This window comes from Phaeodactylibacter sp. (assembly GCF_040219495.1).
Taxonomy (GTDB): domain Bacteria; phylum Bacteroidota; class Bacteroidia; order Chitinophagales; family Saprospiraceae; genus Phaeodactylibacter.
Map to the genome: position 1 here is coordinate 1 of NZ_JAVJSK010000039.1, position 56060 is coordinate 56060.

35 protein-coding genes are annotated in these 56060 nt (G+C 49.3%); 8 read left to right on the plus strand and 27 right to left on the minus strand.

The window, feature by feature from the left end:
- Positions 1-191: 191 nt before the first annotated feature.
- Entirely contained in the window at positions 192-1145 is a 954-nt protein-coding gene (locus tag RIC19_RS05340; RefSeq protein WP_350177260.1) for a hypothetical protein, read from the minus strand.
- A gap of 254 nt (positions 1146-1399) precedes the next feature.
- Between RIC19_RS05340 and RIC19_RS05345 the strand changes: the two genes are divergently transcribed.
- Positions 1400-2665, plus strand: a complete 1266-nt coding sequence (locus tag RIC19_RS05345; protein WP_350177261.1) for a beta-helix domain-containing protein — start codon at positions 1400-1402, stop codon at positions 2663-2665.
- Between the two features lie 128 nt (positions 2666-2793).
- A complete protein-coding gene (locus RIC19_RS05350; RefSeq protein ID WP_350177262.1) occupies positions 2794-5670 on the plus strand; it encodes a TonB-dependent receptor domain-containing protein in 2877 nt (958 codons plus the stop codon).
- 59 nt (positions 5671-5729) lie between these two features.
- Here the strand turns inward: RIC19_RS05350 and RIC19_RS05355 are convergent, their stop codons facing one another.
- The 10 genes from RIC19_RS05355 to RIC19_RS05400 form a co-directional block, all read right to left on the minus strand.
- Positions 5730-7028 (minus strand): 1-acyl-sn-glycerol-3-phosphate acyltransferase, encoded by a 1299-nt coding sequence (locus tag RIC19_RS05355; RefSeq protein WP_350177263.1) that lies wholly within the window; start codon positions 7026-7028, stop codon positions 5730-5732.
- 33 nt (positions 7029-7061) lie between these two features.
- Positions 7062-7754 carry a TIGR04283 family arsenosugar biosynthesis glycosyltransferase gene (locus tag RIC19_RS05360; RefSeq protein ID WP_350177264.1) on the minus strand — a complete coding sequence of 231 codons (693 nt, stop codon included), beginning with the start codon at positions 7752-7754 and terminating at the stop codon, positions 7062-7064.
- A 32-nt stretch (positions 7755-7786) separates the two neighbouring features.
- On the minus strand, positions 7787-8869 hold the full coding sequence (locus RIC19_RS05365; protein ID WP_350177265.1) for a BamA/TamA family outer membrane protein: 1083 nt from the start codon (positions 8867-8869) through the stop codon (positions 7787-7789).
- Between the two features lie 274 nt (positions 8870-9143).
- Entirely contained in the window at positions 9144-10277 is a 1134-nt protein-coding gene (locus RIC19_RS05370; RefSeq protein WP_350177266.1) for a porin, read from the minus strand.
- A complete protein-coding gene (locus RIC19_RS05375; protein WP_350177267.1) occupies positions 10255-11517 on the minus strand; it encodes a TrkH family potassium uptake protein in 1263 nt (420 codons plus the stop codon). Before RIC19_RS05375 ends, RIC19_RS05370 begins: the two co-directional genes overlap by 23 nt.
- 149 nt (positions 11518-11666) lie before the next feature.
- Positions 11667-11822, minus strand: a complete 156-nt coding sequence (locus tag RIC19_RS05380) for a hypothetical protein (RefSeq protein ID WP_350177268.1) — start codon at positions 11820-11822, stop codon at positions 11667-11669.
- A 360-nt stretch (positions 11823-12182) separates the two neighbouring features.
- Positions 12183-12860, minus strand: coding sequence for a response regulator (locus RIC19_RS05385; RefSeq protein WP_350177269.1), 678 nt, complete (start codon positions 12858-12860; stop codon positions 12183-12185).
- Complete coding sequence (locus RIC19_RS05390) at positions 12853-13947, minus strand: sensor histidine kinase (RefSeq protein WP_350177270.1); 1095 nt, start codon at positions 13945-13947, stop codon at positions 12853-12855. Before RIC19_RS05390 ends, RIC19_RS05385 begins: the two co-directional genes overlap by 8 nt.
- 565 nt (positions 13948-14512) lie before the next feature.
- Entirely contained in the window at positions 14513-14647 is a 135-nt protein-coding gene (locus tag RIC19_RS05395; RefSeq protein ID WP_350177271.1) for a hypothetical protein, read from the minus strand.
- Between the two features lie 46 nt (positions 14648-14693).
- Positions 14694-15821, minus strand: a complete 1128-nt coding sequence (locus RIC19_RS05400; protein ID WP_350177272.1) for a serine hydrolase domain-containing protein — start codon at positions 15819-15821, stop codon at positions 14694-14696.
- Positions 15822-16111: 290 nt separating this feature from the next.
- Between RIC19_RS05400 and RIC19_RS05405 the strand changes: the two genes are divergently transcribed.
- Complete coding sequence (locus RIC19_RS05405) at positions 16112-16411, plus strand: hypothetical protein (protein ID WP_350177273.1); 300 nt, start codon at positions 16112-16114, stop codon at positions 16409-16411.
- A 511-nt stretch (positions 16412-16922) separates the two neighbouring features.
- Here the strand turns inward: RIC19_RS05405 and RIC19_RS05410 are convergent.
- The 3 genes from RIC19_RS05410 to RIC19_RS05420 all read right to left on the minus strand — a co-directional run bounded on the left by RIC19_RS05410 (position 16923) and on the right by RIC19_RS05420 (position 19868).
- A complete protein-coding gene (locus RIC19_RS05410) occupies positions 16923-17597 on the minus strand; it encodes a hypothetical protein (protein ID WP_350177274.1) in 675 nt (224 codons plus the stop codon).
- Between the two features lie 2 nt (positions 17598-17599).
- Complete coding sequence (locus RIC19_RS05415; protein WP_350177275.1) at positions 17600-19015, minus strand: S41 family peptidase; 1416 nt, start codon at positions 19013-19015, stop codon at positions 17600-17602.
- 64 nt (positions 19016-19079) lie between these two features.
- On the minus strand, positions 19080-19868 hold the full coding sequence (locus RIC19_RS05420) for an AraC family transcriptional regulator (protein WP_350177276.1): 789 nt from the start codon (positions 19866-19868) through the stop codon (positions 19080-19082).
- A 401-nt stretch (positions 19869-20269) separates the two neighbouring features.
- On the opposite strand from RIC19_RS05420, the gene RIC19_RS05425 reads away from it, so the two are divergent.
- The 3 genes from RIC19_RS05425 (at position 20270) to RIC19_RS05435 (ending at position 30933) form a co-directional block, all read left to right on the plus strand.
- Complete coding sequence (locus RIC19_RS05425; protein WP_350177277.1) at positions 20270-21907, plus strand: T9SS type A sorting domain-containing protein; 1638 nt, start codon at positions 20270-20272, stop codon at positions 21905-21907.
- 227 nt (positions 21908-22134) lie between these two features.
- Entirely contained in the window at positions 22135-26256 is a 4122-nt protein-coding gene (locus RIC19_RS05430; protein WP_350177278.1) for a hybrid sensor histidine kinase/response regulator transcription factor, read from the plus strand.
- Positions 26257-26409: 153 nt separating this feature from the next.
- Positions 26410-30933: a DUF8693 domain-containing protein gene (locus RIC19_RS05435; RefSeq protein ID WP_350177279.1), complete on the plus strand. Its 4524-nt coding sequence runs from the start codon at positions 26410-26412 to the stop codon at positions 30931-30933.
- A gap of 67 nt (positions 30934-31000) precedes the next feature.
- Here the strand turns inward: RIC19_RS05435 and RIC19_RS05440 are convergent, their stop codons facing one another.
- The 5 genes from RIC19_RS05440 to RIC19_RS05460 all read right to left on the minus strand — a co-directional run bounded on the left by RIC19_RS05440 (position 31001) and on the right by RIC19_RS05460 (position 41042).
- Positions 31001-32773, minus strand: a complete 1773-nt coding sequence (locus tag RIC19_RS05440) for a hypothetical protein (protein WP_350177280.1) — start codon at positions 32771-32773, stop codon at positions 31001-31003.
- A gap of 204 nt (positions 32774-32977) precedes the next feature.
- A complete protein-coding gene (locus RIC19_RS05445; protein ID WP_350177281.1) occupies positions 32978-33925 on the minus strand; it encodes a hypothetical protein in 948 nt (315 codons plus the stop codon).
- An 892-nt stretch (positions 33926-34817) separates the two neighbouring features.
- On the minus strand, positions 34818-38660 hold the full coding sequence (locus RIC19_RS05450; protein ID WP_350177282.1) for a hypothetical protein: 3843 nt from the start codon (positions 38658-38660) through the stop codon (positions 34818-34820).
- Positions 38661-38717: 57 nt separating this feature from the next.
- Entirely contained in the window at positions 38718-39248 is a 531-nt protein-coding gene (locus RIC19_RS05455; protein WP_350177283.1) for an immunoglobulin domain-containing protein, read from the minus strand.
- Positions 39249-39266: 18 nt separating this feature from the next.
- Positions 39267-41042, minus strand: coding sequence for a hypothetical protein (locus RIC19_RS05460; RefSeq protein ID WP_350177284.1), 1776 nt, complete (start codon positions 41040-41042; stop codon positions 39267-39269).
- A gap of 291 nt (positions 41043-41333) precedes the next feature.
- Between RIC19_RS05460 and RIC19_RS05465 the strand changes: the two genes are divergently transcribed.
- Complete coding sequence (locus RIC19_RS05465; RefSeq protein WP_044224788.1) at positions 41334-41912, plus strand: Uma2 family endonuclease; 579 nt, start codon at positions 41334-41336, stop codon at positions 41910-41912.
- A 281-nt stretch (positions 41913-42193) separates the two neighbouring features.
- On the opposite strand, the gene RIC19_RS05470 is transcribed toward RIC19_RS05465, so the two are convergent.
- From RIC19_RS05470 to RIC19_RS05495, 6 genes are all read right to left on the minus strand, one after another.
- Entirely contained in the window at positions 42194-42895 is a 702-nt protein-coding gene (locus RIC19_RS05470) for a DUF2490 domain-containing protein (RefSeq protein WP_350177285.1), read from the minus strand.
- A 3-nt stretch (positions 42896-42898) separates the two neighbouring features.
- Positions 42899-43672 carry a carbonic anhydrase gene (locus RIC19_RS05475; protein ID WP_350177286.1) on the minus strand — a complete coding sequence of 258 codons (774 nt, stop codon included), beginning with the start codon at positions 43670-43672 and terminating at the stop codon, positions 42899-42901.
- 198 nt (positions 43673-43870) lie between these two features.
- Positions 43871-45205: an aminotransferase class I/II-fold pyridoxal phosphate-dependent enzyme gene (locus tag RIC19_RS05480; protein WP_350177287.1), complete on the minus strand. Its 1335-nt coding sequence runs from the start codon at positions 45203-45205 to the stop codon at positions 43871-43873.
- Between the two features lie 521 nt (positions 45206-45726).
- The gene (locus RIC19_RS05485) at positions 45727-47655 is read right to left on the minus strand and encodes a S9 family peptidase (protein ID WP_350177288.1); all 1929 of its coding nucleotides are present in this window, start codon (positions 47653-47655) and stop codon (positions 45727-45729) included.
- Positions 47656-47999: 344 nt separating this feature from the next.
- Positions 48000-49808 carry a PKD domain-containing protein gene (locus RIC19_RS05490; protein WP_350177289.1) on the minus strand — a complete coding sequence of 603 codons (1809 nt, stop codon included), beginning with the start codon at positions 49806-49808 and terminating at the stop codon, positions 48000-48002.
- Positions 49809-49987: 179 nt separating this feature from the next.
- Positions 49988-50788 carry a T9SS type A sorting domain-containing protein gene (locus tag RIC19_RS05495; protein ID WP_350177290.1) on the minus strand — a complete coding sequence of 267 codons (801 nt, stop codon included), beginning with the start codon at positions 50786-50788 and terminating at the stop codon, positions 49988-49990.
- 239 nt (positions 50789-51027) lie between these two features.
- On the opposite strand from RIC19_RS05495, the gene RIC19_RS05500 reads away from it, so the two are divergent.
- On the plus strand, positions 51028-53310 hold the full coding sequence (locus RIC19_RS05500; protein WP_350177291.1) for a TonB-dependent receptor: 2283 nt from the start codon (positions 51028-51030) through the stop codon (positions 53308-53310).
- Between the two features lie 53 nt (positions 53311-53363).
- Here RIC19_RS05500 and RIC19_RS05505 read toward each other — a convergent pair whose 3' ends face one another.
- Together RIC19_RS05505 and RIC19_RS05510 are read right to left on the minus strand one after the other, a co-directional pair.
- The gene (locus RIC19_RS05505; RefSeq protein ID WP_350177292.1) at positions 53364-54467 is read right to left on the minus strand and encodes a slipin family protein; all 1104 of its coding nucleotides are present in this window, start codon (positions 54465-54467) and stop codon (positions 53364-53366) included.
- 920 nt (positions 54468-55387) lie between these two features.
- Positions 55388-56060: T9SS type A sorting domain-containing protein (locus tag RIC19_RS05510; RefSeq protein ID WP_350177293.1), on the minus strand; the 673-nt coding region annotated here is incomplete at its 5' end.

The following is a 56060-nucleotide window of genomic DNA, read 5'->3' on the forward strand; positions in this document are numbered from 1 at the left end:
AAACCTGCAGCAATTAACCGAAGATATATGGGTCGCACATATTGAGCGGAACTGCGCCTATGAAGTCAGGCGAAGGAAGAATCATGGCGATTTAATCTCCAAATTAAAAAACGGTTGACGCCTATGCGGTGCACCGGGACAAGCCGATTACGAAAGGCCCAACACGCTCTTAGAAATGCTATGTAACATCCCTAAGCCGCCAGGAATTTAATAAACAGTACCAGGAGGATACTTATCACCAAGCCAAAGAACACTTTGCCCAGGTCAGACAGGATCATCCGGAAGAGCTCACGGGAGAACTTCTTGTCCAGCTGATAGCGGATCGCGATCTCCCGGCCAGCCAGCAGGCCAATGAACACCCAGGTGGTGCTCATCGGGATATTGCTCATCTCTTTGAAGAAGAACAGCACCACACCGTAAGTGGCATCAATAATGGTGGCCGAGCGGATATCTACGGTATTGGTCTTGGCTTTTACGATTTTCTGGATGGCGCCCCCTTTGCTGTAGAAGATGTAAGCCAAAAGAGAAAGCAGAATGACCAGCGAAACAGCCAGCGTCGTGGCACTCGTAGAGCGGGGAAGGTAAACGTAGATATTGGCGAAGTCCTGAATCAGCCACTGCGACCACAGGAAGCCGGTGGAAAGCCACTGTAGGGGCACCCAAAGGCGGCGGTCGGCAGCAGTGGGCCGGGTCTCGATAAAGCGGCGCTCTACCGATTTGGTGATGACAAAATAAATAATAATCGCCACCGTAAAAGCAACGATATACCCCAGGATGGACTTCACCGTCATGTCTACCAGGTTCTTCTCATTGAAGAAGGTCAGGATGAGGAAAGAGGTACTCACCGGAATCCCCGTACGGGTGAGCGACATCAGTACCAGAGGCGGCAGCAGGTAATACCAGGCAAAGGGGTCCGGGAGCGGGTACTTTTCCAGGCGGCCGTAGGACACATCGCCACCGTAGTTCAGCCAGCCATATACCAATGTAGCGGATAATATACTGCCGGCAAATAGCCAGAGGACGAACCAGGAACGCTCTTCATTGGAAGAAAGAAAGGTGCCCAGGGTTTGGATACTATCATTACCGACTACGGAATAACCAGCGAGGATAAAACCCGCCCACATAAAAATCAGGGATGGATCCATGTGTTGTTTGCTTCTAAAATAGTGAGCGACAAAATTAGCGACTACTCCTGCAGGTGGTGTTAAGCCAAGGTTAAGTTTCATTATTACCTGCCTTAACACAAGCATTGCCAAAGTGTCCTAATACAAAACAACCTATTCTCAGGGTGGACGCCCCAAAAACAAGTTAATCATTAATTAACACGTTTTTAATCTTCGGTTATCAACTAGCCCCGACATTTGCGGCAGATTACACTTACACAAAAAAACTTTTGTTTATGAACTTTCGACTGTTAGCAATGCTTTTCGTGGTCTCTGCGCTTTCCTTCACCGCTTGTGATGAAGATGATGACCCCGTAACACCGACTCCGGAACCCGTTGATGAATCAACCATCATCCTGCGGGAGAACATCACTTCTGATGCAACCTGGGAGTCTGACAAGATTTATGTTTTGGGCGGCCGAATCACCGTTGAGTCCGGTGCAACGCTGACGATTCAGCCTGGTACTGTGATCAAAGCTGAGGCAGGTACAGGCGCTAACGCAACGGCGCTGCTCGTAGCCCGCGGCGGCACACTGATTGCTGAAGGTACAGCTGATGCACCAATTATTTTCACTTCTATCGCTGACGAAATTACGCCTGAGCAGGTAGCTGGCGGTGACTTCGCAAGCCCGAACCTCGATCCGGACATCAATGGCCTTTGGGGTGGTGTGATTGTTTTGGGTAACGCAACTATCTCAGCATCTGCCAGAAATGCAGATGGTTCTCAAGGTGAAGACCTGAGCGAAGTTCAAATCGAAGGCATTCCTTCAACGGACACTAACGGTCTTTACGGTGGTAATGACGATGGCGACAACTCTGGCGTTATCTCTCACATCTCTATCCGCCACGGTGGCGCAAACATCGGTGCAGGTAACGAAATCAACGGCCTTACGCTCGGCGGTGTAGGTTCTGCTACCACAATCAATAACGTTGAAGTAGTAGCTAACCAGGACGATGGTATCGAGTGGTTCGGTGGCACAGTTGATGTCAACAACGTGGTCGTTTGGAACGCTGGCGATGACGCTATTGATACCGATCAGTCCTGGGCGGGTACCCTTGACAACTTCTTCGTAGTTACGCCTGTTGGTAGCTGCTTAGAGCTGGACGGTCCTGAAGGTTCTTACATTGCCCGCCATACCATCAAAAACGGTACTGTTGTTGCTGGCATCTTCGAACTCAACGATGATGATGAGCTAGAGCTCGTTGCCGGTGCAACTGGTTTCCTTATTGATGTAGATGCAGGAGATAGCCCGACTCCAGTTGACATGAGCAACATTCACTTTGTTGGTCCATTCGCTTCAGGACAAACAGTTACTGATGATGAAGCTGTAGAAGCGACTTTTTCTAACGTAACTTTTGATGTTGACCCAGCAGACCTTGAAGGACTAATGGAAGAAGGCACTGTACCTGCAGGTATCTCTGCTGGTGGTGCTCCAGTTGCTGACAAGTCTGACCTCGGCTGGACCTGGGCTTCTATCAGAGGCGGACTGGACGGCCTTTAAGCCGAATGACAAACTATTATTCTGACATTATTTCTCTCCATCATTTTTGATAAATGATACTGAAAAGATTCATGGCTTCCGGGCCGTGAATCTTTTCACTTTAAAATTGCCCTAAATAATTTAAGCACATGAGGCAGCTTTTAACTATCCTATTCCTACTCACTGCACTGTTTGCAACCGCTCAAAATGGCACCATCCGAGGCACCGTAATTGAAGACGAAAGTGGCTTTACAGTGATTGGAGCAAACGTGCTGGTTAAAGATTCCGACCGCGGTACGGTTACTGACCTTGACGGACAGTTTTCCATTCCTATTGCTCCTGGCACTTATGCGGTACAGATTTCCTACATCGGTTTTCAGACCCTGACAATTGCTGACGTCGAAGTGGTGGCCGGTGAAGTCAACGCTCTCGGTGAAATCCGCCTGGGAGATGACACCAAACAACTACAGGAGGTCGTCGTCACCGGCAAAGCCATCCGCACAACGGAGGCGGCTTTGATGACCATCAAGAAAAAAGCGCCTGCCATGCTGGACGGTATCTCCTCGGCGCGCATGCAGCTGACGGGGGATGCCACCGCAGTGGAAGCGGCCAAGCGTGTAACCGGTGTTTCCATTGAAGGCGGCAAATATGTCTACGTTCGTGGACTGGGGGACCGCTATTCCAAGACGACCCTTAATGGTGTGGATATACCGGGGCTGGACCCCGACCGGAACACCATTCAGATGGACATCTTCCCTACCAGCCTGATCGACAACCTGGTCGTGAGCAAAAACTTCACGGCTGACATGCCGGCCGACTTTACCGGGGGCCTGCTGAACATAGAAACCAAGGATTTCCCTGAGGAAAAACTCGTTTCTGCATCCGTTAGCCTGGGTTATAACCCCCAGATGAACCTCACCAATGACTTCCTCACTTACGATGGTGGCGATACCGACTTCCTCGGCTTTGACGATGGCTCCCGCGCGTTGCCTAATGGGGCGGGCAGGGCCAATATCCCCACTCCTATCAGCGGTAACTCCTCTGAGGAAGTGGGCCAGTTTATCCGCAGCTTCAACCCGGAGCTGGGCGCCAATCGCGAAACCAGCTTCCTCGACTACAGCGCCAGTGTGTCTCTTGCCAATCAGCTTACACTGAACAACGAAAAAGAAGGCAAACTCGGCTATATAATGTCCCTCTCCTATCGCAATGACTACACTTACTATGATGATGTATTTTATGGAGAATACCAGCGGGTGACAGACCCGGCAGATTACGAGATGATATATGCCAACGATCAGTTTGGACAACTCGGTGAGCAAAGTATTCTGATCGGCGGACTTGCAGGCCTGGCGTACAAAACTCAACGCTCCAAGTACCGCCTCACTGCTATGCGCCTTCAAAATGGGGAAAAGCGTGCGGGCCAGTTCGTGATCGACAACAACGGCGACGCGATTGGCCAGTCTGGTTTCATCGCGTTGTCTGACAACCTGGAATACAATCAGCGTTCCCTGACCAACTTCCTGCTGAACGGCACACACGTACTGGGCGATAAAGGATGGGAAGTGGACTGGCGTACTGCTGCGACTATCTCTACCTCTGATGATCCGGACATCCGTAAGACGGCCTTCACGGCATCTCCGGTTGATACCAACTTCGTAGCCGGTGCAGGAGGCAACCCTTCACGGATCTGGCGCTACCTGGACGAGACCAACCTGGTCGGGAAAGTGGACGTCACCAAGCAATATACCTTCCGGGGTGAAAATGCCCGGCTTAAGTTTGGAGGTGCCTATACCTTCAAAGAGCGGGATTACGAAATCCTCTTCTATGACGTTCAGTTCTTCGGAGGCAGTACTTCTTTTGATCCGGCCCCAAATGATGTACTTGTTGATGAGAACCTGTTCCCAACCGGAAACATCTACTATCAATCGGGCAATAATATTCCTAACCCGAACCAGTATAATTCAACAGTAAGCAATACAGGACTATACGTTTCCAACGAAGCTGACCTGTTCCCAGGCCTTAAAACCATTGTTGGCATACGTGCAGAAAACTACGTTCAGCGCCATACCGGCCGTGACCAGCGTTTTTCCAGCGGTGACCCCGGAGGAAATAACCTGGAAAGCGAAAAGGTCCTGGATGATCTGGACTTTTTCCCTTCCGTCAATTTAATTTACAGCATTCAGGAAGAGCAGAACCTGCGCGCAGCTTACTCCCGGACTATTGCGCGGCCTTCCTTCAAAGAGCTGTCCTTTGCCCAGATCCTGGACCCGGTAACCAACCGGATTTTCAATGGTAGCCTGTTTAGCCTCGGAGCCTGGGACGGCAATCTGGTAGCGACTCGTATTGATAACATCGACCTGCGCTGGGAGCTGTTCATGGAAGGCGGACAGATCTTCTCTATCAGCGGTTTCTACAAGCGGTTCGATCAGCCCATAGAATTGGTGCGGCTGCCTCAGGCGGCGACCAGTGCGGAGTTCCAGCCCCGTAACGTGGGGGATGGGCAACTCTTTGGATTGGAATTTGAAGTGCGCAAGAGCCTGAACTTCATTGCTCCTGCGCTGGGGGACTTCTCCTTTAGCGGTAATGTCACCGTGGTAGAATCTCAAATTGACATGACCGATGCAGAGTTTAACAACCGTCAGTTATTTGAGCGGGAAGGGCAAACCGTCGAGAATACCCGCCAAATGGCCGGGCAGGCACCTTACGTCATCAACGCAGGCCTGACCTACGGCAACCGCGATAACGGAATCGACGCTGGCCTGTTTTATAACGTCAAAGGGGAAACGCTGCAGATTGTAGGCACCGGCTTGTACCCGGACGTCTACTTCCAGCCCTTCCATAGCCTGAACTTCAGCTTCAATAAAAAGCTGGGTGTAGAGCAGAATACAACCCTCGACTTTGGCATCAACAATATCCTGAATGACGAGGTGGAGAGCTTCTACCAGTCCTTTGAGGCGACACCACAGATTTTCAACCGGGTGAATCCGGGCGTTTCCGTTAGCGTAGGCATTAGCCACAAGTTTTAATTACGAGTATGAGTATGTTTGGAGCACCTTTACGTTGTAAATCACCTCCAAACATACTCTCAAGCCTTTTCGAGCTTTGGCTTCAGGCTATTGTACAAGCCCAGTACCTCTTCCCGCCGTTTCAGCAAGGCCTCCACCTGCCGGTTGGGCACGATGCGCAGACGCCGGTGTTGCCGGTATTCATGCCGGTACTCCAGGTAATACAGTGCGAAGTAGCCCGACAATAACAGGCCCAAATAAGCCGGGAGCAGCCACCACGCCTGTGTGGCGAGAGTGACTACAATTATCGTCAGGGTGCTCAGCAGGTACATACCCAAGCTGACGGCCCAGCGTACGGGCATCACAAATTCGTGGGTTTTAACGCGAGTTTCGGAAATACGCTTGCCGGGTAGCGTCAGTGGTTTGTTGAAAGCATAGCCCAAGGCAAAGACGGGAAAGCCCAGCCACAGGGGCCAGGCCGCCGGGGGGGCGCCGCGGTGCACAAGGGTGCGGTCTTCCAGCCCGAACTGCCCGAGGTGCTCCATGTAGTTGCCTACTGCTTCCCGCAATTCAGGCAGCAACCCGGGATCTGCTCTGCTCACTTTCGTGGCTACAGCTTTTTCCATTTCGAAGCGCTCCGGGTCATTGGATACTACCGGGAAGCGAGGCGCTTTAAAAGCACTGCGGTGCATTTGCAGGAGGCCTTCCACCACCTCATCGTTTTCGGGTTTTTCTACAACTACAAGACAGTCTTCCAGAGCCGGCTTTACCGCATTGGTCAGCTCCATGATGGCCCTGTTGGGGTTGTGCACATATTCCTCCAGATAGTCCCGGGCTTTAACCGGCTCACCAATCTCTATCATCACCTCTGAGCGCGGCCGCTCGGCATAGGTGAAATTGACACCGCCGGGCACGATGTAGACCTCTTCCAGATCGTACGCTTCAATAGCGCCGAAAGCCATTCGGGCAGTGCCTTTTTTCAAAGGCCGCAGCCGTTTCACCTGTATCGTACTACCCTCGATGAGGATCATGACCGTGCGGTCGTCGTGCAGGGCTTTAAAAACAGACTGAAAAGTCTCATAGTTATTCTTGACCTTGCTGTAGCCACCGTCTTTACGCCGATAAATGGGCAGCATATTCAGGCTGCGCAGCAGTTGATCGAAGATTTTCTTCTGGAACAAATTGCCCCGGACCAAAAAGAAGAGCGGGCGGTCCAGGAAGCAGGCCATCAGGCAGGGTTCGATAAAAGCGGTAGGGTGGTTGGATGCCAGAAAAACCGGCTTATCCCTAGGCATACGCTCGGCATTGGAGACGTAGATTTTTCGATAAAAGGCTTTCAAACCCAGGCGGGCAATTGGCCGCACAAATGAATACAACATGTAAGCTTTCCATTGGTTATTGAGGGCGTAAAGTTAACGATATTTCAAAAGCCTGCAGTAGGTATTGGCCAATCGCTGCTGAGAAAAGCCCAATCGGTACATGTTGAAAACGATCAGATTGGCCAGTTGCACCCGCATGTAGCTGTTTTCTTCGTACTTGCGGGCGGAAATCAGCGTCGCCTTGGGCATTATTTTGAAGGGGTATTTTTTGCGAGCCCGCTGCAGCAAGTCGTACTCTTCCATGATTACATAATCCTCCCGGTAGCCTTGCATAGCTTCGAAAACAGCGCGGTTGATGTAGATCGACTGATCACCGCCCCGGCACCAAAGGAAATCAAAGCGGGTAAAATAGGCATTGATGCGCAACAAGGGATGGTCTGTATCGAAGCGCGACTGATAAGCGCCCATCGGATACCCCCCGGACCGGGCGGCAGCAATATCGTCCAGGTAAGAAGCCGGGGGCAGGGTATCGGCGTGGACGAAATAGAGCACCGCTCCCCTACTCTGCTGTGCGCCGTAGTTCATCTGCCGTGACCGCCCTTTCTGCGGGGCTTTCAGGACCGTCGCACCGGCTGCCGCAGCGATTTCGGGCGTACCATCTGTACTGCCGGCATCCACGACTAGTATATCCACGACCCGATCATCGGCATTTTCACGCAAGTGCTGTACAAGCGGACCGATATGCCCTGCTTCATCCAGGGCAGGTATAATAATACTGACTGTCATTGATTATTGCTTTTTCAGAAATCATCGCTCCTTCAAAACGCCTCCCCTACCGTCAGGTAAAAACCGCTCGTCCCTTCACCAAACCCGTAATCCAGGCGTACATGGACCTGCTCGGCTTCCAACAGGAGAAAACGTAGCCCGAGCCCGGCGGTCCATCGCGTATTTTGGGCCCGGAAGCCTGAGATTTGGCGAGCTACATTCCCCAGCCCTCCGAAGACGGCCCCTTTGAGCCGCCAAAATAAGGGAAACCGGTAACTCGCCTGCAGGATGGCCATCTGCCGGTCGCGATAGCGGCCTTCATAGAAACCGCGCATGCGCCGGGTACCGCCCATAAGCGCCAGGTGCGTAAAGGGAGGATCACCGGTATTGGCCTCCAGATAGGCGTTGAGGGCTACAACCGCTCCTGTCCCGGCAGACCAGTACTTGCGGGCATCAAGGGCGTACTTTGTGAAATCGAACTGACTCCCCACGAAGGAACCACTGCGGACCGCTCCAAGTTCAAGGTAATGCCCTGCGGTGGGATAGAACACGTTGTCGCGCTGATCGAGCAGCAGAAAACCGCCCGCTGCCGTCAGCAGGCCGCCCGATTGGCCCGTTGCCCCTTCTGCTTCCAAAAGGCCACCCGGCTCCAGGCCACTTACGTCCATATCATCGAGCCAAAAGCGGAAGCCAACGTACCACTGCCCGAAAGTCCGGCGAGCAGCGTTTAGGCGTACCCTGGGAAAAGCCAGGTCGAACAACTCTCCATCGTAGTCTTCGTACTGATTGCCAATGCCGTAATAGAAATAGGTGTACCGGTAGTAGCCCAGCTCACCGTAAACGTTGTACTGCCCGGCTTTGGCAAACACCTGAAACGGCAGATAGGCCAGGACCTGATTTTCCAGGGTGTATGCGCCCCCCAGCTGCAACTGCGAGGGCCGGCTTTCGGGCGACTCTCCGGGCAGGCGGAAGGTGTAGATACCTGCTGCCCCGAAGCCCCAGCTCGTTTCGGGCGTCAGAAAAACAATAGGCAACGCAACGATGCGGGAGGAGGATTGCTGTAGGGAATCTTTGCTGTCTTGTCCGTACAGCAGGCCCGCCCCAAAACACAACAAGAGGAACAAGGTGGTCTTCATGTTGACAAGGTACGAATATTGACAGGGGTTTGGATTAGGGGGGGTGGGAATAGACTGCAGGAAGTGAATACCATTTATGGTAATGTTTATAGTCTGTTAGGGCATTTGGTAGTAGGCTGTTCAGCCTGCTTTTACTCGTCACTAATTCCACCAGTGCGCCGTCAAGCTTGAAAAGTTGGGTGGCCAGAGCTGAGCAGAAGGAGTACTTCCCCCAGGCTGAGGATAACATGTGACTTCTCCAAAGTCGACTTTTATATGCGGTCTGTTCTACTTGTCATTCCATACCTGACAGAGCACCAGTCCCCACCGTCTCCGAAAACCGGATGGCCATAGATGCCGCAATAAAAAAGTTGTTGTTTGTGGGGGCGGTTGGCGTTTCAAAAATATTTTCCCTGTTGTTTAGCAAACGGCCTTCCAGTCTGCAAATGATATTTGGTGTGGGTGCGTAGTCGAGATTTAATGAGTAGGCTGTCGTTTGGAGAGCGTTCCCCGTTGCGGTTGTTGTGATGATGCCTGTTTCGTCCTGATAGGATTCAACCCGTACAGCCGTTTTCCAGGTTTGGTTGATGGTGTATTGCCCAATGATTACGGGGCTGTACCAAAAGTCATAGGTTGAACTGTTTTTGGTGCTTTGCTGTGCTCCGAGGTCGAAACCTGCGATCAACCCAAACTTGTCAGTAACCTGAAATTGCCCGTAAAGGTTATTGAAGTACCGTAATCGCCTTGTTGTGTCGGGGTCATCAGTTCCAATAAAGGTACTCCAGTTGAGTCTTACCTTTTCGGTAGGGCTGAAATTAACCTGTGTGCCAAATGACTGCATGGAATTGCCTTCCAAACGCTGAATACGTTGCCAACCGTTGGTGATCAATGCTGCTATTTGCCATTGGTCGTTTGGCTGATAAGTCAGTTTTGCGCCTGTCAGAAAGTAAGGGGAGTTTTCTGCCAGCAGGGACCGCGTCAGAGTCATATTGTCCATTGAAATGGCGCTTTCAAATCCTATGTGAGAAGGCAGGATGCCTGCATCTAACCATAGGTTGTTTTCTTTATTGAGGGCAATTCCAATGTTCGCTTCAAAGATATTCTTCAAAAGCCCCGGTTCGGCTGCGTAGTTGTCATTGGCGTAGGTCCCTGTTTGCAAGGCAAAACCAGCTCGGTATTTGGTATGCTGCAGGTCGAATTTTATCAGCCCTAAATTCAAATTAAATTCATTATGCCGGTTGTGGTTGAATAAAAACGGTTGCCGCCCTGTGCCTTGCGGCTCGTTAAAATCATACACGTAGAATATATCTGCAAAACCTGAAATATTGAGTACCGGCTTTTGGGACCAACTGCTGTCCACCTGTGCGGAAAGGGTGAAACTTATTAGACAAAAGGCGGCCATCACTTTATACTGCCAAATCTTCTTCATCTTCTATTGTTTTAATCCTGTTTTTCCTTGCCAAGATAGCCAATCCAAAAGTCAATAAGCCTAACCGGCCTACGAACATTACAAAAATAACCACCACTTTACCCCAGGCCGTCAGGTTGCCGGTGATGCCTGTACTTAGCCCTACAGTACTAATGGCGGATGTTGTTTCGAACAGGATTTGATCTAATGGAAACGGTTCAGTCATGGCCAGCAAAAAAGTGGACAGGAAGATAACCGATGCGTAAAGCATAAAAACGGAGGTGGCTACATACAGTCTTTCCAATGGAATGACTCTCCCAAAGAAAGTGACTCGCCGGTTGTTCCTGATCCTGCTCCACATGATCGCCAATAAGGCGGTCAGCGTAGTGGACTTCATGCCCCCGCCTGTCCCTGAAGGGGAAGCCCCTACGTACATCAGGAAAATAATCACCAGCATGACCCCCAAAGAAAACCTGCCAACCGAAACGGTATTGAAGCCTACTGTGGTCAGTGCAGTCATAGACTGAAAGAAGGAAACCATGAGTTTGTTTTCACCCAATTGGCTTACCGAAGGCTCAAAAAAGTATATCATCACCGTGCCAAGGGTTAACAGTAAGATGATGACTCCAAAAATAATGATGGTGGTAAACGTTATTTTCTTTGTTTTCCCCGAAATTCTGTTCCACAGGTCGGTCACCACAATAAAGCCCAATGAGCCGGAAATAGCTAAAACCGAGATGATAGTGTTGATAAACGTATGGTCTGCAAACTGCTCAAAACTATCATTATACAACCCAAAGCCGGCGGTGCAAAAGGCAGAAACGCTATGGAAAATACTGCTCCAAATGGCGAAGTTGTGCTCAACACCTGCTCGTGTGAACGCAATATAAAAGCACAGCGCCCCAAGGGTTTCCAACAGGATGGTGAAGACAATAACGGACTTTAAAAAATCTTTGATATCAAAGCCCTTCGGCATGGTAAACTCTGCATTTAAAATCCGCTGATGCCAACGGGTCAGCGGGCCTTTCCTCGAGAGGATAACAAAGGAGGTGAAGGTCATATAGCCAATTCCACCAATCTGGAAAAGTAACATCACAATGAACTGCCCAAACCAATTGTAGGTATCAAAAACGCTTACGGTAACCAGCCCGGTGGTTGAAATAGCGGAGGTGGCTATAAAAAGGCTATCTAAAGCTGCAACGGATTGCTTATGAAAAAATGGCAGGCAGAGTAGCCCCCACCCTATCAGGGTATAAGTCAAAAAACCATAAAGCAGGTTTTGCTGAGGAGAAAGGGAAAGCTGAAACTTCAGGTACCGTTTCCTGAATTGATACCAAGTGCTTTTTTTTGCTTTTTTGCTCCTGCTTTTTGTTGAGGGCAGTTCGTTTACGGGCTCCATTTTTGTTTTTTTTAGAAATGGAAATACCTGAAGTAGATAAAAGCCGTAACCCCCAAACCTATCATTAGGATACCCGGGGCAATCAAATGCCTGATGTCCGCATACCATTCCGAAATAGATTCGTAAGGTTTGCCATTACCTTCATCATAGAAAAAGTCCCATTTCATCGGTGTAATCTTTTAATACGGCAAAGATCAGATGAAAGTGATAAGCAGAAAATCAAGGATCGTCCCTCTTGTATAAAGATTTCATAAAGAACTGGCCTGTAGCGTATGTTTGGAGCACCTTTACGTTGCAAATCACCTCCAAACAAGCTCTAATTGCGCTTTTTGAAATTCCTATAGGCCTCCGTCAAAGCATGAAAGGATAAAAGCATGATGATGATGGTTCCTATAGTTAAGGCAACTATTAACATGATCTTGATGCTACAGTCGTTCATCTCTTGTTTCTTTTACGTTCAAACTTCAGGAAATTTGTATACGTAAAAAATCAAGATCGAAACACTTTGCGTAAAGATTTTATAAAGACTACTGAAAGCGATAACCGACACCGCTTTCCGTTGTGATGCGCTGGGGGTTGTTTGGGTTTTCTTCAATCTTCTTGCGAAGGGTTCCCACAAAAACCCGCAGGTATTGCGTTTCGGTTTGATAACTGTAGCCCCAAATTTCTTTTAGCAGGTATTGATGGGTCAACACTTTACCTTCATTTTTAGCAAACAGTGCCAGTAAATTGTACTCGGTTGCAGTGAGTTTGATGGCTTCCCCTTTTAGCTTAACGATCCGGGCAATTAAGTCAATTTCAAGATCTCCGCAAGTGATTGTTGAATCATTTTCTGTGTTTTGACTTCTTCGGATAGCAGACCGGATTCTTGCTAATAATTCGCCGGTGCGGAAAGGCTTGGTCAGGTAATCGGTTGCCCCATTGTCGAGGGCAGAAACGATGTCGGCTTCCGTATCCTGAACCGAAAGGATGAGAACAGGCTTGTTATACCATTCCCGTAGCTCTTTCAAAATTTCGTGTCCGCTTTTATCCGGCAAGCCAATATCGAGCAGAATAAGGTCGGGCGGATGACTGGCCGCTAAAACCAGCCCTTCATTGCCAGTGCTGGCCTGAATGACTTTATAGCCATTGCTCTCCAGGTTTATTTGCAGCAGCTTTCTGATTTGCGCTTCATCATCAATAATGAGTATTTCTGCCTTATTCATTTTCCAGATTTATTTGTTGCGAAAATTCACAGGGGATTTCAATGATGAACTTTGCCCCGCCCTCCTGCCTGTTGACCAACTGCACATTGCCACTCATGGCCTTCGTAAAACCTTTTACAATTGAAAGCCCCAGCCCGGTCCCGCCTGCTCCGGTGTGGTTTAACCGGTAGAATTTATCGAAGACGAGATCGATTTCGTTTTCAGGGAAACCCTCTCCATTGTCCAATACTTGTATGATGCAGTTTTTATCGCTATAGCTGACTTCAATTTTTATCTCCGTGTTTTGGGGTGTATGCTGCAAGGCATTATGGATCAGGTTATAAAGAATTTGCTCCACCAAACCACTGTCCAATTTAAACAGCGGCAAACTTTCATCAGGCGCGAACTCGATTTTGTGATGATTGGCGTTGTCTTGGTTGTCTTGGATAGCTGAGAAGACCAGCTCGTTCACATCGCACCAATCGGCCCGGGGTTGGATAAACCCCGCTTCGAGCCGGCTCATACTCAGGAGGTTTTCCACCTGCCTGTTTAACCGGAACGCTGCGATTTCAATTTCCGAATGAAGCGCATCCCGATTGTCTGCGGAGAGTTTGGTTTGATCATCCTTTATCGTGTCTACTGCACCGATAATGGTTGAAATAGGCGTCCTCAATTCGTGTGAAAGAGAATTGAGCAAAGTATTGTAGAGTTGGATGGCCTTGCCCTTTTCTTCTTCATCCCTTTCTTTCCTTTCCACTTCGCGGATTTTGAAAGTCAGCACCGCGTTTATCGAGGCGATCACGAAATACATCAGGAACATCAGGCCGTCTTCCGGCGTGGCAATTTGCCAGTTAAAAATGGGTGGGATAAAAAAGAAGTTCCAAATCAAAGCGCTAAGCAATGCGCAAAGCATTACGGGCAGGATATCAAATAGAATAGCATTGACCGAAACGACTAATAGCAAAATTAAGGCGACTGCTCTGTAGCCAATAAACTCAACGGAAAAAAAGCATAAAACGGCCGTCAATATGATCAGCAAAACACTGATTAGGTATTGCTTTTTCTTGCTGTATTTTCTGGTTTTAAGGAAGTCCAATTTTTGCCTCAAATATAACGATTGCGTTATAAAGATTTTGTAAAGGAATTGCTCTGTGCGTAGGTTGATCAAGGCAAAATCTCAAAAACCCTGTTTTGCTGGAGCCGAGTCTCACGGGAGGAGGCCGGTATATGTACACCTCGTTTCAACTTTTCCAAGAAAGTGGCTAATGTTCCGGGAAGAATAACGAACTTTATTGGCAAGAATATGTCTGGAGCGGTTTCGTCATGAAAATCAAGGATTTATGGTTCTGGCGAAGTCACTAAATTTGAGTTTAGCGGGCTAAGAGCGTGTTGGGACTTTTGTCTTCTAGTCGAAAACTAATAGTTTTTTGGTTAGACGAGGCATGAAAACCGGAGTTTAGCCTTAGCTAAATAGCCTGTCCCGCAGTTTGCGGGAAGGATTTTCGGGACGAAGTATAAGCAAAAAGTGTAGTTTGCAGACCGATTACTAAAGTCCCAACACGCTCTTAATCCTCTTATCGTAGGTTTACCATTGCACAGTTCGTCATCTACAGTTATTCGCTCAAAAATGTATTCCATCTTCTATCGTTTTTATTAGTACAATTCTCTGTTATTCAGAGTTCCCATAAAGTGGACCCGTCAGCCTGTGCCAGCGTGATTTCCTCGCAGAGCCGGTTCATGTTGAAGTAGAGCGTGCGCAGCCCAAGGGAACAGGCATGGTGGCCCAGGGCGCAAAAAGAAAAAGTCAAAAATCACTTATTGTGCCCGAGGGGAGTATATGTTTTGCTTGCGGAGCTATTCTTTTTCGCCATAATTAAATAAAAGAGAAATAACATTGTCCAATTCAGCATCGTCATCATTATTGAATACGATTACCCCAATACCAGAATTCGTATCATAATACATTTCAGTTGTTGTTCCTTTTTCTCCTCCACTATGTCCCAAAACACTTTTATTATTTATATTCTCATAATAAAATGACAAACACTGTTCTGAACTGCCAAATTGCAAGGTTTTCATCTCCAACATGCCTGCCATTGATAATATTTCAACACTATTTAAAGTACCATTTTGTATTACGGCTCTTAAAAACTGCGATAAATCTAATACCGTTGTTCGCAAGCCTCCATTTGGATAGTCGGGAAATGTGTAATGTGGGTTAGCACTTGTAATGTCTGATGAATAAGGAACGGCTAACTCTTCAATGGGAGTATTGGATAACCTCCATTCTGTTTTTGTCATACCTAAGGGTGTGAAAATATTATTCTTACAATAGACATCAAAAGGCGTTTCGGAAATTCTTTCTACTAAATATCCAACAAGTGCAGAAGCTAAATTGCTATAATCCTCACTTGTTCCAGGCTGATTATTTGAAAAATTATTCGCTGAGAAAAATTGACCACTACTCAAAAATACATCATTGAAGAATTGTTCTAAAGTCATTGAACAATCATCTCCATAACAGTCCAAATCTAAATTATTCTGAAAATCATCCGAGATGCTTGATGTATGACTAAGTAACATTCTGTAGGTGATTGCGATGTCGGGAAAATCTGGATTTCGGACTGAAAATGGCAAATATTGGTTAATATCATCATCTAAAGAAATTGAATTTTCCTCAAGTGATTTCATTAAAGCCACGGCTGTAATTGTTTTAGAAATAGAAGCCACTAAATAACGAGTATTGTCTGTTGCTAACTTATTATTAGCTTTATCTGCGAAGCCTTGGGCGTTGGAATATAAAATCTTATCATTTTTTACCACACAATATGAAATAGAAGTGAGGTCATTGTCTTCCATTTCAATTTTTAACTTTTCTTCGAGTTCTTCCTGCGAATTAACGGTTAAATCGTCACCTTTTTGACAGGATAAAACGCTCAAAAGGAAAAAGATAAATAATATCCTTAAACCATTATTGTTCATAATTTTATTTTTTTCTTACAGTACCGACTAATGTAAATATTTTCGTTGAATTTCATCTGGTGAATTACACATAACGACCAGGCTAGCCGCAGTGTCCCGAAGGGCATTGCGTATAGGTATTGTTGTACAAAACCTAAAGGTAACTAAAGCGGGTGCCAAAGCAGCCGGTTCGTTACCTTTAGCCTTATTTCATATTCTAAACTTCAAGATGATGAAAAAAAACGGTAATTGAAAGAGCCTGCGAAGAAATCCCCGCATTCAAAGCCACCTACCAGCAGCTCCTGACAAACGTGCGCCTCAACGGCTGCTCCGAGAGCCCCCTCTGCAACGACGGCCGCTGCCTGGCAAAGCTCGCACTCTACTTCCGCTGCTGCCCCACCACGCTGCCCGACGCGCAGATCAACGAGTACCTACTCCTGCTGCGCGACACGCAAGCCCCCTCCTATTCCTACTTCAAGCACACCGTGTACGGGCTGCGCATGGCCTTCCGCCTCACCGGCAGGGAAGACCGCGCCATCCGCTTGCCTTCCATAAAGCGCATTAAGTCCCTGCCTGCTGTCTTCAGCAGGGCGGAGGTCAAGATGCCCTAAACTCCTAATGCCTTGGCAAACCGACGCGGATTGCCCTGCTTGTTTAGGGCCTGGGCACAAAAAATGGGCTCCTGGGTACGCGCCCGGCCTGCATAAAGTCCAATTTTGCCGGATGCGGGCAGCCAAAAAGAGTCAAGCTGTCTCTAAATTGCCCGCCACCGGGACCGCCCCGGCCCTAAAAAGCCCTATTGATTACCTCAGTGTATGTTTGGAGGTGCACTTCGGCTGATAATCAAAGCCTTGTGAATCCCGGTCATACCGGGACGTCATGGAAAAATGCTTATTTGACCCCGCAATTCTGCGGGGCAGGCTCCGCCAAACGCGCATTTTTCCATTTAGCCATAACCACAACTCTTTGATTATCAACTCTCGTTTGCTCCAAACATACACTCATAGTGCCCGCTTCCACTACTCGGCTCCGGCTTCGTACAACACCAGAGCGTAAAGTCTTGGCTTGCAGCCGACTTTCGCTCTTAGTTATTGGCAGTAGTTGTTTTCTTGATAAGCTCAATTACTCATTTAATTCAATAGCTATTTCCTTAAGGGCTATATCAATTTTATCCCTACCTTGTTTGTAACCAAATATGATGTTTTGCAAATTATCTTCTAATACATATATTCTATTAATAAATTGAATACGTTCACGAGTATCGAAATCGATCTCTTGATTAACCATGTTAAAATTTTTTATCAAAACAGGCTCTATAACTCTTTGAAAGGCGAGTGTATACTCTTCCTGTAATGTTTCGATATCTTCGTCGTAAGTATAATAGACCGAGCTTACGGTAAAAAGCAAGTTGCTATTTTTAATTATTGAAACAATATCAGAATATTTAATTAATTCAAAGGCGCTCTTGTCAACAGCAAAAAAATTATACGTTGACAATTGTAAACACTGTTCCGCTTCTATATCCTCATTGCTTCCTAATTTATCTCTCAATAAAGCTAGGCTATCAGCCCTACTTAAATTAAACGTAATCAGTTCATCTAGTGAAGCCTTATCACTTTCCAGGGACTCTTTTAATATGGTCAAAAGATTTTGTTTTTTCTCTGTTAAGCTTTTTTCAACCGCCCTGTTATTAAGCCAAAAGGCTAAAATTACACTAAACAGAACTACAATAAAATTAAAAAGGTGGGCTGACCACGTTTTATTCATCGCACTTAACAAGAACTTGATCTTCTTCATATCTACTCATTATTTTCACGAATTAAATTTAGGGCAAATTCAAATTTGCTGTTTTTGCCTTTAACAATATCGCTCCATTTTTGAAATACTTTATAATCAGGAATTACTCCAAGCCCAGGTTGTTCTGGTTTGACATTTATTTTATAATGCACAATTGGTATTTTAACTTTTATCTTTGTATTGGGCAACTTTACATAATGGTCATAACCGCTTACATTCCCTTCATAAGTACCACCTGTTTCTTCTCCTATAAATAGGGCTCTATCAGTCATTTTTAACATACTGGAAAATTCTGCTCCACCAGAAAATGTCACACCACTTGTTAGTACATAGACCTTGCCCGTGTATACTAATTCTTGTTGCGGCTTTTTATAATTAAAATTTGAATAATAGTCACTCATTAATGTAAACTTACCTCGATGTGGAATGTCCTTAACTATGCTCCAGCCATCTTCGATATCTGATTTATCATTTTTGAAATTGTCATACAAGTTTCTTGGCGCTAACACCTTTTCATATTTCTGAAAAGGTTCTTTAATTAAATAACTAACAAGCAGATTTTCGTTACCCTCTGCACCACCTACATTTTCTTGAACATCTATAATAAGGTGCTTAATATTTTTCTTTTTGATTTCTGTAAAACTTTCTAAATAAAATTTCTGAAAATCTTCATGGCTATAAAAATCGGGAATGGATAAATATCCTATACTATCAGCAATGGTTTTATACTCAAAATCAGAAGGTCTTTTTACGGTATTTAATCTGTTCTTTTCATCTTTTATTTTAGGTAAAGATGTTGCGTTAATGGTAAATGTTTTAATTTCTTTCGAGTCATATTTTTTTATCTTGATTTTAAAGGTCTTGTGTTTACCGTAAGCAAGAGCATATTGTAAAGGGAATTCCCAGCTTACCCATTCGTAAAATGAGGTTTCGTTAAAGCCGTCTGTAACTATATAAGGCTTTAAGTTTTGCATAATACTTGGTAAAGTATTTCCATTTATAGAAAGAATTTGGTCGCCAAACTCTAAACCTGGATTGTGCTTGGAATAGTACTTGGTCAAAATTACCTTTTTATCTGAAAACTCCATACCAATAGGTATAAATGATTTTGATAAACCAAGCTTAGTTTTTGTCCAAAATGAAGGCTCTGCTCCAGAGTGTCCTTCGTTAGTAAGCGCAATTAAGGCACTTACTTTTTTGAAAAATTCAACCTTATCGGTAGCTTCAATGGTATTTCTTATACTATCTATTTTTTGGTCAACTATTTCTTTTTCCACATATTGATAAAGTCCCTGATGATTCACTCTAAGTTCTTGCACTAAAAAGTCATAGTCGATTAGTAGTTTTTCTTTAGGTACCTGGCTGTGAACCTCCGCAGAAAAAGCCAAAAGGAATAAAAGCGATATGATTTTGTTCATCTCAATTGTTTTAACACAAATTTAGACGAGGACAAATTAAATGACTTGTAAAATCTTGCAATTACTAATCTTGAAGTGTTTTCTGATAATTTCGTGGAGAAAGACCAATAAAGCGTTTAAATTGATTTGAAAAATGAGCCATATCTGTAAAGTTGTACATATATGCTAAGTCTGTAAGATTAGTGGTTTTTGAAATTGATTCCTTGGCTTCAAACACACGATTCATTAAAACATAATTCATGGGTGACATACCACAAAAATATTTGAAAGTTTTCGCAAACTTAAATTTATCCATTTCGCAGTGTTGGGCTATCGTATCCAGATTAATAGTGTTCTTAAGGTTGGTATCTATAAACTTTATAGCTTTCCCCCAATCCTTATTGAACCTAAAATTAGTTTCGTGGCATGTTTTGGTGCTATGACGTATTAGCCTCTTTAGAAATTTTTCAAGTAAAGAGGGGTCTAACTTATTCTGGTTTTCTTTCGTGTAATTTATTAGATTTAGAAAATGACTATTTAGTTGCATATCTAAGAATGAACGTTTTTCAAAAAAAACATGTTCTCTGCCAGCTATTTCGTCAATGACATTTTGAGGAACATAAATAGTATGGAACGATAGCTTTTGATGATGTACTAAAAGCGGATTAGCATGGATTTCATCTGGGTTAGTGATTGAAGTGTGATTCTTTTCACTGTAAATTCGTTTTTTATTAATTTCAATACATTCAATACCTTCTGTAATTAAGGAAATACAAAAATGTTTATGGTAGTGATCAGGAAAGGGTTTCGATTGACCAATCATCGAAAGTATTTCAATGTCTTTTCGGTTGTTTATTTTGATTAGTTCTGTCATTCTTTAATTACCGCCAACAGCCCGCATAAACGCAGGTGGGGCGTTTAGCCACACTTGCCGTTTTATGCTGTGTTGTACAAAACCTAAAGGTAACTGAAACGGGTGCCTAAGCCTCCATTTCGTTACCTTTAGTCTTATTTCAAATATTTAAACTTCAAGATGATGAAAAAAAACGGTAATTGAAAGAGCCTGTGCTCAAAAAATGGCCCCCCAGGTACGCGCCCGGCCTGCATAAAGCCCAATTTTGCCGGATGCGGGCAGCCAAGAAGGGGCAAGCTGCCTCTAAATTACACCGCCACCGGGACCGCCACGGCCTCAAAAAGGCCTATTGATTACCCCATAGTGCCCGATTCCACCGCTCAGCTCCGGTTTCGTACAACACCAGAGCGTAAAGTCTTGGCTTGCAGTCGACTTTCGCTCTTAACATTAATGGCAATGCAGCAAGCTGCAATGCCACGGTAACGGTGGAAGACAACGTACCGCCAATGGCTATCTGCCAGAACGTAACCGTCCAACTGGATGCTAACGGCAACGGTTCTACTACTCCCGCAGCGGTCAATAATCTGTCGTCCGATAACTGCGGTCTCGCCAGCCTGACGCTGGACGTAATGGACTTCACCTGCGCCGACGTAGGCCCCAATACGGTGACGCTCACGGTAATCGATGTGAACGCCAACCCGGCCACCTGCACCGCTACGGTTACGGTGGAAGACAACGTAGCTCCTACCGCGCTTTGCCAGAACGTCACCGTGCAACTCGATGCCAACGGAAACGGCTCTACCAAGGCTAACGCAGTCGACAACGGTTCCAACGATGCATGCGGGGTCGCTTCGCTTTCCCTCAGCCAGGCCAGCTTCGGCTGTGCAGAGGTCGGCGCTAATGCCGAGACCCTCACCGTCACCGATGTCAACGGAAACGTCAGCACCTGCAGCACTACCGTCACCGTTGAGGATAACGTAGCACCTACTGCGCTTTGCCAGAACGTCACCGTCAACCTGGAGCCAAACGGAACATATGCGCTAAAGCCAACCGATGTTTATAATGCGGGGGCCAGCAGTGATAGTTGTGGGATTGCTTCTGTAAGCTTCCCTCCCGCTTCCTTTACCTGTGATCAGGCCGGGGCAGCCTTCCCCATCACTGTGACGGTGGAAGATTTCAGTGGGAATACAGACCAATGTATAGCTATGGTCAGCGTGGAAGCCGGCACCGCCCTGCCCTCCGGCTGGGCCGCCAGCGATATCGGTAGCCAGGGCGCCGGCAGCAGCTATGACTACGACCCCTGCGCCAGCAATAACCCTAACCGGGGCGACTTCACTGTATCCACCGGCGCCTACAATCTCATCCCCAACAACAGCGACAACCTCGCCTTCATCGGGCGCGAGCTGTGCAACAACGGCGGCATTCAGGCCCGCATCGAGGATGTCAGCGGGGGCTACGCCGGGCTCATGATACGTGAAAGCAGCGCTCCGGGCGCTAAAATGGTCGCCGTGTATTCCAACCTCACCAGCCTGCTGAGGCGGGAAATCCGCACCACCGACAACGGGCCGAGGGCTTCCGCCAGCCACTTCGCCCCCTTCCCCTACTGGCTAAGGCTCGTGCGGCAGAACGACTACATCCGGGCTTTCTACCGTACCTCGGACAACGGCAGCTGGACCCTCTTCCATCAGGCTTACCTGCCGATGAAGCCCTGCGTGGAAATGGGGCTGGCCGTCTTCACTACTGACCCGAACGGGCAGGCACAGGCCACCTTCAGCCAGGTGCAGTGGCAGTCCAACGTGGGCGGTAACAGCCTGGCCCTCTTCAATGAAGGCGCCGCAGCAGCACAGCCGGAAGAACGGGAGGCCAGCGTCTTCCCCAACCCGGCACGTTCCGGCTTCACCCTCGCCTTTTCCAAAGCCCCCGAAAGCAGCGGTACGGCCATCCTGCGCAATCAGATGGGGCAAGCCCTGGAGCAGCGCCAACTGCTGCCGGGCGAGGCCGCTACGGATTGGGACATAAGCCGCCTGCCGGGCGGGCTGTACCTTTTGGAGGTGCGCTAGGAAGGGTGGCCGCCACAGGTGCTGCGGGTGGTGAAAGCCAACTAGCATAGCACCTCTTCTACGTTACGGTATTCTGAGAATTGCCCGGGGTTTTACGCGCTGGGCAATTTTCTTTTTTTAGCCTCTATGCCGACTATCTATGTTTGTCCGGCTTATCATTCTATCCGATGAAGTATTGCATCTTCAATACAAATGGTTGTATGTTTGCAAACCACTAGTGGAGTCCCATGAAATCCAGGCTCAAAATATCGTTTGCAATAGCAGTGCTGCTTCCGTACTTACTTGGCGGCGGCTCGCTGAGCGCACAGGGGCCACTTTCGGAAAGCACCCTGCCTTTGCCCACGCAGCGCCTCGTCTGGGATATGGCTACCGGGCCGGAAGGCTACCTTTGGCTGGCTACAAAACTTGGCTTATTCCGCTATGACGGGCACCGGTACGTAGCGTACACTGATGCTCAAGGCACGCCCAACCGCATCAGTTACAACGATGTGATGCAAGTTTTGCCTACTCGGGACGGGCAGCTCGCGCTATTCAATGGCGTGCATACCGTGGATGTACTGAACCCTGCAACCAACACACTGAAGACCCACGACATAGGCGCAGGCACCTCACCCCGGGGTGCTATCAGGACGGCTTGCCGGCAGGCCGATGGCCGGGTGTTCTTCATCACCGAGCACGACGAAGGCTATGCCCTGTTCGAATACTTAGACGGAGCCTTCGAGCGGTGCTTTGAGCGCCGGGAGAAACGGCTGACAAACCCCAAGATGACAGCACAAGGCAGCCGGCGTTTTCATTTGGCGGCTCAGGAAGATGGTTCGTTCCTGCTGCACGATCAGGAAAACGGGCTGCTGCACCTGAGCAACGATGGGCAACTGCTGCGCCGCTTTTCACCAAAAGGGAGAAAGAACGAAGCCTTGAACTTTTTCCAGGCAGAAAAACAAGGCGGGATCATACTCGCGTATGACGCCAAAAGCGGTATTTACCGCGTAGACCTGGCCAAGGGCAAGATAGAACTGGATGCGCGCTTTCCCGATGACGACTACGTTATCTGTAAAGCTGACGAACACGGCAACCTGCTATTCGGCGCTAAAGACAACAGCGGTATTATCAAATCTTTATGGATGCTCGACACGGAGGGCCACTTTACTGAAATAGAAGACTTATCCACCTGGCCGCCTTTCGGCATCCTGGTATACGGGCGAAATTTCTCGGATTTTTTCTACCTGGTCTCAGACAATGGGCTTTTGAAGATCAATACGAGGGAGCGGAATGTCAAGAGTTACTTAGCAAAGATGGGCATCAGTGGACGTGGGATAATGGGTGACGGGCAAGGGGGCATTATCATTACCACAGAGCGGCACGGCTGGTACCGGCTGGATAGCGCCTCCGATCAGACAAGCCCTATTGAGACCGGGGATATGGGCTACCCTGACCTGACCCCTCCGCAGTACCCGCGCAACCTGATTAAGGATACCAATGGCGATATCTGGGCATCGGCTTACGGAAACCCGCCGGTGACAGCCACACCTGATGGCTACCTACTGCGCTACCGCCCCTCGGAGGGCAGTGTGCGGGCTTTCAAAAACAAATACCGTATCGAAGCGCTGCTGCTGGATAAGTCCGGGATGTTTTATATAGCTTCGATTGGTACCTTGCAAAAGTTTGACCCTGCCACCAGCCAATTCGTCGAACTGCCAGGCAATTATGGCTTTTCACTCGCTCAGGGCGTCATCCCCAACTGCATCATGCAAGCTTGCAACGGAAAAGTATGGATAGGCACGGAAAAAGGGCTGGTGCAGTTCGATCCTGAGGACAGCAGTTTCGTGTCCTTTGGCGATGAAGGAAATAGGCCCGCACCATTTAGCAACAACATCATGGCCATCCACGAAGCTCCCGACGGGCGGCTTTGGCTGGGTACACAGGGTGGGCTGCACCTATTCAACGCGGCTACAGGCCAGGTAGAAACCTACACAGACCGCAACGGCTTGCCCGACAACAACGTATGCGCAATTTTGCCCGATGAACACGGTAATATATGGCTGGCTACTTTCAAGGGCTTAAGCTATTTTGAAACCAAGGCGAAGCGGTTTCGCAATTTCTACACCTCCGAAGGCTTCAACCACAACGAGTTTAACCGCCATTCCTTTTACCGTACCGAAGATGGCACCTATTTTATCGGGGGCATGGATGGCTTCAACGCCTTTCGGGCGGAGGAACTGATGGCGGAGAAGGCGGTCCCGAGAATTTTATTGTCGGAGATTGCCTTTTTTGGCCCAGGGGGAGACTCCCTCATCACGCGAACACATGGCTTGAGCAGGCTGCGTTCGATCGTGCTGCCAGCGGCTAACCGCTTTTTGCAACTCCGCTTTGCCCTCGACCATTTTTCGCACCCGGAACAAAACAGCTACTCCGTCTTTTTGGAAGGCTATGATGCCGGTTGGATGTCACTGGGCAATGTAGCCGAAGTGCGCTACAACAATCTGCCTCCGGGCAAGTACCGCCTTCATGTGCGGGGTGCAGGCCCCAGTGGTATCCTTTCGGAAAACACCATCGAACTGAACGTCCATGTGAGGCAATTCTTTTACCAAAGCGCTTGGTTTTACTTACTGCTTCTGCTGACAGGCATGGCGCTGATCGCCGCTTGGATCAGCCGGCTGCGCACGGAAAAGCTACGCCTCAAGGCTGAGGTCGAAAAGCGCACGGCGCAAATATGGGCAGATAAGGAGACTATTGAAAAACAGGCCAGCGAACTTCAGGAACTGGACCGGATAAAATCCCAGTTTTTCGCCAACATTAGCCATGAGCTCCGCACCCCGCTCACGCTCATCCTCAGCCCCCTGAAGCGGATACTGAAAAACGACAGCCTCAACCTGCCTGCCGTACGGCAACACCTGGAAATAATGGAAAAAAACGGCGAGCTCCTGCGCCTGCAAATTGAAGAGCTCCTCCAACTCAGCCGCCTCGATGCCGGAAAAGCAGCCCTGCAAAGAAGCTTAGTGGAGCTGAAACCGCTGCTGCAAAATACATTGGACCGCTTCGCACCCGCAGCTGCGCAGAAAGGCATAGACTTGGTCCTCGACTGGCAATTGCCGGAGATGCCGACGGTACTGCTCGACGCGCCAAAATTTGAAAAAATCATTAGCAATCTGATAGACAACGCCCTGAAATTCACTGCATCAGGCAGGGTCCAACTAACGGTGAGCGGTCAAGCTACAGCGCAACAGAACAAGCAGGTACTGCAACTGTGCGCAGCCGTTACCGATACCGGCAGAGGCATAACTCCCGTAGACCTGCCCCACGTTTTCGAGCGCTACTTCCAAACCCGAAGCGATGTTCTTGCTACCGCGGGCAGCGGTATAGGCCTGGCTTTGGCCAAATCGTTTGCGGTGCTAATGGGGGGAGACATCACGGTGGAAAGCCGCATGGGCGAAGGGAGCACTTTCACCTGTCGCCTGCCTTTGCCACTGGGTGAACCTAAAGCTTCAAAAAGCAGCAGTAGCAGCAGTCCAGAAAAGAGTCTTAAAGAAGCTGCAGAGCCCATAGTCTATCAGCTCCCCACGGCAACCAATGCAGACGGGCAGGCTGCAGAACGGTCCACCATCCTGCTAGCCGAAGACAATCACGACCTCCGGTATTACCTCCAACAAATACTGAAAGCCCACTATGAAGTGGTGGCAGTAGAAAATGGGCAGCAAGCCCTGCAATACCTCCAATCGGAATCTCCGGTTCAAAACCTGCTCATCCTGAGCGATGTCATGATGCCAGTGATGGATGGCTTTACGCTGCTGGAAAGCGTGAAAGCCGAAGAGGGCCTGCGAAAAGTCCCCTTCGTGATGCTCACCGCCAAAGCGGGCAGCGAAAACCGGCTGCGCGCCCTCCGTATGGGCGTGGACGATTACCTGCTCAAGCCCTTTGAGGAAGAAGAGCTGCTCGCGCGAATCGCCAACTTATTGGCCAACCTACGGCTGCGCTTGCAGTTCGCCGCAGAAGACCAGGTGCCCGAGCCAAATGAAGATACCGCTGAGCAGGAATGGCTGGAGACCGTGGAAAAAACTGCTCTCGCATCCCTCAATGACCCACAGCTGAGCATAGATTTCCTGGCGAAAAAAACCGGGCTAAGCCGCAGCAGCTTCCACCGCCGCATCAAAGCGGAAACAGGCCTGACGCCTAATTTATACCTTCGAGAAATACGTTTGCAGCAGGCTCGCCAACTGCTCGAAGGCGGCCTTGTAGACAGCGTCGCAGAGGCCGCCCGGCAGGTCGGCATCCGAAAGAGAGCCTACTTCTCGCAGTTATTCCAGTCCCGGTTCGGGCGCCTGCCTTCCTCCTATTTTCAACATCCGGAATGATTGTTCATCCTGAACGGCGTAGCAAGCTCCTGCTCCACTAACGCAGGCTTTTGGCCTGTTTGACCGAAATGGGGCACATGCTGACTGAATTGTGGCATGCCCTAAAATAGCGCACCTCGGCAGAGACAATAAACTTTGCAAAAACACACACTAATGACACCTTCCAAAAATAATATGCACTACAATACAGGAAATTCATGTTTCAATAAAGCAAGGCAGGTTGGGCTATGGATATTGTCTATGCTGTTGGCCGTGACGCCGGCCTGGTCAGGGCAGGTCTCTTTCATATCAGCTACTGATATATTGCTCATTGAGCCAGGTGGCGTAAACGAGGCCCCCAAACTGCCCAAAAGTGGCATCGGTGGAATTGTTACCGTGAGCAGCAATCAGGCCGATACCTACCAAGCCGGGATCAAAAACCCTAAACCCTTACCAGGCAATGCCCAGGTGGCCGAAGCCTTGCCAACTTGCCCAGCCACGGGGACGCTGACCTGGACTGGAGCTGCCGATACCGATTGGGGCAATGCCTCCAACTGGGATGCCGGTTGCGTGCCCATTGCCGACAATGAAGTCGTCATTCCGGATGTAGTCAATGCCCCCGTCATCATGGACGGCACGGCAGCGGCAGCCATGACGGTTATGGTCATGCCCGATGCCTCGCTAACCCTAGAGGCTATGGGCAGCCTCACCCTGGAAGGCGCTACGGGTATGCCTTCCGGCGGCCTGTACAACCAAGGTACAGTGACCAACAACGGACAAGTGGATATCGGGGCGAGCATCAGCCCCGGCGAGTACGGCCTGGTCAACGAAGGCTCGTTCAGCAACGAGGCTGGCAGTGAATTGAGCATTGACCGCGCGGGCAACATCGGTCTGTGGAACAAAGGCGGCACCTTGGCTAATGAAGGGAAAATCACTACCGGTGCGGTGGCGGGCACCTTACGGCCGGGCATCTACAACGAAGGCGACATCCAGAACAATGGCGGGGAAATAGAAATAGACCGCTACAACGGCGCGGGCATAGACAACCGTCCCAACAGTACAATTTCCAATTCGGGGCGGTTGGCCATTGGCCAACTATCCGGGCCTCTGAGCACCTGCATTTACAACTTCGGCCATATCCAAAACCTCGCCGGCGGCAAAATCGAATTGGATAACGGCAGTTCCGGTATTTTCACCACCACGACCGGTGGCGTCAGCAGTTCGTTTACCAATGCGGGCGAAATCGCCATCGGACAAATAGCCAATATCGGCGGCCCCGGCATTTACAACCAAAGTGCCTCCGGCGCCTCGGCCTTATTTGAAAACAAAGCCGATGGCGAGATACTGATAGACCGCTTTAGCGTAGGTATCCACAACGGTGACAACTGCGCGTTCGACAACGCTGGGCTGATTAAAATAGCGTCCACAGTGCTTGGAACTGGTCCTAGTCCTGCTCTCTATAACCGAAGCACGTTCAACAACTATGCCGGCGCCGAGATTCAAATAGACCGTATCTCTAGAACTGGCCTGCAACATGATGAGGGTACTTTCACCAATGGGGGCAAGATCATCGTCGGCATTAATGTGACGATTACCAATTTCAGTCCGGGGGTTTACAACGACGCTGAATTTGTCAATCAGGCTGATGCGGAAATACACATTGACCGGTTCACGCACGTGGGCTTCCAAAATACATTCAACAGTTCGATGACCAATGCGGGCCTGATCAAGATCGGTGAAAACGTACTCGGCGGCAACAACGGCTTGTACAATGACGGGACTTTCGAGAATCAGGCCACCGGTGAAATCCATGTGGACAATATACCCGACGGTAGCAGCCAAAACGGTGTTTTCAATGCCTCTGGCGATACCTTCACCAATGCCGGCAAAATTTTTATCGGCAGCACCAGCGGAGCGGGATCAACAGGACTATTCAATGGTGGCAATTTCTCCAACAACGGCGAAATCAGTGTAGACAATGTTTACAATAGCCCCTCTGGCGATCACGGTCTATACCACCGTTCTGGCAGCTTTTTGAATACCGGTAAAATCAGTATCGGTGCCACTGGCAGCGCCGGCGACTGGGGCATATATACCTCCTCCACGTTCGACAACGAGGCAGATGGCGAAATCACTATTGACCAATGCGGGGTAAGCGGGCTGCGCAATGGCAGTTTTGGGGGCGGGGCTCTTTTCACCAATGCTGGTAAGCTGGCCATCGGCGCCAACGCAGCGGTAGGCGACTGGGGGCTTTGGAACGACAGCCAATTCAACAACAGCGGCGAGCTGAACATAGACAACGCTGCCGTCACCGGCCTGCGCCACCAATCAAACACCTTCACCAATACCGGCACCGTGGTGCTGGGCGGCATCGCCAATATCGGTGAATGGGGCCTATGGAATCAGTCCACGTTCAACAACGAGGCCGCCGGCGAAATCCACATTGACCGCAGCAGCAACACCGGGCTGCTCAATTTCCTGAACACCTTCACCAACGAGGGCGTCATCACCATCGGTGCTAATGCGGCCGTGGGCGACCAAGCGCTCTACAACGAGGCTACTTTCGACAACGAGGCCTGCGCGGCGCTCAATATCTATGCACCCCTGTACAACGATGCTACGCTCAACAACTCAGGTGTGGTCTTATCGAGCACGGCAGAGCCGCACACCAACTCGGGCTTCACTAACGAAGGCGTCATCGCTTACCCCGGTGGTAACCCGATACCGAACGTGACCAACAATGAGATTATCGTTGCGCCGGTAACCTCCAATAGCTGCGATGCCGTTAGCCCAGCCTTTACGCTTAGCAGCCTGATAGACTTTGACATCGCAGGCGTGTTCACGGACGAGGCAGCGACCCTGTCGGCTGGCACTTATGCAGTTGCCACCAATACCTTCACGCCAACGGAATCTTTGGAAGAGGACACGTACAGCTATTTCGTGCAAATAGCCGACCCTGTTGGAGGATGTACCCGCACCGTTCCATGGAACTTGACGATTGTAAGCTTGTTCCCCAGTGATGCCTTCCTTCCCGCCGGAACAACGCTAGCCGCCCCCTTCATAGGAGTCACTGACTACGACACTGACCACTTCATTTGCGGGGGTGAAGAGGCGGTCTACGGCACCCAGGCTGATGCGTCAGATATTGACGTGACCTGGAGCATTTCCGCCGGCGGTACGATCCTTGCCGGTGGCAACGCCAGCAATGTGAAGGTGCGCTGGGAAAATCCTGGCATTCACACCTTGACCTTCGTAGCAACTAACGTAGCCTCAGGCTGCACGAGCACCAATTCCCTTGAGGTGACGGTGGACGGTGATGCCCCCGTTATTTCCTGCGAAGACATTACCGTTGAGCTGGATGCTAACGGGGAGTACATGATGGCCAATGACGAAGCTTTGCTAAGCATCACGGACGACTGCCACGTTCTGGGCCCCTTCACCGAGGGCGACCCTGGCGCGCGAATGTTTGATTGTAATGACGTGGGCATGACTTTCTCTCGTACTATGGTGGCTAATGATAGTGCAGGCAACCAAGGTTCCTGCAAATACAACGTTACAGTCGAAGACAACATCGCACCCACCGCCGCCTGCCTCAACACTACCGTCGCGCTACAGCCGGACGGCCTTTACCACTTGCAGCAGAGCGATGTGTACGATGCCGCCAACAGCAGCGACAACTGCTCTATCGACAACGTCTCTTTCCAGGCTGCCACCTTTGGCTGTGACGATGTGGACCTTACCTTCCCGGTCACAGTGACGGTGCTAGACCCCAGCGGTAAAAGCGACAATTGTACGGCTAATGTCACTGTGGTACCCGGCACCACTCTGCCCCCAGGCTGGGCTGCCAGCGACATCGGCGATCAGGGGCCCGGCAGCGACTACGCTTACGACCCCTGCGTCAGCAATAACCCTAACCGGGGCGACTTCAATGTATCCACCGGCGCCTACAACCTCATCCCCAACACCAGTGACAATCTCGCCTTCATAGGGCGTGAGCTGTGCAACAACGGCGGCATTCAGGCCCGCATCGAGAACGTAAACGGGGGCTACGCCGGGCTCATGATACGCGAAAGCAGCGCTCCGGGCGCTAAAATGGTCGCTGTGTATTCCAACCTCACCAGCCTGCTGAGGCGGGAAATCCGCACCACCGACAACGGGCCGAGGGCTTCCGCCAACCAATTTGCCCCCTTCCCCTACTGGCTAAGGCTCGTGCGGCAGAACGACTACATCCGGGCTTTCTACCGTACCTCGGACAACGGCAGCTGGACCCTCTTCCATCAGGCTTACCTGCCGATGCAGCCCTGTGTGGAAATGGGGCTGGCCGTCTTCACCACTGACCCGAACGGCTCTGCTTCTGCTACCTTTGGCAACGTGCGCTATCTCAGCAATGTGGGCGGCACCAGTCTCTCCGCTCCCAACACCCTAAACTGGGAAACCTGGCAGCCCGATGCCCTCAAGGCCAGCATAGCACCAAACCCGGTACGCAGTACATTCACCCTGCAATTCTCTACAACACTCCCGGCGGATGGCTCTGCGACCCTATTCAATGAGTTTGGGCAGCAGGTGGCTCAAATGCCCCTGCGCGAAGGAGAGCAGTTCATAGGCTGGAACGCCAGCCATCTGCCCGCAGGGCTTTACTTCCTGGAAGTCACCACACCGGATGGCTACCGGGAAGTGCTAAAGGTGGTGCGGCAGTAAATTTTCTGACGAACTTATTGTTTGCATAGCGCAGCCACAGCCCGGGACCCCGGACTGTGGCTGTTTTTTATTCTAATATCTTAACCTCCAAATTCTCCGGATCATCAAAGTAGAGGGTGACTTCCAATTCGATTTCTTTTTTGTACTCCTCTCCCTTGCAGCGCAGCACCACCTTCTCCTCATCTTCATAGATGACGTTACTGCGGTCCAGCCGCTCAACCAGGTAGCGGTAGAGGCGGTCTTGAATGTAGGTGAACAGCATTCGCCAGTCTCCTTTCTTGTAGAGCTGGCTGTAATCAGGATCACGATGCACAGGAACACGCCTTCTGGCCTCCTTGTCAACCACATAGGGCAGATACAAGGGCACAGTTTTAGTCAAAAAGATGTTTTTCCCGCTTATGAAATACACATCACGGGTCTCTGTGTCAAGTGCCAGCAGATAATGATTGGCGCGAGGCTGCTTAATGTAATGATAGGGATAGTCGTAGTGGTTATTAGCCGCGCCTAGACTGTTAGCCCAGGCGCATTGGGAAAGGTATCTTGCTGGCAATGGCTCTGGGCTCACTACTAAAGGATAGGAATAACGCAACGCTCTTTCTGTTATAGTTTTCCATTGGGGCTGATAATAGGTATCATAAATGTTATCATTGTTAAAATCGTCCCAGCTTATGGAATCCGCAAATTGCGGGTCTTCTCTCTTATGCCATAAGAGCAAGCTGTCGACGTAGATTTTATAATACTCGATATCACGATAATAAAACCGGTGTTCAGCCGAAACAAATTTATAATCGATAGTCCCATTAAGATAAGGCTCCCTCTCATAATCATAGCTAAAGCTCATCATCTCTGGCAGCCTTGCCTTTAAATCCGCTACCCGTGCCTCACTTACCCAACAGCAGCCATACCTCAGGTGGTACATACGCGGCAGGTATACATCGTAGTCTGGAATTAGGCTGTCTATCATAGTCTCCGGGTCTACACTATCAGGCAAAGCGCTGACTTTTTGATGGAATTTATATAGGTATAGGTTTTCCATAAGGGCTTCGAAGAGATAGCGCTTTTTGTCTTCTGTGCCGCTGAAGTCAGGAGTTTCAAGCTTAGGGTATGCACTCGAACGAGGTACGATTTTAGCTTTCGCTTGTTTGGCTTTGAGAATTTTTATTTTCTCAATTTTGTACTTTTCCGGATCGCTAAATGAAAATTGGTACTTATAATGACTTAAAAAACCATCTTCTGTTCGCCTAATCCTATTTATAAATATAGAGTCCTCCGTCAATCTATCAATATTAACTTTCACATCCTCATCCAAGTAAGATAAAGCTTTAACAAAAAACACATATGAATCAGGGGAATTAGGCACAGAATTAAAGTATGATATAATGTCATTTTTAAAAGTGGGATAAATAGGCATGACAACCTTAGTATCTATATCCACTAAAAACAAGCCGAGATTATCCTGAAAAAGCCTTTTTATATGTCCCGCTGACCAATCATTCAAATCTTTGTTTTCTGGTATACGGTCAAATCTCACCTTATATAAGTGGAAACTTGTTCCAGGAACAGCTCCTAAACCCGATTTTTCAACATGCATCCTAGGCGAGTCAGTAAAATATCCAAATATTATATTGTCGGTATTTTTTAGCCTATTGTGAGACAACATTCTGCTTTCTTCCTTATAATTATTACTCAAGGCCAAACTGCTAAAGTATGCGTAGCGTTTTAATATTTGACGCTTCATCTCATAGACCACTTCCGGCGGAAGGTCAGCATCTACTTCTTGCGCAAGCATATTCAAGCTCAAAAGCAGCCCCATAATCAGCGTAAGCGCGCGTTTAGTCATAAGCTACAAGGTTTAACATATCCGGGAAACAGCAGAAAGATACAAATCCTCCTGTAAGCCCGGGCGACAACTGAACGAGTGTACGGGCAGCAGGTGTCAATGGTGCTGCTGACTGAGTGAGTGTTATATTTTTTGCATTGACTTCGCCCCACTCCCGTCGTCGCGCTTCCAGCGAGGCGATGGGTTGACCTACGCGTACCCAATTCACAAGACCCGAACCTCCAAATTCTCCGGATCATCAAAGTAGAGGGTGACTTCCAGTTCGATTTCTTTTTTGTATTCCTTTCCCTTGCAGCGCAGCACTACCTTCTCCTCATCTTCGTAGGTGACGTTGCTGCGATCTAACCGTTCTACCAGATAGCAGTAGAGGCGGTCTTGAATGTAGGTATACCGGTGGTAATCGCTATCCTTCAATAAGTAGTAAGAGGTATCATCAAAATTCAGGATGCGTTTGCTGTTATCCCACTTGACCTTCATGTCTGTGTACAATGGCCCTACCTTGGATAGGAAAATGTCTTTGCCACTGACGAAAAAGACATCGCGGGTTTCCGTGTCCAATGCCAACAAATAATGGTTTACTGGGGCGGAAATACTTCGGTAGGGCAGATAGTAATGTCCACTTATAGTGTCATAGCTTGTACCCATGGTACAACCGGATAGCCACCATGGGTCCAGTTCTCGTATATGCAATGGAGGCGGAGGGAAAAACTCACCAATTTCAGGGATAAAAGCACGTTTCCGCTCTGGCTGATAAAACAGGTCATAGCGCCATTCCCCACCAACTCCATAACTCCGATCTCCGCCGCCAACTTCGTTGCGCCATTCCCCGGTCACTTCGTAGCCCGGCGCCCCCTCAAACTGCGGGTCAGGTCTTTTGCACAATACCAAAGTGGTATCTACGTAGAATTTATAAAACTCCACATGTTTATTGAAAGGCCGGCCTTCTCCCACTACTACTTGAAAACGGCCACGCCTTTCCATTAAAAACCGGGTATCGATTGGCAGGTGAGATTTAAGCGCTTCAACCTTTTCGTAGTCTACCCAACAGCAGCCATAGTGCAGAGGCAGGCAACGGTCCAAGTATTCGTCGTAAGCAGGCAAAAGGCTGTCTCTAAGCTGATCAAAGTCCTGCCCTTCTGGTATCGTATCCATTTTTTGCCTGAGCTTGTAGAGGTAGATGTTGCTCATCAGATGGGCCTGTAGGTACTGCTTCTTCTCTTCGTAGTTTTTGAAGGGGGCGGGTTTATATTTTCCGATGATTGAAGAAATATAGTTCTCGGAAGCCCCCGATAATCTTTCAATAGTTTCTGTTTTGAACTTGCCCGGTGTGTCTTTTGGGACTTTGATAATTCTTTTTGATTTAATGCCATTATGATAAGTCGAAGTGCATTCGAATACCAGTGTATCAAGCTTATAACTCCTAAAAAACATATTATCTGCACTCTGTCTGTACAATAGTATTTTTAAGTACGGTATGTAAGATTCGGGCTTGTCAGAACGGAATTGGAAATATTTCTCAATAGGGTAATTTCTCTTAGCCCACCTGCTTAAAATAATCACTTTCTCTTCTTCTGTAACAGCAACTAGAGCAATGTCCCGATAATAAATAGGGTGTACACTAAACACATGACTTACCCATCGGAAAAAATCCCCGTTAATAGAGGCCTCAGTCGGAATTTCTACTGTAAATAGCCTCCAACCCTCTTCACTTGGTATTTTAAGTGCCGATCGGCGTATTGCCATCTTCGGAAAAAACTGAAAAAAACCAGAAACGAAAAAAACCTCAGTCGAAAACTCTCGATCCATGGGTTTAGACAATTTATCCGCCCTTTGGCTAAGCAGCAGGTACTTTGAGGCTTGTAAATCTTGTAAGACCTTTAGTTTGATTTCATACTCTAGTGCCTTGCTCAAGCTACTGTCATTTTGCCCCTGTAGCGCGGCAAAGGAAGTCAGCATAAAAGTTATCATAAAACAAATGTGATGAACTATTTTAAGCATTTCTGTGTCTTTTCAAAGTTCCATAGATTTGCACCTAAAGTATCTTTCAATCGCTAATGCTAAAGACAGAGCGATGAGCCTCGGGCTGGGAAGCATGGCTTCCGTCATTAGAGCCAGCAGCAGTAGGGTCGTGAATCTTGCAAAAGGGGCAATACCCTTTTGAATAAAAACCGCCACATTCTTTTCCGTAAGCATCCTGAATTAACACCCATTTCAGATAAGACAGCGGCTGTGTTTTAATGAGGTAAAGGTGGGTTAACTCATGCGCCAGGCATTCCCGGTATTTCTGCTGCCGCAAGCGGCGTATTTGATGGCAATCCGGGTTTTCGCTTTTGTAATAATCCCAAATATCTTCGGAGCCTGCTCCTGACCAAAACCCGGATGTATAGCTTGCATAAGTAGGGATGAAAGATAATGCCTTCACATACATATTGATCACTATTAGCTTTTTATCGTCGATATGCAACAGTTGTTTGTGCGATGGGAAGTTTTCCTCGGTTAACTCATAGGCCAGTTTCTTTTCTTCATAAAGTTGATCCACTTGATCTGCCTTATCTCTTAATGCTGTGATACTAAGGTCATCCTCATTGGTAATCCAGCTTGCCAGTTTGGCACCTAACAGAGGGGAGCGTTGCTCAATGTATCTTACGTAAACGGGCACTACCTCTTCTCCTGCCTCCAAAATCAATGTCTTTATTTCCTCCTTCTGACTTTCAGATAGAGTCACAAGCAGGGAAGTATGCTTGAAACAATCTGCTAACCGATTGCCAGGCGCACGATTTAGGGTTGTAGTTTCAGTCGTGCCCAAAAGCAACCTTTCCCAATTTACTTTTAGGGAATAAAATGCATTATCAGAATACTGTACTTCATGCCCTTTATTTACTTCGCATTCCCCCGGCTCACTTCTCAATCGGATATCGAGATGGTAACCTTCCTCCTCCAGCTGTGAAAGAATAGAATTATAAATAGTTTGAGCTGTATCTTGCCGCAACTGAGCTAACGCCCGCTCAGCATAGATTGATGGGGACTTACTGCCGGCTTCACAGGGGCTACCCACGCAGATACCCTTTGCTTCGCTTGTATCTACTGCTGGGGTAATGGAAACCCCAGGTGTATAGTCTTTAGTCACCAACTTCATTGTAATGTGGCGCTTGATGATTTTCTGGGTCCGGGTTTCCATAAAGCGTACCCGTACTACAACTTCTTCTCCGCTCATTGAGGGTAAAGAGGTAAAGGTGTACCCACCATTCTCGTTAGCTCCGTTAACCCTAACTCTATTTTCCGTCCAATGTAAATCGGTGACCCTATGATCCCCCTGGCTGACAAATTCTCCTATCGTTTCATTTTTGACCTGAAGGACTACCGAATTTCCTACTTCGATCTCGTATTTTTGGGGTGCTGGCTTTCCGTCTAGAAATAAGGCATAGCGGTAGCCCCTTGGCTTGGCAAGAGGAGGCTCGAATTCAATATTCATAGACAACGCAGGTCGGTCAAACCTATCCCTTTGCCCGCTCTTTTCAGATTCGCCAACCAAGAGTCCTGCCTCTACGTATTGACCAAAACCTTTGTACCCTAATGGAAAATCGGGAGCCGCAGGTTCGAACAAAGGAAAGATTGCTGGATTGTCGAGTTGGACTTCCCCTTTTATTAGTTCCCCTCGATGCTCTTTGTGTTCAATCTTTAATTTGAAATGATAAGGCTTAAACCGAGATCCAGTATAAAAGTGCCTTATCCGTAGTTTTTCTTCCTTGCCAGGATAACCATCAATGATCATAGGAAAAAACTTGCCCTGCCCCCGCACAATAGGCTTGTTTACCTGGTGATCAACCTTTTCATTCCAAAAGTAGCGAATGTTTTTTTGATTAAAATTTGCAATCTTTCCCGTTACTGCCGTTCGAATAATTTCCTGATATTCTGTTTTGTCTTGCCCCTGTTGCAGGTTATGTTGAATGTATATGTCTACGTTTTTTTCATTCCCCCACTCTGTATAGTACACCAAAAAAACATCTTCTGGATCGTATTCATAACCCTTTACGATAAATCCATCTTTCGCTATACATCCCTCACTATTTGTTACTGTAACAGCATAAAAACCTAGACCCGTAATCTCGATCGTCTGCGCAGTAGATCCATCCTGCCATTCGTACGTACTTCCCGGTTCTCCTCCGGCATCTAAAATAGGGTTGCCGGCCACATCTTCTCCTATTTGTATTTCCGCAGTAGCGCAGGAGCCTACCTCGTAAACATCCGTAGCACTACAGGCTTTTCCATCTTTGGTAACGGTCACCCAGTAAAACCCAGCCTCGTCTACAGTGATTTTATCAGTAGTCTCTCCGGTAGACCATTCGTAGGAATAGCCAGGAATTCCTGTACCTGCATACAAATTGGTAGAGGTTTGCGGGCACTCATTTGAACTCCTCGAAACAGGATCTTCGTCCTTTAAACCTATAGGGTCTGCCAGCTCACATAGCTCGGGATAAGTAGAAATGATTCCAATATCTGGAGGCCTTTCGACAAAAACAGGGAACTCAAATTGCTCTTTGCAGTCCGTGTCTTCATCTGTGATTCGAAGCCCAAAGTTTGTGTAATGCAATAGTTCTACCTCAACCGCAGGAGTTGTCGCACCGTTCTCCCACAGATAACTATATTTGCCCTCGCTTAAAATGACAGGAGCAATAGTCACAGATTCTCCAGGGCATATTCTAGGCTTGTCCCATTCTTCAATTTTGATTGAGTTGACGTTTACGGTTACTTGGTCTTCTGCAATGAGATCTCCATTAGAATCTGTAACATATACAGTGTAAGTCGTCGTTTCAGTAGGGAAAACAGTAGGCATAGATGAGCTAAGATGGGTAAATAGGTTTTCTCTGGGCTTCCATGCATAACAGTAATCCACTCCATCTATCGGGTGGGGCCACGGTAAGCAGCCTGTACCTAACTGAATCCTGTCTCCGGCGCAAATAGTACGATCCGGTCCCGAAATATCCCGGCACGGAGGCTCGACAGTTACTTCAAAATGCATAACGCCTTTCCCTTCCCTATCAGAGAGTTGGAATACGTACGCACCATAAATAGTATCTGGATTTGGCGATAACTCGAAGCACTTGGTCTCCGTACTTCCTGCAGGAAAGTTCAGGTATACAGGGGTAAAGTTATCGAAGTGGGGGGAATCATGAGCAGCTAAGCTCAGTCTTAACGCCACTTCGCCAGTGGGTTTTTTATCAGGGGATATGCAGAATGTAGACGAAAGCCCGGACAAAATCCTGGGGGCTTGTACAATACGCTTGCCGTTGCTATCTAGCAAAGACAGCGGGGGCACCGATTCACCATTGACCACTTCGATTAAAAAGTTGTCCAGACAAACTGTTACACCCGGTCTGCTAGAGCTACTGCCGGACAAAACGACCCAGTAATTACCGTCTGTTTTTACGGAGAAGATCCGGCTTGCTATACTAGCACCGGGCTCATCATAACTAAGCTTGTCCAGAGGCACCCCTAAAGCAATAACCTTAGCTTTTATTTCAACGCCTACCGCTGTGTACCAAAAGTCAATCTGCTGTCCCAGGCCGGAAGCCCTACCATTCAGGGTTAAGCGATAGCTCTTCCCGGCCTCCAAAGACACCCGCATTGCGACAGTATCGAGGTGACTAAACCCATCGGTGTAAGCACACCAATCATTAGGTGCTCCTTTTGCCCCGTAGCTGCCCCTGGTAAACCCTTTTTGATAAAAGCCTTCTACCCCACACATATCTTGCTGAAAGGAGGAGTCTGAAAAATCAATAACCCTCAGAGTATCCAGATACTGAGACCATACAATCACCGGAGCAAACACCCATAATGAGACAAGAACTAAGACCTTTTTCGATAAATAGCCAGACGCTTTTTCCACATTCATAACTTTTGCCTAAGTGGTTTCTTACTGCACTTACAGTGTTTATATCAACGGTTACCAATCGGGTACTTTAACCGTAGGAGAGGTGAATCTGCAGCCCCTTTCATTGATGACTACCAGATAATAAATACCTGAAGGGGCTTTTTTCAGATACTTCCCTTTTTGTGGCAGTAGGGTGTCATCCTCTTTATACCATTCGTAGGAAATATAATTGTCTGAACCAGTCACTATTACGGAAAGTTGCCCCGGCTTGTCCGTAGCATTAGGCTCTATCTCAAAGTCAAACGAAGGACCAGGACAGGCTGCAAGCTCTACATGGTATTTGAACACACACCCATAACTATTTAATATGCTGAGCCGGTAAGCACCTGGCAATTCTATGTCTCCCGGCTCTTTTTCTCTAGAGGTATAGCCCTCCGGTCCCCTCCAGTAAAACTGAAAAGGGCCGGCGCTCCCTTCCGCTATTACCGCAAAGGCTTGTTGTGATATGCCTTCACAGGCACAGTCTACCATTGTCGTAATCTCAATCTTTGCCTGAGCCGTCCATCCTAGCATCAAGAGAGCAGCAGTGATAATGTATTTCATGGCTTGTTATTTTAAAGCTTAGTTGAGCCTTTTAACCTCCAAATTCTCCGGATCATCAAAGTAGAGGGTGACTTCCAGTTCGATTTCTTTTTTGTACTCTTCTCCCTTGCAGCGCAGCACTACCTTCTCCTCATCTTCGTAGATGACGTTGCTGCGGTCCAGCCGTTCTACCAGGTAGCGGTAGAGGCGGTCTTGAATGTAAGTAAACAGCATTCGCCAATCTCCTTTCTTATAGAGGTAGCTGTAATCAGGATCACGATGCACAGGAACACGCCTCCTGGCCTCCTTGTCCTCCACATAGGGCAGATACAAAGGCACAGTCTTGGTCAAAAAGATATCTTTCCCGCTTATGAAGTACACATCCCGGGTCTCCGTGTCCAATGCCAGCAGATAATGATTGGCACGAGGCTGCTTAATGTAATGATAGGGATAGTCGTAGTGGTTATTAGCCGCGCCTAGACTGTTAGCCCAGGCGCATTGGGAAAGGTATCTTGCTGGCAATGGCTCCGGGCTTACTACTAAAGGATAGGAATAACGCAACGCCCTTTCGGTTATGGCTTTCCATTGGGGCTGATAATAGGTATCATAAATGTTATCATTGTTAAAATCGTCCCAGCTTATGGAATCCGCAAATTGCGGGTCTTCTCTCTTATGCCATAAGAGCAAGCTATCGACGTAGATTTTATAATACTCGATATCACGATAATAAAACCGGTGTTCAGCCGAAACAAATTTATAATCGATAGTTCCGTTAAGATAAGGCTCCCTCTCATAATCATAGCTAAAGCTCATCATCTCTGGCAGCCTTGCCTGCAAATCCGCTACCCGTGGCTCACTTACCCAGCAGCAGCCATACCTCAGGTGGTACATACGAGGCAGGTATACATCGTAGTCTGGAATTAGGCTGTCTAACAAAGTCTCCGGGTCTACACTATCAGGCAAAGCGCTGACTTTTTGATGGAATTTATATAGGTATAGGTTTTCCATAAGGGCTTCGAAGAGATAGCGCTTTTTGTCTTCTGTGCCGCTGAATGTGGCTTTTTCTGTATTTCTTGGGTGGGGCACATATGGCACCTTTTTTGTAGCAGGAGATTTGGCAAGTTCGACTTTTCTGTAGTTCATAGGGTTAGACGCCGGAACAAAGTACTGATACTCCCATCTAGCTCCATTACCCCATTCGTAAACGTGCTTTAAAACAACTGTATCCTTAAGGACTTTTTCAATGGATATCCCATTTGGAAAAATGCGATATCGAAGTATTTTAAAAAAAACTTCGAAGGACTTTGGATCAGCAATGTCGGTTTTTACAACCTTTGAAAAGTTTGTCGTAACGCCACCGCCTTTAACATTTAATAATATAACCTCATTGTTGTTTTTCACAGCAAACAAGCCACTACTACCTGGAAAAGCACCTCTAAATCTATCATTCGCCCATGCATCAATCGCATTATTTCCCTGATCCTGACGAGAAAAATCAACTTCGTAAAGCGTATACTTCTCTCCTAGGATACCGTCTATGGCTGACTTTTTGACCCGAAGAAATAAGGTTCCAGGCAGGAATCCAAAACCAACCATTTCCAGCTGCAATGCTTCATGATCGAAAGCATTGCCCTTGCCATTTCTCTCAACTGAATAATTGCTGAAGTACACAAAGCTGTGGAAAGCAGTGTTTTTCAACAGTTGTCGCTTCATCTCGTAGACCACTTCCGCCGGAAGGTCAGCATCTACCTTTTGCGCAAGCACATTCAAGCTCAAAAACAGCCCCATAATCAGCGTAAGCGCGCGTTTAGTCATAAGCTACAAGGTTTAATATATCCGGGAAACGGCAGAAAGATACAAATCCTCCTACAAGCCCGGGCGACTACTGAACGAGTGTGCGGGCAGCGGGTGTCAGTGGTGCTGCTGACTGAGTGAGTATTAAGTCTTAGGTAAACTATCGCCCAGCGGGAAACCGGACGACAGGACGGGGGCTTTAAATGCTGGGCACTGCTAGTTCTGCCTGTTTCTGAGCTGCAGCACTTGGATAAAATAGCACAGGGAACTTACACTGCCCCCAGTTTGTTTACCATTTCAATAAATCGTCAAATGATGGAACAAGCTACCGAGCAAATCCCTAAAAGTCTGGTCTATGAAATGGTTGGCGGCAAGCCCATTTACTACCAAGGCTACAAGGACTACCTGACCGGTAACAAGCAAATGGATGAAATCATGGGTAGCAGCAAACTACAAGCGCTCATTGTTGCAGAGTTGATCTATCTCCTCCGATCCTTTTATGGAAATGAATACCTGATCTTTACGAACGAGCTCGGGCTGCGCTTTGGCAAAAACGCCTGGAGAGCAGCGGATATAGCCGTAATCAAATCGGACTTGGTGGAAGACTTAAACGATCAGTATTTGGATATTCCCCCTGAATTAGTGATCGAGATCGATACCAAAGCAGATCTTCAGGAAGTCCGCAACCCTTTAGGGTACTACCATGAAAAAACAGAGGACCTGATTCAATTTGGCGTAGCCAAAGTCGTTTGGATTTTTACAGATACCCGAAAGGTGCTGATTGCCGAACAAGGCAACAACGCGTGGCGCATTTACGACTGGGAGGATCAGTTGGAAATCACAGAAGGCCTGGCTATAGATATGAAGCGTATTGCTAATCGGGGAAAGTAGTACTTGATGTCGGGTTCAGTCTGCTTCATTGCTTTCGCTAAGAATTATTACGCCCCCCTCCGATGTCATCTTTGACTTTAGCTTGCTTGCCCCCACCACAAAATACTTCTTCCCCGACCGTGAGCAGGAAGCGGTTTGACCAATACCCCGAATGGGTATCCCTGCACCAATGTTCCTTTTGCAAAGGAAGGTCTAGCCGGACCGGTACTACCTAACAAACACACCCTGTACCGAATAAACCGTACAGGGTGCAATTCATTTTTGGCTTTTACGATAAAATCTTACCTAAAGGAGAAGTTATGGTGCGCACTGAATTGTGCCTGCCATTTGCTCCAGTTGGCGGTGGTTTGATTCATAGCGCCCAGTTGGATGCGCAGGTTGTCACGCAGCCCGAACCCAATACCAAGATAGGTCCGGTTCCGGTCAAAGTATTGCACTTCACGCCCGTCTCCAATATCGGTTTGACCATTGATGAAAATCTCATTGTACAGGGCCAGGTAGACGACTCCCTTCCCAAAATCGGTGGCATTGAGCGGTACATTCACAAATATATTGTACCGGTAGCGGGTACGGAAGTCCTGATCCTCCAGCCAGCGTTGCTCCGACCGGAAACGGTGGGTAAGCAGAAAACGGCCACCCAGCCGCTGGGAAAAAAGAGCTTCCTGATAAATCCGGTTTTCATGGACCGTGTTGGTGCTTTCTCCCGGTGTGCCCGTTGTGATACTCGCATAGCCCAGTGTGAAGGTTACACCAGCATCCTTTGGGGTGTACGTCAATCCATTTCGGATCAGCACCTGCTCCAGGTCATTGCCGAAGTTCCAGAATCGGAACTGATAATCGCCCTGAATCCCGAAGGGGCCATCTCCAAACCTGGCATTGTAAAAGTACATGTACCAGGCTCCCAGTTTGTCTTCTTCAACAGTTTGGGCCGCAAGCGGGCTGGCAAACCATGCACACAGCAGTAGTAACAGCAGTTTTTTCATAGGCTATTGAACAAATTTTGGCAGTGACTTGATCGTCTCTTCCAAAAACTCCACCTGACCGGAGTGCAGGTTGTACACTGCGCCGACGATGAGGACTTCACCGCTTGCAAACTTGCGGCTCAGTACCGGTTCCAGACCCCGGAGAAGTTCAACCTGCTCCAGTACATTCTTGCGAACGGCGGTATCCAGCATGTCATCCTCGCCTTTTGCGTTATCTTTCGCGTAAAGGGAAGCGGGTTTAATGGCATTGATGAGCGTCACCACGTGGCCCGGAGGGTTTTCCGGCAGCTGCATAGCTGCCTTTACAGCTCCGCAGGATTCATGGCCCAGAACAACAATCAGACGGGTATTCAGCACTACCGTGGCGTACTCAATGGTCCCATAAGAAGCTTCAGCCATCACCTGCCCAGCTGTACGGGTAATAAAGAGGTCTCCCACCCCCTGATCAAAAATAATCTCATTGGGCACACGGCTGTCCGCACAGCCAATAATCGTAGCAAAAGGCTTCTGCCCCAGCTCGTTGTTGCGCAGGTCTTCGTCGGTCTGACGCGGTTTGATACTCTTGTTCTCCGCAAAGCGCTTATTTCCATAAATCAGCTTTTTCAATCCGTAGTAGGGATCAAGGTAAGCGCTGTCCCGGTCGGCAAAATACTGATCGGCTTCGAGATCGAGCATCTCCTGAATGGCAGCGCTCTGCTGTGCGTGGGCGTGCGTGAACATGGTGGCCAGGAACAGGAATGCTCCTGACAACAGGGTCTTTGACAGTGTCATATTCATAGTTTGAAGTGAAAAATGACACGCCTAACCTTGGAAATGCAAATGTTGTTTTGGCCACGGATTTTTTAAGAAAATATTAACTAAAAATATTTTTATAAGTCAGAATTTTGTCAGAATTTCTATTTATTAATTTGCAAAAAATGGTAAGAAAAGACACATTGCCACAGTTCTGTAAAAACAAAACTGAAAGGAAGTGAATCAACTGGCCCGGTCTTGAAAAAAAGTCTTCAACCGCTCCAGCGCCACCTCCAAATGGCTCAAAGGCAGCGTAGTGTAGACTATCCTAAACACCCCGTATTTCTCGTGCTGGAATCCGGCACCGGGCGTCAGCAGTATGCCGGTACTGTGGTAAATATCCATCCAAAGGTCTTCCTGCCCCTTTTCGCTATCCTCTTTCAGGTATTTGGAAAAATCAGCCCAAACAAACAAGCTGCCGCGGCTGGGGACGTAGGGTACTTCCAACTCCCGAAGGGCCCTGACGACTGCTTTGTAGCTCCCGGTAAGCCGGGCTTTGTTGGTTGCGATGTAGCGCTCCAGGAAGGCGTGGTCTTTCATCAGCTCCCCGATCACCCACTGCGCAAGGTTGGAGACCATCTGCGGGATATTGACATTCCCAAAACCCTTGAGGAAGCTTTCATTCAAAGAATGTACGATACCAAACCGGAATCCGGACATGGCAAAATCCTTGGACAAGGCGTACCAGAGGTGCAGGTAATCGCTTTGAAGCTCCGCCATAAGCTGTGCGAAAGATTGAGGCACCGTTGCCGGCGTATAATCTGCCCGGATTTCATCGTCCTCAATATTCACCAATGACAAGCCGTAAATTTCACTGACAACCAGGTGCACCTCATGCGCAATACACCACTCGGCAATCTCCCTCAGCTGTTGTTCCGAGTACATACAGCCGGTAGGGTTATCCGGTGAGGTCAGCAACAGGATTTTGAACCTTTGCCCCTGCCCGCTGATATCCGCCCAGGCAGCATCCAGGTGTACGGTGGTAAGGGGGGAAAGGTCACCATGATCGGCAGGATGGTGATGCGTTTGCAAATCGTAGCGCTGCAATCCGCTTTTCAAGCCCACATCATTGGTGTACATGGGGTAAGCGGGGGCTGGAATCACCACCACATCCCCTTCGTCCGCCAGCATAAACGTACTCACCTCTATGGTCGCTGCAGCACCGGCAGAAAAGGCGATGGAATCAGGCGCAATGGGACATTGGCACAGGTATTGCTCCATAAATGCCGCTACGGTCTCCCGGACCTCCGGGTGCCCATTCGGATCCGTATACTGGAAGGCCCATTCGGGAACATCTCCCTGTTGCAAAATTTCATTTATGCGCGCCTTCATCATCGGGATCATCAGGGCATTCTCCGCCACATTTAGGGTGAAGTACCCTTCGGGATTCTCCTCCGGATCATACAGGTTTTGAGCGGCTTCAAAGAAGAGGTCCATGTCCACCCGGGCAGCGGAAGCCGCCAGGGGAGCCCCTCTCCTGGAAAGGCCGGAAGCCGGTGTTGATTTTTCTATCGCCATTCGAGCTTTGATTTGTGGTTTTGGCCTGGTTCAGGCAAATTGGTAATACCGTGATCCGCACATCTAAGAATTCGGCCAATCGACTACAGAACACCTAACAAGCTTCTGATGTGTAGAGTTGAGCGCCCTGCCTATGCATCTCGTGGATAAGCTGGAGCAGAGCGGGAAGCTCTACCCCAGCAGCTACCTCGCTTAAATGCAGAGTGTTGCACCCCTTGTATTGATAGCAGGTGGTCCCTTTCTGTTTTGTGCAATTTGTTATACACACTTATTCAAGAGCTTACCTATAATTTTGTATCCCCGGCAACATCGCAAACCACCGAATTCGTAGAACCAGTCTGCACGGTGAAGCCAGGTAGAGTCACACCTTACTAATCCCACACCAACAAAGCCCACCGACTTCGTAGAAGTTATACCTTACTCATCCACGCAATAACAAACCCTAACGACTTCGTAGAAGTCGCACCCTACTCTCAATAAAATCTTAAGGAAAAACCCCTGAAACAGGAACAATCAAAGCCCTAAGTCGTCACCAACGCCTCAGGCACCGCCACCTCCAGCGGCTGCATCAGGTAAGTCTGCAGGAATAAGATTACCGCCTGATTGTAAAAATCGCGGTTCGATTTTTTCCGGAAGCCATGCCCCTCATCCTTAGCCAGCAGGTACCAGGCCTCTCCCCCATTCTTACGGATGGCCCGCAGCATCTGCTCGGCTTCACTTGCCGGTACACGCGGATCATTCTGCCCTTGCACAATGAGCATGGGCTTGGTGATCTTATGAGCGTTGGTGGTGGGCGAAATCTGCTCCAGATGCCGGCGCATAGCCGGATCACGCTCGTCCCCGTACTCCACCCGGCGCAGGTCGCGGCGGTAAGACTTGGTATTCTTCAGGAAGGTAATAAAATTACTGATGCCTACGATGTCGATCCCGCAACAAAGGCGGTCATTGTAATGCGACATGCTCGCCAGTACCATGTACCCGCCGTAGGAGCCGCCCATAACCGCCACACGACGGCTGTCCAGTTCGGGCTGCTGTTCAACCCAGTCAAGCAGCGCCCCTATATCCCGCACAGAATCCTCCCGCTTAAAGCCATTATCAAGCTTGAGGTAGTGCTTCCCATAGCCCGACGAGCCGCGCACATTAGGGGCCAGCACCGCTACGCCCAGCTCTTTGAGGTAATACTGAAAAGCCGGTGAAAAGCCGGGGCGGAACTGACTCTCCGGGCCGCCGTGGATGTAAATCAGCACGGGCACAGGCTCGTCTTTCGCTTCCGGCCGGTAGTAAAAGGCGGGAATTTCCCGGTCTTTGCCAGCTACCTGATCAAAAGTCGGATAATGAATGAGCTGTGGCTTCACAAAACCTTTGCGGTCCAAACCGCCCACTTCCGAGAAGGTCCACTGCTGCAGGTCCATCGTTTCTACATCCAGCACATAAGCGTCGGCCGGAGCCTGCGGGGTATTGATGGTCAGCGCCAGGCGCAGGGTCTTGGGGTGCCAGCGCATATCCGTAATCACGCCCGTTGGCAATACTTCTACCTTACTGTATTCATCTTGTGCCGTATGGTACAGATAGAGCTCAGAAATCCCGTTCTTATTGATCACAAAGGCAAGCTGCGTCCCATCGGCAGAGAGCTGCAGCCCTTCCACCTCCCAGCCCAAGCCCCGGGTGATGCCCTGCGTGGCACCGCTTTCCAAATCATAGGCCATCAGCCAGCGCCATTCACTGCCCGCATCAGAGGTGTAGTAAATCCGCCGGCCATCTGCCGACCATATACCGGAGCGGCAGGCAATATTAGGATCTGCTTGTATCGTTTGCAGTTGCCCGGTCTCCACATCCAGAATATGCAGGTGGCTTTCGTTGATCGACCGGTAGTTGATGACGGTCACATACTGCCCGCCCGGTGCCCAGGCGACCGGGTACCAATAGCCCTTACCGGTAAAAGCCAGTCGTTCGCCTGTGCCGCCTGCCAGATCGTAGAGGTACAAATCCTGATCAATGCCGTTGCGCTTGGTACTGCTGTAAATAAAGGCGCTGCCCTCCCGGTTCCATACGCCACTGCTGTGCTTGGATTCCCCATCCGTCAGCATTTGGTATTCCTGCTTCCGCAAATCATAAAAGTAGAGCTGAAACGCTTCATTGCCACCAGTATCCCGCGCAAACAGGAACCCCTGACGGTCAGCATCGGGGCAGGTGCGGGCGATGTAGACCGGCTCGTCAAAAAAGGTAAGTTGCTTACGGAAGTGCCCCGGACGGACCACTTCGTGTATCTGAGCGGCTTCCCCAAAGCGGGTAGAGATCAACAATCCACTACCATCCGGCAGCCAGTCAGCCAGAGCGGCCTCACGGGTCTGCTGGTACAACTGAAGCCTGTCTTTCAGCAGTACGGGTATATCAGGAATGTTCTCAAGCAGAAGGTTGCCTATTTCTTTTCTTCTAATCTCAACTGTCATAATTCAGGGTTCGCAAGAGTGTGGTGGGATATTCCACCGGGTACCGACTACCTAACACCTGGATTAGAGTCTACATGAATTTGGGTCTCCTATTCGGAAACCAAAATTCATGCATGCTCAGTTTAGACTTTCGGTTCCGTCACCGAATTTGGGATTATGTACAGTGTTCAGGCCGTAAAGCTACGCTTTTTTCAGATACTTTGCTGAGTACCAAATCAGTAGCTGGTACAGACGGAACACTGCGCCCTATCCGTTTTATGTTGCTCTTGCTTGTTTAGCCCCTCAATATATGATTTTTCATATGTTTTAATGGTTAACGTACAATCTTTTTTACAACAGCACCTTTACAACCGTCCTTGTATGACAATTGGGAAACTACTACTGCCCTCCCGGGTTTGCACCCAAAAATAATGAACGCCCGCTGCGGTTTGAGGAAGCAACAGGCGGGTAGCCTTTCCGTTTAACCCGGCTTCAAAGGACCAGGACTGCAACTGCTGACCGAGTGTATTGAGCAAACGGACCTCCACCGGACCGGACTGCCCATCATCTGCTATCCATACGGGGGCACCGGGCGCAACCAGCGTCGGGTACACCTTCCAGCCTTCCAAAGCAGCTTCTGCTACCCCAACCGGCATACAATTGGGAAAAGCGGGGTCGTAAACCATGCTTTGCGTGTACGTCCGGCTGCAACCAGTCAGCGGATTGACCACCTCCAGGGTGTAGCTCCCGGATACACTGATGCAGTATTCCAGCCCATCAGCGCCCTCAAGTGCCTGCTCATTCAGGAACCATTGCAATTCGTAGGGCTCCGGCAAGGCTTCCGGGGCTACCAGAAAAAGAAGGTTTTGGTCATTTTGGAAGACCGGGAATTCGGGCAGCTCATTGAAATCGAGCAAAACGGTATCTGAGGTGGCGCTGCAGCCATCGGCATTGGTGTAGGTCACCCAGTAAAAGCCGCTTTCGCCAACCGGCAGCAGATCGCCATTGGCACCGAGCAGAGGCACCGTGTCCTGATACCATTGTGTATTTTCGGTGTAGTTGGTCAGCAGCGTCAGGGAGTCGCCTTCACACAGCATTTCGCCGTCGTAGCCTTGCAGTTCCGGCTGCTCAGGTTGCTCAAAGACGGTCACCAGACCTTCGGAGCGGATGGTATCCACCGGGTGGATGATGTTGATCTCCACCGTTGCCCCATCGTCTTCCAACTCGCCATTGGAAGTTTTCACAAAGCCAAAAACGCCGCAGACATCATCGCCTCCGTCCAGCCCCTGATCATCGTCGATAACACGGATTTGGTAGGGCCCGTCTTCTATAAAGGTGCCGGGGTTAAACACAACCGGCAGGTTCGCATTCTGCACCACATCAGAGGCAAACACCTTAACGCCCAGCGGGTTGTACACTTCCAGCACCAGGTCCGGAGCGCCCCCAAACAGGTCATTACAGTCCACATCCGTCACCACGACTTCGGTGAGCTGATGCCCAAAGGTGTCCACAATCACCTGATAGCTCACGCCGTATTGGCCCGGAGCATCGTACACTTGTGCAGCCGGGTTTTCCGCCTCAGAGCTATTGCCATTGCCAAAGTCCCAGATGTAATTAAAGCCATCGGTACCATTGGACGGGACATTGTTCGTGAAATTCGCCACCACTTCCCCACAGCCCGAGGTGTTGTCGATGGTGAAGCCTTCTGAAACCGCCTGTCCCGGCAGAATCAGGATAGGGATGGTCACTGCCGAGGTCTGCGTAGCGACCAAAACCTGTGCAGAGATGATCACTTCCACCTCGTACAGCCCGGGGATCAGCGGCGTACCGCAAAAGCGCACGCAGCCATCGGTGTTTTCACTTACGTCAAAGGACAGCTGATTAGCCTCCCACTGTAGCCCGGGAGGCACATTAGCGACTGAGCTGATCGTCATTTCCGAAATGGGCAATCCCGGAGGTGTGTCCGGGTCTGTAGCATTTACAGGCGTGGTGGTCTGGGGCAGGCGGAATGAAAGGTCTTCAACATAGTATTGGCCGACTTGCCCGTCCGTAGCAGCTGAGATGTAGATGGTATCCTCAGGGAGGGCAGGCAGGTTGACGGTGCAGCCGGGGCAGTTGGCTTTCGCCGAAAGGCTAAGGCCCCAAAAGATTAAGGTTAGGTATAGATACTTCATGTCCTTCTGATTTAAATGAACGACCAAAACAGTTCTTGCAAAGCACAAATGGCTGTACAAGAACGGATTGGAGTTAAATAAAATTTTGTAGGGTGTTGGAGCGGGGCTTCACGCTGCAGGGTGGGCAGCACCCCGCTCCGATCAGAAGGACTGAATTCTTGGAGATAACGGTATTGCTACTACCGGTTGATAATCATTTTAGAAGTTGCTGCGTGGCGGCCATCGGTAATACCGTAGAGGTACATACCTTCTGCCAGTTGGCTGCCGTCAAAGTCGATGGTGTTTTCACCTTCGATGAGTTGAATCTGCTGTTGGTGGACTTCGCGGCCCAGCAGGTCGGCAACGAAAAATTGGTACAACCCGGATTGCTTCGCATCCACCACCACTTGCGTAAAGTTGCCAAATGGGTTTGGGCGGTTGCTCAGCCCAAAGTCGGCTGCGAAGTCCTCGTTGGTGTTGGAGAAGCAGTTGCCCCCCCCTTCTTCCTTGATGTTAAGGTAGTAGTGTCCTCCACTCTCCAAGTCACCAGGGAGCGTTACACCAAGAACCTGCCCGACATTAATATCAGCAGCGATCGTCAGATCATGCGTCCCTACCTCATCAGCAGTAGGCGTACCGAATACGATAATACAACCCTTGGTCTGTGCTGCAAACACGCAGTTAGGCGGATTACAAACGTAGTCCATGGAAGCCGGCAGGTTACCCAAACCATCTTCCGCAGGAATGCTCACATCTACCAAAGCAATAGGCAGGCCTGGTATCACCTCATAGGTCTCAGGAATGTTGAAAGTAAAGATAAACTCATACGGACTGCCCACGCAGGCTGTATCTGCAATCCCTCCCTCCGGGCGCAGCATTTCATTGTATGGTAGTGGGGAGACCACCACCGAATCCGGGACGGTTTCGTCCGGCTGGCAATCCTGCGCGTACCCAACGCCCGCAAGGATAACCCCCAAGAAAATCAGTACAATTCGATTCATAATCGTGTTGTTTGGTAAAGAATTCAGTTGACGAAGTTAGGAAACTTTTGGTAAAGCCGGAGAGATTTGTTGGAATGTGTCGGCTGCGTGCAAAGCGATTTTTTCGGCCAACTTGCTTGTCAAATAAGCCCAATGCCTTACATTTGTCGTTCCACACACCCTGAAATTAGCACCCTGAACATTTTGGACATCATCCACAGCCACCACTTTCGACCGGTGCTGTATCTAACTCATTGCATATGACCAAGTATTTCCTACTGCTAATTTTCCTGCCTTGCGCCTCCTTCCTGACGGCTCAGGAGGCTTTTCTGACTGGCCGTATTACCGATGCACAGACCGGAGAGCCATTGATTGCCGCCACTATTAGCCTGGGAGAGGCCGGCACCGTCACCAATTTTGATGGCTACTATGAGCTCAAGATACGCCCCGGCGAATATCAGCTTAAAGCCAGCTACATAGGCTACGAGACCTACACGGCCTCAGTAACCCTCGACGCGGGCGAGCGCCCACAGCTTGACCTCCCCCTCAGCCCCCGGGCCACCATTCTTGAAACCGCAACCGTTACCAGCGGGAAGTTTGACAAGCCCCTCAGCAAAGTGACCGTTTCGCTGGAAGTCCTTCAGCCCGGCCTGATTGAAAACACCGGCAAAGTATCGATTGACGAGGCACTGGAAAAACTGCCCGGTGTGACCATCATCGACGGGCAGGCCAATATCCGCGGTGGCTCGGGGTATTCACAGGGGGCTGGCAGCCGGGTGTTGCTCCTTGTAGATGACATCCCCATCCTTTCTGCTGATGCGGGGTTCCCCAATTGGGATGACGTCCCTATAGAAAATATCGCGCAAGTGGAGGTGGTCAAAGGTGCAGGGTCTGCCTTGTACGGCTCCTCGGCCCTCAACGGCATCATCAACGTGCGCACGGCCTATGCCACAGCTGAACCGGAAACCGAGGCGGCGGTTTTTTACACCCACCATTTCAGTCCGGAAGATGAACGCCTGAAGTGGTGGGACACCGCACCGCGGACCATTGGGGCCAGCATGGCCCACCGCCGTAAAATGGGCAAGTTTGATCTGGTGCTCGGCGGTTATTACCTCAATGAAGAAGGCTACAACGAAGGGACTTTCCGGCGTACCGGCCGCTTCAATTTCAGCACCCGCTACCGCGCCAATGACCGCCTGACCATCGGGCTGAATGCCAATATCAATGCAGGAGAGACGGCGTCTTTCTTTTACTGGGCCAGTGACACCGCCGCTTATCAGCCTGCCCCCAACACCCTGGGCGGGCGGCAGCGCCTGCGCTACAATATCGACCCCACCGTCACCTACTACGATGGCGCCAACAACCGCCACCGCATCCTGAGCCGCTTTTATAATATCAATAACGAGAATGACCTCAATCAAAGCAACTTCTCCGATATGTTCTACGCGGAGTACCAGTTTCAGCGCCGGATGGCAGCGGCCAATATGGTCTTCACTGCCGGGCTGGTAGGCTCCGGTACTGACATCGAAGCCGAGTTGTACGGAGACACGACCTTTACTTCCCGCAACCTGGCGGCTTACGCACAGCTCGATAAGGAGTTCTTTGGCAAACTGAATGCTACGTTAGGCCTGCGTTACGAGCGCAATGTGCTGCGCAATCCCGGTTTTGAATACGATGGCGGAGTTGTGGACCCCTCCAATGAAGAAGAAGCCAAACCCGTAGCGCGCCTCGGGCTCAACTATCAGGCAGGCAAGGCAACCTTCCTGCGGGCGAGCTGGGGACAGGGCTACCGCTACCCTACCGTAGCTGAAAAGTATATCGTGACAGAAGCCGGCGCTCTGCGCATTGTCCCCAATCCCACTCTGGAATCTGAAACAGGCTGGACCGCAGAATTAGGGGCAAAGCAAGGCTTCCGGGTTTCCAATTTTGAAGGGTTTCTGGACTTTGCGGTTTTCCGCTCCCGCTACTTTGATATGATGGAGTTCAATATCGTAGGCTTTAGCTTTCAGGCCATCAATATCGGGGACACCCAGATTGATGGATTTGAAATCACTGCCGCTGGCAGAGGCGAAATTTTAGGCCTGCCGGTAAGCCTGCTCGCCGGATACACTTACGTTGACCCGCGTTTTGAAGCCTTCGACACCATCCGAGTGCCTGCCGGACAAGACCGTACGCAGGGGCAAATCAACGCCAATAACTCTTCAATTGATGAGAATATCCTGAAGTACCGCTCCCGCCACCTGTTCAAGCTCGACCTGCAAGCGGATTATAAAAAGGCGTCCTTTGGCGTTGAGACGTTCTACAACAGCCAGATCGAAGCCATTGATGCGGCATTCCTGCTGTTCATCAGCGGGCTTCAGGACTTCCGGGAGCGCAACGACAGGGGCTTTACCGTGGTCAACCTCCGGGGCAGCTATCAGCTCACAGAGTCTGTTAAACTGTCCTTGCTGCTCAACAACCTGCTCAACCAGGCCTACTCGCCCCGTCCGGGCATTATGGAAGCCCCCCGTAATTTGACGATGCGCCTGGATTTTGATTTCTAAGCGAATTGAAAAAGGGCTGCCCCAAACGGAGCAGCCCTACAGTAAACCCTTGTCTACTTTTTATCCGCGATAAAAAGCTCGCGCAACTGATCAATCACCTGTCCGCCACCGGAGACAGAAAGGCTGTTGATCTTCTCGGCGATCTTCTCCACGTACTCCATCTCCTTGAGGCGGAGCAACATGGCGTTGTCCTCCATCAGCTTAGCGGAGTTGAGCAGGCTACGGGTGGCAGCCGCTTCGTCCCGCCGGAGGATGGTGTTGGCCTGAGCCTGCTTTTCAGCCACAAGGACCCGGTTCATGATCTCCCGGATTTCGCCCGGTAAGATGATGTCCTTCAGGCCTCCGGACAAGACGGCTACCCCCAGGCTTTCAGCGGCTTGAGCCAGTTCGTCCCGGATGCTGTTGTAGACGCTGTCCTTACCAGCCAGCAGTTCGTCCAACGTCCGGGTCCCCACATAAGACCGCAGCGCTAATTGCACCAACAGGTACAATTGGCGGGGCATATCACTCACTTCCAGCAATGCCCGCTCCACATTGGTGATCCGGTATTGCAATTGGAAGTTGAGCCGGATGCCCACCCGGTCTTTGGTGAGGATTTCCTGCCCGCTGACCTCTATGGTCTGCACCCTTAGGTCGGCCAGAAGCACTTTCAAGTCCTCAGCCGTTTTCCAGAAGTAGTGCCGTCCGGCAGACAGCTGTTGCTTCAGTTCACCGTCAACCAGTAACAGCCCGGTCTCATAAGCAGCCACATCATACCGGTGTACCTGACGGAAAACCACCAATTTGGTGAGCAACTCTGGTTCGATAACGGCCCCAACTTCATCCTTGCGGGTATCTACCATCCGGAAGTTATACTCAATGCCAGACTTCCAGTAGACATAGCGCCCTGGCGATAAGAGATTGTCGAACAGCCCATCCCGGTACGCCAGGCAACGCTCGTAGTCCCTTACTTCTACCAGGTGGACTTCAGCCCGAAAGCGCTCATCCTCCAGCAAAATGCTCAGGTCAATGGGCAAGACCAATGGCTTTGTCCGGTCGAACACCAGCAATTCCTGCCTCCAGCCCACTACATGCCAACCTTCGAGGCGCACGCCTACGAAGGACTTGGCCCGGAATAACAGACCAATCTCATGACGGCTGATCGTTACGAATTTCATGACTTGGTTTTTTGCAGTTGTGAACTATTTAAAAGTTTTGATTCCTTACAAAACGTACAGCAACGGCGCCTCAATCCCAGGGATACGAGCCCGGCATTCAGTCTGTGGCAATCTGTACAGTTGAGCCGACAATCCTGGCCCATCACCAGGAATCGCCTTAGCCCGCAGCCCCGTAGTTCAGCAGGCGTACCTGCCATGACACAGCGCTACGAAAAAGACTTTCAGTACATTGCACGGTAGTTTCCCACCGGAGAAGTACCAAAATCTTTCCAAGTGCACGGCCTCCGGCAGACGGTATCCTGCCCAACCGGTAGCCCTTCGGATAGTGAATCGCTTACAGCCTGACTGTAAAATCCACGGGCATCCGCTGCTGCACGTACGGTCCAGGTTTTTTACAGGGAAGAACCTGAGAACTTCCAGATGGATTATCAGTCCATTGCCCAAAATGGCGGTTGGTACAGGGCAAAGCCCCGTGAAAGCAAGTACTGTGTTCTAACCAGCTGAACTATGGCACGATTAAGCGCCAGATGGATTCGAACCATCGACCGCAGTATCCAGATGCTTGCATAAACCCTATCGCACCAAACGGTATACCCTACCCCAAACAGGCGGGCACCAGAGCGCTGTACAGAAACGCTACTACGGTTCGGATACAATATGGCCTACTTCCTTAGAGCGTAAAATCTATACGCCCTGATGTATTTATGAAGGGTTGTTTGCTGTTGTCAGACATACATACAGCAGGCGGGAGAGAAAAATTCCCAGAGCCAGTATTTTTTTAAAAAAAATGGAGGCTGGATGAATACATCACCCAACCTCCTTCCGTAATTAATTGCACAAATTAATGGTCTGGAGCTTGTGCTGCCATTGCCCCTGACTTGCCCGGAATCAGGTAAGTCAGGGGCGGCACTCCATTTTATCTAGTCGGCTACCACCATCTTCTTCGTGGCAGTGAAGCGGCCAGCAGTCATGGTGTATTCGTATACCCCTGCTGCCAGTTTTAGCCGTTCTACGTTCAGCGTATTCAGCCCGGCTGCGGCATCCACTTCATAGGAGCGGATGAGCCGGCCTGCCACGTCGCTTATTGTAATCGTTACCGTCTGCTCTGCAGGCACTTCAAATGGGATCATCGTTGTGCCCCGGTAAGGGTTCGGCTGGTTTTGGCCAAGGTAGTAGGCTTCATCAGATGCCATACTGTTCTGCCCAAAGCTCAGCGCCACATCCTCAAAGGTGCCGCCATTGCCGTACGCCTCCCGTGGGGTGACCGCATCGCTCATGCCCAGGGCTTCGCTCAGCTGTACGTCCGTGCGGGCGCGCAGTACCAGCGTGAACAGCTCACTGTCCGTTGGCACCACCGTTTCGGATGCCCAGTTCCAGCTCATTGCTACCCGGCCCTGTGCCGCCTGCGTCAGCCCGAAGTGGCCTTCTTTAGCGATGCCCGGGATAATCTCTACCAGCTCCAGTGCCTGCGCATCAAATTCCAGCGTGCCCTGGAAGCCTTCGATGGCTGCCAGCTGTGGCGCAGTGAAGGCGATGCGGTACTCGTTGCCCGATTTCAGCGCTTCGTCCGCCGTTTCCAGCTGGAAGCGGCCA

What these genes read in the sequence shown, in the direction of transcription:
- RIC19_RS05360 (WP_350177264.1), bottom strand. Translation starts at nt 7,754, where the DNA reads ATGACAGTCAGTATTATTATACCTGCCCTGGATGAAGCAGGGCATATC.
- RIC19_RS05435 (WP_350177279.1), top strand. Translation starts at nt 26,410, where the DNA reads ATGACACCTTCCAAAAATAATATGCACTACAATACAGGAAATTCATGT.
- RIC19_RS05340 (WP_350177260.1), bottom strand. Translation starts at nt 1,145, where the DNA reads ATGGATCCATCCCTGATTTTTATGTGGGCGGGTTTTATCCTCGCTGGT.
- RIC19_RS05365 (WP_350177265.1), bottom strand. Translation starts at nt 8,869, where the DNA reads ATGAAGACCACCTTGTTCCTCTTGTTGTGTTTTGGGGCGGGCCTGCTG.
- RIC19_RS05455 (WP_350177283.1), bottom strand. Translation starts at nt 39,248, where the DNA reads ATGAAATACATTATCACTGCTGCTCTCTTGATGCTAGGATGGACGGCT.
- RIC19_RS05410 (WP_350177274.1), bottom strand. Translation starts at nt 17,597, where the DNA reads ATGAAGAAGATCAAGTTCTTGTTAAGTGCGATGAATAAAACGTGGTCA.
- RIC19_RS05400 (WP_350177272.1), bottom strand. Translation starts at nt 15,821, where the DNA reads ATGAACAATAATGGTTTAAGGATATTATTTATCTTTTTCCTTTTGAGC.
- RIC19_RS05500 (WP_350177291.1), top strand. Translation starts at nt 51,028, where the DNA reads ATGACCAAGTATTTCCTACTGCTAATTTTCCTGCCTTGCGCCTCCTTC.
- RIC19_RS05460 (WP_350177284.1), bottom strand. Translation starts at nt 41,042, where the DNA reads ATGACTAAACGCGCGCTTACGCTGATTATGGGGCTGTTTTTGAGCTTG.
- RIC19_RS05475 (WP_350177286.1), bottom strand. Translation starts at nt 43,672, where the DNA reads ATGAATATGACACTGTCAAAGACCCTGTTGTCAGGAGCATTCCTGTTC.
- RIC19_RS05465 (WP_044224788.1), top strand. Translation starts at nt 41,334, where the DNA reads ATGATGGAACAAGCTACCGAGCAAATCCCTAAAAGTCTGGTCTATGAA.
- RIC19_RS05380 (WP_350177268.1), bottom strand. Translation starts at nt 11,822, where the DNA reads ATGAAATGGGACTTTTTCTATGATGAAGGTAATGGCAAACCTTACGAA.
- RIC19_RS05345 (WP_350177261.1), top strand. Translation starts at nt 1,400, where the DNA reads ATGAACTTTCGACTGTTAGCAATGCTTTTCGTGGTCTCTGCGCTTTCC.
- RIC19_RS05420 (WP_350177276.1), bottom strand. Translation starts at nt 19,868, where the DNA reads ATGACAGAACTAATCAAAATAAACAACCGAAAAGACATTGAAATACTT.
- RIC19_RS05445 (WP_350177281.1), bottom strand. Translation starts at nt 33,925, where the DNA reads ATGGATACGATACCAGAAGGGCAGGACTTTGATCAGCTTAGAGACAGC.
- RIC19_RS05480 (WP_350177287.1), bottom strand. Translation starts at nt 45,205, where the DNA reads ATGGCGATAGAAAAATCAACACCGGCTTCCGGCCTTTCCAGGAGAGGG.
- RIC19_RS05495 (WP_350177290.1), bottom strand. Translation starts at nt 50,788, where the DNA reads ATGAATCGAATTGTACTGATTTTCTTGGGGGTTATCCTTGCGGGCGTT.
- RIC19_RS05370 (WP_350177266.1), bottom strand. Translation starts at nt 10,277, where the DNA reads ATGAAGAAGATTTGGCAGTATAAAGTGATGGCCGCCTTTTGTCTAATA.
- RIC19_RS05470 (WP_350177285.1), bottom strand. Translation starts at nt 42,895, where the DNA reads ATGAAAAAACTGCTGTTACTACTGCTGTGTGCATGGTTTGCCAGCCCG.
- RIC19_RS05505 (WP_350177292.1), bottom strand. Translation starts at nt 54,467, where the DNA reads ATGAAATTCGTAACGATCAGCCGTCATGAGATTGGTCTGTTATTCCGG.
- RIC19_RS05415 (WP_350177275.1), bottom strand. Translation starts at nt 19,015, where the DNA reads ATGAACAAAATCATATCGCTTTTATTCCTTTTGGCTTTTTCTGCGGAG.
- RIC19_RS05385 (WP_350177269.1), bottom strand. Translation starts at nt 12,860, where the DNA reads ATGAATAAGGCAGAAATACTCATTATTGATGATGAAGCGCAAATCAGA.
- RIC19_RS05485 (WP_350177288.1), bottom strand. Translation starts at nt 47,655, where the DNA reads ATGACAGTTGAGATTAGAAGAAAAGAAATAGGCAACCTTCTGCTTGAG.
- RIC19_RS05350 (WP_350177262.1), top strand. Translation starts at nt 2,794, where the DNA reads ATGAGGCAGCTTTTAACTATCCTATTCCTACTCACTGCACTGTTTGCA.
- RIC19_RS05490 (WP_350177289.1), bottom strand. Translation starts at nt 49,808, where the DNA reads ATGAAGTATCTATACCTAACCTTAATCTTTTGGGGCCTTAGCCTTTCG.
- RIC19_RS05430 (WP_350177278.1), top strand. Translation starts at nt 22,135, where the DNA reads ATGAAATCCAGGCTCAAAATATCGTTTGCAATAGCAGTGCTGCTTCCG.
- RIC19_RS05440 (WP_350177280.1), bottom strand. Translation starts at nt 32,773, where the DNA reads ATGACTAAACGCGCGCTTACGCTGATTATGGGGCTGCTTTTGAGCTTG.
- RIC19_RS05355 (WP_350177263.1), bottom strand. Translation starts at nt 7,028, where the DNA reads ATGTTGTATTCATTTGTGCGGCCAATTGCCCGCCTGGGTTTGAAAGCC.